Raw genomic sequence first — 56,824 nt, 5'->3', positions numbered from 1 at the left:
CCGTTCCGGGTCCATCGCGGTGGAGTCGTCCTCGTCCAGCGGACGTACACCTTCATTGTTCGGCAATTCGTCGATGCCTGGCTCGTCTTCGGGATTGACCGTGGTGCGGCCGGGGCTTAACGGTTCAGGATGAGTCGGAATCGGGTCGAACCCGCCCTGCTCTTCACTTGGAAATTTCGGGTCGGTCATAAGGCACCTCGCAGGGAGTCGAAAGGGTCGGACTCTGATCTTTCGAGGTGCCGGTTTTGATCACCGTTCCAATTTTTCAGCCACCGGTCGTCGGTGGGTTGGCGAGGCGTGTCAGGATGGCGTTTGGAGCCGATCAACGATCTTTTGCTTAACCTGCACGCGCTTCTCCTTAAGTTTCTTCAGTGCGTCATCGCTGGGCGCATCCGATTGTGCGGTTTCAGCCCTTACTACCTCGGCGTCCGCTTGCGAATACTTGTTGATCAGCGAATCCAGTAACGGATCCTTGGTGCGTTTTTGCTGGATATCTTCCTTTGAGAGTTTCAAGTCCTGATAAAGGTCGTGTGGCACCGGCATGGAACACCTCCGTTTGTTGATCGGTAGCAAACGCGATCAATTGCGTTCACCAACTATCAGAATGGCCTCGGTTGACGGGTTCTGTCGACCGCCTATCAGACCAGCGGTGTCCGTTCGTCGTCCTGGCGCAATCCCGATAAAACCTTTGCCCAAACGCCTGCCTCCATTGAATAACGATCACCTCGATCGCTTATCAAAACCCTGTGTGGAGAATGACCAATGGACGGATTCACCCTGCGCCACCTCGCCCTGGCCGTAGCCTTGAGCGCCAGCATGGGCACCGCATTTGCCGCCACTTCCAATGACTTTGTCGACAACGCAGCCGCAGGCGGCATCGCAGAAATCGAAACCAGCAAACTGGCCCTGGAAAAAAGCTCATCGGCGGACATCAAGGCGTTCGCCAATATGATAATCACCGACCACACCAAGGCTAATAAGGAACTGACTGCGCTGGCGAAAAAGAACGACATTGAGGTGCCGGACGACACGACATTGGTGAAGCAGGCCAAGGAAAAAATCCTCGACATGCGCGACGAATCCTTCGATGCGGCCTATGCCAATAACCAAGTGAAGGCCCACGAAGAAACCATCGAGCTATTCAAGAAACAAGCCAACACGGTGACGGACGACAAGGTCAAAGGCGCCACCGACCTGAAAGGCTTCGCGCAAAAAATGTTGCCAGCCCTGGAAAAACATCTGGATATGGCGAAAAAACTCCAGGCCGCCCACCCCAGCAAATAACCCCCTAAAAGAAGGCCGCATCGATTGATGCGGCCTCTTTTTTAGCCTGACGAAACTAGCCGCCATCCGTATCGATGTCGGCATCAGTATCTTCGCCGGGTTTTGGCCGGTCTGGCGTCGGTTTGAAACCAGGGCTGAACTCATTGTCGTTGTCGGTGTGGTGGTTCTTCTGATCCACCGCTGCATCGGCATCAGCGCTCTGCGAGCCGGTGGATTGGCTCTGACGCTGACCACCCGGCGCGCCCTCACCCGGGGTCTGCGGGTCAATCGCCGGGTCATTACGGTCAACCGGCGCCCCCGAAGAATCCTGTCGTTGTGTCGATTCGTCTTTCATACGTACCTCGCTCGTGACGGCAAGCCCACGATTCAAACGGCCGGGGCCTTGAAGGTTCGAAGCCATCCTCGGACAGGGGTTCAATTCAATGGACAGGCACCCGGCAAGACAAAGGTCAAAAAATCGCCGTCGACGGCTGTGCCGACTAGAGTTATCGGGCAAGTACTGGCCAGGACGAAAAATATCCCGCCCGACTTACTAACTATTTCACCCGGAAAATGTCACTGACTCGGGCCCATTGTTTTTTGGGGAATCGGCCCGTCAAATTTCAGGAGCACAAGGACATGGCAGCAATGCAAATCAGCACACTCGACGCGATGAAGAACAACCAGGCGCAACTGCTTGGCGATTGGAACAGTGGCCTGGAAGCCAGTGGTGCCAACCGTAATCTCAAGGACCATGAGCTGAAACAGCAGACCTCGGAATTTCTTCAGCTGGTGGTCACGGGCCTGGAAAACGGCAACGGCTCGAACATCGCCGCGCCGGGCTGGGACGAAGTTCGCCAATTCCTCGAAAAACTCTCCCACAGCCGCGCCCTGCTCGGCCAAGACTCCCACCAGACCGCCACTTTCATCTTTTCGCTGAAAGGTCCGCTATTTTCCCTGCTCCAATCCCACTACAAAGACACTCCCGCTGTATTGACCGAGCAGCTTTTGGAAGTGTCCGAGCTGCTCGATGCGCTGGGCATGCACACCATCCGCACCTTCCAGAAATCCCGCGAAGCGGTGATCAAGCGTCAGCAGGAAGAACTGCTGGAGCTCTCCACCCCGGTGGTCAAGCTCTGGGACGGTGTACTCGCCCTGCCGATGATCGGCACCCTGGACTCGCAACGCACCCAGGTGGTGATGGAATCGCTGCTGCAACGGATCGTCGATACCGGTTCGGAAATTGCCATCATCGACATCACCGGCGTGCCGACCGTCGACACCCTGGTGGCGCAGCACCTGCTCAAAACCGTGACCGCGATTCGCCTGATGGGTGCCGATTGCATCATCAGCGGCGTGCGTCCGCAGATCGCCCAGACCATCGTCCACCTGGGGCTGGACCTGCAAGGCGTGGTCACCAAGGCCAACCTGGCCGATGCCCTCAAACTGGCTTTGACCCGTCTGGGAATCACCGTCAGCAAGACGGTATAAGCCGATGGAACGCATTCCTATTCTAAAAATGGGCGATTTTCTGCTGGTGACCATTCAGGTCGACATGCACGATCAGCTTGCCCTGACCTTGCAGGATGACCTGTCGGAGCGCATCAGCAGCACCTCGGCGCGGGGCGTGTTGATCGATATCTCCGCGCTGGACATGGTTGATTCGTTTATTGGGCGGATGATCGGGACGATTTCCGGGCTGTCGAAAATCATGGACGCCGAAACCGTGCTGGTGGGCATGCAGCCGGCCGTGGCGATTACGCTGGTTGAGCTCGGCCTGACCTTGCCCGGGGTCAGCACCGCGCTGAACGTCGAGCGCGGGATGAAACTGCTTCATGAACGAGTGCTCAAGCAATGACCCTGCGCAGCAGCGGCACTCAGCCCATTCAGATCGAGCAGGATGTGGTCCTGGCTCGGCAGACTGCGCGCAAGCTGGCCACCGAGTGCGGCATGCGCCTGATCGACCTGACGAAACTGGTGACCGCCGTCAGCGAGCTGGCGCGCAACACCATGGTCTATGGCGGCGGTGGCGACATGGACTGGCAGATCCTCGACGAAAACTCGAGGGTCGGCTTGCGCCTGACGTTTCGCGATGAAGGCCCTGGCATCCCGGACATCAAACTGGCCATGACCGACGGCTGGACCTCCGGCAGCGGTCTGGGCCTTGGCTTGACCGGGGCAAAACGGCTGGTGGAGGAGTTCGAACTGGACACCGAGCCCGGGAAAGGCACTCGCATAACGATCACCCGATGGACATGAACATTGGGGGGTCGATGACCCAAGTGCTGTTGATCGAGGACAGCAGCCAGATCGGCTTTGCCCGGCGCACCGCGCAGAAGCTCGCCGAAGACCATAGTTTCGACGCAACGGACGCCGGCCGCGTGGCGCTGGTGGCTACTGAATTGGCCAGCAACGTACTCAAGCACGCAACCCGGGGCGAATTGCACTTGCGAATCCTGCCCGGTAAAAGCGCCAGCGGCATCGAGATGCTTGCGGTGGACCGTGCCCAAGGCTTTGACTTGCAGGCGTGCATGGCTGACGGGTTTTCCACGGGAGGCACTCAGGGCATCGGCCTGGGTGCGGTGTCGCGCCAGACGGACGTTTTCGATGTTTACACCGACTCACGCGGCACCGTGTTGCTGGCCCGTTTGTATCCACGCGCCAGCAAGGCAGCGGACTTGCGCATCGGCATCAGCCAGCACTCGCTGCACGACGATCCGGCGTGCGGCGATGTCTGGCACCTGGCGTTCGACGGGGCCAATATCAGTGCCTTGATGATCGACGGCCTGGGCCATGGCGAAGAAGCCGAACGCGCCGCCCGCGCCGGAGAAAAAGCCTTCGCCGTGGCACCGTTTGCCGTGCCGGTGTTCTTGCTCGAAGACATTCACCGGGCCATGATCGGTACCCGGGGCGGCGCCTTGGCGATTGCGCAGTTCGACGGCCACCATGGCACACTCAGATTCACCGGCATCGGTAACATCGGCGGCAGCCTGATCAGCCTGGACAAGTCCCGTGGCCTGGCGTCCCATCCGGGTATCGTCGGCGGGCAATACCGGAAAGCGCAGCCTTTTGACTATGCTCACGTGAACGGACATCTATTGATCATGTACAGCGACGGCCTGCAGTCCCGTTGGAATTTGAACGACTACCCCGGCCTGGTGCACCGTCATCCCGCTGTGATAGCCGCAGTCCTGCATCGCGATTTCTGTCGCGGGCGGGACGATGTGACGGTACTGGTCGTTGCGTTGGAGACCGCCCATGGCTGAGTCGCCCATGCCGCCAATCGAAGAACCCTCGGCACTGATCGAGCGCCTGCAGAACGAAACCGCAGCGTTGCGCGAGGAGCTCGACGAAACCAATCAGGGCGTGCTCGCGTTGTACGCCGAGCTCGACACCCAGGCTGAAGAACTGCGTCAGGCGTCGGACCTCAAAAGCCGCTTCCTGTCGTACATGAGTCACGAGTTTCGCACGCCGCTGGGCTCGATCCTGAGCATCGCCAGCCTGCTGACCGATGAACTCGACGGCCCGCTGAGCCCCGAGCAACACAGGCAGGTCGCGTTCGTCAGCACCGCCGCGCGGGAGCTGAGCGACATGGTCGACGACTTGCTGGACCTTGCGAAAATCGAGGCCGGGCGCATCACTATCTCGCCTGCCTGGTTCGACATGTTCGACTTGTTCGCCGCCCTGCGCGGCATGTTTCGCCCGATCGTCGACGCGTCGGCGGTCGACCTGATCTTCGCAGAACCGGTCGGTCTGCCGCGCCTGTACACCGATGACAAGAAGCTGGCGCAGATCCTGCGCAACTTCATTTCCAACTCGCTGAAGTTCACCACCCGCGGTGAAGTGCGGGTTTCGGCCTCTCTTGAGGGCGCCAGCCATGTGCGCTTTGCCGTCAGCGACACAGGAATAGGTATCGCTGCCGAGCTACATGGGGCATTGTTCGAGGACTTTTCCCAAGTCGATTCGCCCCTGCAAAAACGCCTGCGCGGCACCGGTCTGGGCTTGTCCTTGTGCAAACGCTTCGCCGAACTGCTGGGTGGCGAGGTCGGGGTCGAAAGTACACCCGGGGTCGGTTCGACCTTTTTCGTGATCATCCCGCTGGCCATCGCCATGGAGCCTGCCGATGAAACGTGACATTCGCCTGTTGATCGTCGATGACAACGTCGCCACTCGCTACGCCCTGCGCCGACGCCTGGAGCCACACGGCTACATCGTGCTGGAGGCCGGAACCGGCGGCGACGGCCTGGCGCTGATCGACAGCGAATTGATCGATGCGCTGATTCTGGACGTCAACCTGCCCGACATGAGCGGTTTCGACATTGTCCGTAAACTGCGTTCGGAACCTGCCACGGCGTTGCTGCCGGTGATTCACGTGTCGGCGGCGTCGATCCAGACCGGCGACATCATCACCGGCCTCGACGCCGGGGCCGATGCCTACCTGATCCATCCCGTTGACCCGGACGTGTTGCTGGCGACCCTGCGCACCTTGCTGCGGGTGCGTGATACGGAAAACGCTTTGCGTGAAAGCGAGGCGCGTTTTCGCGAGATTTTCGTCAATGTCTCGGCGCCCATCGCGGTGCTGGACGCTCAATTCAAAGTCCACGAATGCAATCATGCCTTCTCCCGACTGATTCAGGACAACCGCGACCCGGACACCTTGCGCGAATGCTTCGCCGACCAACAGCAAGCGATCCTTGATGAACTGCGCGTACGCCTGACCGCGGGTGAACGCTGGAAAGGCACGCTGAATATGCGGATCGAGGGGGAGCTGCGGGAAACCGAGTGGCAGATTTCGCCGTATCGCACCCCTGAACTGAGCCTGGTGTTCGTGGAGGACGTCACCGAACACCGCCACCGCGAACGCTCGCACCTGGCGCGGCTCGACGACACCACGTTGCAACTGGAACACGAGATCGCCGCGCGCGTGCGCACCGAGAGCCAGTTGCTGCAAGTGCAGAAAATGGACGCATTGGGCAAGCTGACCGGCGGCATCGCCCATGACTTCAACAATCTGCTGACCGGCATCATTACCAGTCTGGAATTGATCCAGAAAAGGGTCGTCGACTCGCGTACCGACAAGGTCCAGTTCTATGCCGAAGCGGCACTGAACTCGGCCATGAGCGCCGCCTCCCTGACCCATCGCTTACTGGCCTTCGCCCGCCAGCAGCCGCTCAATACCCGGCCGGTGGACATCAACGAACACATCCGGTCCCTCGAAGAATTGCTGGCGCGTACCATCGGCGAACACATCGCGCTGAAACTCGAACTGACCTCCAAAGCCGCGATTGCCCTCGTCGACCCGATCCAGCTGGAAAGTGCCGTACTCAACCTGGTGATCAACGCGCGCGATGCGTTGCCGCAGGGCGGGAATATCTGGGTCAGCACCTACGCGGCGTATTCGCGTGGTGATTTGAAACTGGCGGACGGGGCGTACGTCGCCTTGTCCGTGCGCGATGACGGGACGGGCATCGAACACAACGTGATCGACAAGGTGTTTGACCCGTTTTTTACCACCAAGCCACTGGGCCAGGGCACCGGGTTGGGGTTGTCGAGTATTTACGGGTTCGCCCGACAATCGGGTGGCGATGCGCACATCCGCAGCGTGGCCCGCCGTGGCACCGAAGTGACCATCATGCTGCCCGCCAGTGCCGATCCGACGGCCACTGAAGCGGAACAGACGACAGTCGATCAACAGGGCTCGGGTGAGCATGTGTTGATTGTCGAAGACATGCCGTCGGTGCGCATGTTTGTCGCCGAAGTGCTGTTGGATGCCGGTTACCGCTGCACCCAGGTGGGCGATATCGAAGGCGCCCTTGAACGCCTGCAAAACGACCCCACGATTGATCTGATGCTGACGGACGTGGGTCTGCCGCGCATGAACGGCCGGGAACTGGCCGATGTCGCCCGTAGTTGGCGTGAAGGCCTGCCGATCCTGTTCATGACCGGTTACGCGGAGAATGCGATCAACCGCCAGGTGTTCCTGGGCGAAGGCATGGACATGCTGATCAAGCCGTTTCAGATCAATGAGCTGCTGGACAAGGTCCGGCGCACGATCGACCGCGCCTGACGCAGGTCCTGTAGGAGCGAGCGGTGCGGCGATCCGACTTGCCCGCGAAGAACGATAACCGGGTTTGTCTGAATGTCCGCGGCGCTTCATTCGCGGGCAAGCCTCGCTCCTACAGGGAAAGTGTCCGGGCTAAAAACGGAGCCGTCCGGCTCTTCTTGCTCCTGGCCACTTTCTGCGGCGTGCCGGCAACGACAATCTTGCCGCCCTGATCCCCCGCCCCCGGCCCGATATCGATCACCCAGTCGCTCTGCGCAACCACGCGCATTTCATGCTCCACCACAATCACCGTGTGCCCCGCCGCCACCAGCGTATTCAACTGTTCAAGCAGTCGGTCAACGTCCCGTGGATGCAAACCGGTAGTCGGTTCGTCGAGCACATACAACGTCGCCCCACGCTGGTTGCGTTGCAGCTCGGTCGCCAGTTTGATGCGCTGGGCTTCGCCTCCCGAGAGCTCGGTGGCCGGCTGGCCGAGACGCAGATAGCCCAGGCCGATATCCCGCAGCACTTCCAGGGATCGGCGAATGCCCGGTTGCTCGGCGAACACCTCGACCGCTTCGTCCACCGTCAACTGCAACACCTGGGCAATGTTCAACCCTTGCCAGATGATCGCCAGCGTCTCGGGGTTGTAGCGAGCGCCATGACAGGTCGGGCACGGGGCATAGACGCTGGGCATGAACAGCAACTCAACGCTGACAAAACCCTCGCCTTCGCAGGTCGGGCAACGGCCCTTGGCGACGTTGAAGGAGAACTGCCCGGCGTCATAACCTTCGGCCTGCGCCTGGGGCGTGGCGGCGTACAGTTTGCGCACGTTATCGAATAGCCCGGTGTACGTCGCCAAGTTCGAGCGCGGCGTGCGGCCAATGGGTTTCTGATCGACCTGCACCAGGCGCTTGATCGATTCCAGCCCGGCCGTGACCTGACCGCCGCTGACTTGCGGCGCATCGTCCTCAAGGCTCAACTCTTCCGGTTCGCTGGCACTGGCACCACGTCCCAGATGCGCCCCCACCAATTCCAGCAAGGCCTGACTGACCAGGCTTGATTTGCCGGAACCGGAAACGCCGGTCACCGAGGTAAAACATCCCAGAGGAAACTCGACGCTGAGGTCGTTCAGGTTATTGCGCGTGATGCCTTCCAGGCGCAGCCAATCGGTCGGTTTGCGGCCGGTTCTGGCGTCAGTGACCTGCTCGGCGAACAGGTAGGCGCGGGTCTGGGAGTCCTTGACCTCGACCAGCCCTTGCGGCGGTCCGCTGTACAGAATCCGCCCGCCATGCTCACCCGCCGCCGGGCCGACATCGATCAGCCAGTCCGCACGTCGCATGGTTTCCAGATCGTGTTCAACCACAAACAGCGTGTTGCCGGCAGCTTTCAAGCGTTGCAGCGCTTCGAATAGCGCTTCGCCATCCGCCGGGTGCAGACCGGCGGACGGTTCATCCAGCACGTAGATCACGCCGAACAATTGCGAGCCCAATTGAGTCGCCAGACGCAGCCGCTGCAACTCGCCGGACGACAGCGTCGGCGTGCTGCGCTCCAGGGCCAGATAACCCAGACCCAGGTCGGTCAGGGTGCTGACCCGCTCCAGCAAGTCCTGGGCGATCCGTTGCGCGGCCAGGCGTTTCTCCACCGACAGGTTAGGCGTGTGCCGCACGTCCGGCGCGTTGGCATGAGCGCTGGCGCCGTGGGCTACGCGCTGTTCGCGGGCCTCGCGGGTCTGGCGGTGAGTCAACACCTCGCCCGCCTCCTCGGCCTGTTCCAGGTAACTGTGGACCGCCACCGGTTTCAGCACCTCGGCCACTTGCAGCAACGGCATCTGCGACAGCTCGCCGATGTCGTAGCCGGCAAAGGTCACCGACAACGCCTCGCGCTTGAGCCGTTTGCCGTCGCACAACGGGCACGGGCTGCCGAGCATGAATTGCGCGACGCGCTTCTTCATCAACGCACTTTGCGAATGACTAAACGTATGCAGGATGTAGCGTCGGGCACCGGTAAACGTGCCCTGGTAGCTGGGCTCCATTTTGCGTTTGAGCGCGACTTTGGTTTCTTCAGGGCTGAGCCCGGCATACACCGGAACGGTCGGTGTTTCCTCGGTGAAGAGGATCCAGTCCCGCTGTTTTTTCGGCAGATCGCGCCAGGGTTTGTCGACGTCGTAGCCCATCGTCACCAGGATGTCGCGCAGGTTCTGCCCTTGCCACGCCGTTGGCCAGGAAGCCACCGCGCGTTGGCGGATGGTCAGGCTCGGGTCCGGGACCATCAGGGCTTCGGTGACTTCATAGACTCGGCCCAAACCATGACATTCGGGGCAGGCGCCTTGAGGTGTGTTGGGCGAAAAGTCCTCGGCATACAACATCGGCTGCCCCGGCGGATAGCTGCCGGCCCGGGAATACAGCATGCGGATCAGGCTCGACAGCGTTGTCACGCTGCCCACCGAAGACCGCGTACTCGGCGTGCCGCGCTGCTGTTGCAGGGCCACGGCCGGTGGCAGGCCTTCGATGGAATCCACGTCAGGCACACCGACCTGATCAATCAGACGCCGCGCATACGGCGCCACGGATTCGAAATAGCGGCGTTGTGCTTCGGCATACAGCGTGGAAAACGCCAGCGACGACTTGCCCGAACCCGAGACCCCGGTGAACACCACCAATGCGTCCCGGGGAATGTCGACGTCAATGTTCTTGAGGTTGTGTTCCCGGGCACCGCGTACCCTGACCATGCCGGAAGGAGGATTGGAGGTGCGACTGGACGTCATCGGGTAGCCTTAGTCAGATTACAGAAAAAACACAAAACCCCTGTGGGAGCGAGCCTTTGTGGCGAGGGGGCTTGCCCCCGTTGGGTCGCGAAGCGGCCCTAAAAATGGGACTGCTGCGCAGTCCAACGGGGGCAAGCCCCCTCGCCACAAAGGTTCACTACCACAGGGAATAGTCCCGCACTGGATGTGGTCAGCCGCTGAGGACGGTGTGGATCATGTGTGTCAGTGCCTCGGGCCCATACGGTTTGCTCAGCAGATGGGTATCGGGGCTGAGTTGGTGATTGCGCGAAATGATGTCTCGGGTATGGCCGGAGGTAAACAGCACCGCCACCGGGGGATTTTGCACCTTGGCCCAGGCCGCCAGGTCCGAGCTTTTGATCAGGCCGGGCATGACCACATCGGTGAAAATCAGGTTCACCCCCACGCCCTCCAGCAACATCTGCATCGCCTGGTCGCCGTTGGCCGCGGTCAGGACCTGATAGCCCTCTTCGCGCAGTAACTCCACCGCCGAGCTGCGCACCGCTTCGTTGTCCTCCACCACCAGAATGCTTTCGTGCCCGCCCCGGCGAGGTAAATCCCGCTGCGTTGGTTCACTGGGCAACGCGCGCAAGCTGCGTGGGAAGTAAAGCTGCACCCGAGTGCCCTGCCCGACGACGCTGGAGATTTCGATGTGCCCGCCGCTCTGTTTGACGAAGCCGAACACCATGCTCAGCCCCAACCCCGTGCCCTGACCGTCGGCCTTGGTGGTGAAAAACGGCTCGAACGCCTGTCCGAGCACTTCGGGTGACATGCCAGCGCCCGTATCGGCAACCGCGACTCGCACATAATCGCCCGCCACGATGCCCTTGCCGGAACAGAATTTACGGTCGAGCGCCACATTCTCGGTGCTCAGTTCGATGGTCCCTTCGCCCTGCATGGCGTCACGGGCATTGATCGCCAGGTTGAGAATCGCGTTTTCCAGTTGGTTGCGGTCGACGTTGATGTGCCAGGGTGCCTGCGGCACCTGCACATCGATCTGGATGGTTTCCCCCAGCGCCCGCTGCAACAGCTCGCCCAGGCCTTCGAAGATCTGTTGTGGATCGCACACTGCCGGCGACAACGGTTGGCGTCGGGCAAACGCGAGCAGTTGAGAAGACAGTTTGGCGCCGCGCTCGACGGCCGCAATTGATGCACTGACCCGGCGCTGCACGTTGGCGTTGTCCGGCTCATGCCGCGCCAGCAAGTGCAAGTTGCCGGCGATCACCTGCAGCAGGTTATTGAAGTCGTGGGCCACACCTCCGGTGAGGCCGCCGATGGCTTCGAGCTTCTGCGATTGGCGCAGTTGTTCTTCAGCCGCCAGCCGCGCATCGACTTCGTCGGCCACGCGCTGCTCGAGGTTGCGGGTGAATTTGAGCAAGGACTCTTCGGCAATCTTGCGTTCGTGAATGTCGATCAACACCCCGGGAAAACGGAATGGCTCGCCCTGATCGTCGAACTCGCAACACCCACTGGCCTGCACCCACAGATAACTGCCGTCGGGGCGCAGGACCCGGTACTCGGCATTGAAGGGCTCGCCGGTTGCCACTGATTGACTGACCTGTTCCTGGACCCAATTGCGGTCGTCGGGATGAATCTTTGCTTCGGCGATGTCGGTGCACAGGTCGGCCAGGTTCTGTTCGGCGGGATAGGAAAAAGTCCGGGCAAAGCGCTCGTCGCCGGACAGCACATTGCCCTTGATGTCCCAGACGAACGAGCCGAGCAAAGCCCCGGCATTGAGCGCCAGGCGCACACGTTCGTTGTCGGCGCGATAAGCATCTTCGGCTTGCTGGCGACGACGTTCGGAAATTACATGTTCAGTGGTGTCGACCACTATCGCCAGGACCCCGGCCGGCGTCCCTTCATCATTTGCCACCGGGCTGTAATAGAGGTCCATCCAGACGTCTTCAGGGATCCCGTTCCTTAGCAGCACCAGTTCTTTATTGCGATAAGACAAGGTGCCGCCTGCCAGGCAGGTGTCGACGACATGGCGATTGAACTCGGCCACTTCCGGCCAGCCCAGCTCCACCGGAGCACCCAGCAGATACGGATGACGGCCACCGGCAAACACCGAGTAGGCATCGTTATAGATCATGTAGCCCGCCCGTCCCCAGAGCATCACCATCGGCAGCGGGGACGCGAGCATCATCTGCACCGCGCTGCACAGACTGGCGGGCCAGGCGTCGATGGTTCCAAGCTCGGTCCGGCTCCAGTCGAACGCACGGATGCGCCCGGCCATTTCACCGTTCCAGCCGGCACACCCGTGGCTATCAGAAAGAAACTGCATCGACTGGCTTTATGTCCCTGTGATTGACTGGCTTGCGAGATCGCAATGAAGCGAGGACGGCGCAGGCCCGTTTGTTTCGAGCACCATCGACGTCAATGGTTTCATAGAGGTTAGCCGATTCTTGATCTGTAGATTCTTGTTGAGTGGCCATGCAAAGAACCCTGTAGCAGCTGCCGAGCAGCGCGAGGCTGCGTTCGGCTGCGAAGCAGTCGTGAATTCAGACAACCCGGTGCATGAGATAGACCGTGCGTTCAGGTTTTACGACTGCTTCGCAGCCGAACGCAGCCTCGCGCTGCTCGGCAGCTGCTACAGATATCGCGGGGCAACCATTAAACCTCGATCAGGTGCTTAAGCGGGTGATAGCCGGTTTTCAGTGTGGCAGCGACGTCGAGGATGGCCTTCTCGATGCCATTCAAATGCATGCAGGTCAGTTCGATGGCCGCGCTCTGATTACCGGCCTCGATGTACTCGATCAGCCGCAAGTGTTCGTCGTCGCGGCACGCCTCGTGGCTGTCGTCATCCAACGCGGCGGCGTATAGCGAGGCGCGGGAAATCAGCTTCTGGAACCAGTCCAGCAGCACCGGGTTGTTCAGGCTTCGTGCGAGCTTGATGTGGAACTCCCCGAGCAAATGAATCAGCCGTTCATGGTCGCCGCTGCGGTGCGCTTCATCCTCTAGTAACAGATGATCGCGCAGGTCCTGGGACACCGCGGTGTCACGACGACGGCAGAGTTCGCTGACGATGCCGATCTCGACCAACCGCCGGGTTTCGAATAGCGAGCGGATCTCTTCGTCGCTGGGCAACGACACCGACGCCCCTTTATTGGGCTCGGTGGTCACCAACCCATCCGCTTCCAATTGCTTGAGTGCGGCACGAACCGACGTGCGGCTGACATTAAAAAGTTCGGCCAGCGACGCCTCACCAAGCTTCATCCCGGGACGCAACGAACGTTTGCTGATCGCCTCGTAAACCCCTTGGTAGACACGGTCGACCGTGGTTTCGAGTTTCTTCTCGGTCATTTCAACCCTCCTTTTGCGCTAAACAACCGGCCCCAGGCGATGAGCAGCCTTTGAAAAAGGGGGTTGCACGGGCAGGTTAATCCGGTTATTTGTAGATTGCATCCAGATATTGCATACAATAATTAGAGGATTGCACCATTATGGGTCAACCAATAGCTATCGAAGTGCGTAACGTCTTTAAGCGGTATTCCGACGATCCGGGGCTGGTTCCAGCCCTCGACAACGTTTCAGTCGACATTGCCGACAACGAATTCTTCACCCTGCTCGGCCCTTCCGGCTGCGGCAAAACCACCCTCCTGCGCACCATCGCCGGCTTCGAGCATGTCAGCGAAGGCGAGATCCGTCTTGCGGGTGAACCAGTCAATGATTTGCCGCCGTTCAAGCGCCGGGTCAACACCGTCTTCCAGAGCTACGCGCTGTTTCCGCACATGAGTGTCGCGCAGAATATCGCCTTCGGCCTCGAGATGCAGGGTCTTGATCACAAGCAAATTGCGCAGCGCGTCGATGAGATGCTCGCGCTGGTACAAATGCAACACTTGGCCAAGCGCAAACCGGCCGAATTGTCTGGCGGTCAGCAGCAACGCGTGGCCCTCGCCCGGGCCCTGGCGCCGAAACCCAAAGTGCTGTTGCTGGATGAGCCGCTGTCGGCGCTGGACCTCAAGCTGCGCAAGGAAATGCAGGTCGAACTCAAGCGCGTGCAGAAGGAAGCCGGGATCACGTTTATTTTCGTGACCCACGATCAGGAAGAAGCGCTGACCCTGTCCGACCGCATCGCCGTGATGTCCGCCGGCAAGATCCTGCAGATCGGCACGCCCAACGACATTTACGAACGCCCACAGCATCAGTTCGTCGCTCAGTTCATCGGCGACATCAACTTCCTTCCCGGTCATCTCAAGCGCGGCCAGCAGAACGAAAAACTCTTCGTGCCGAGCGGCATGCCGGTGGAAATCCCCTGCCCGGCCGAGGGCTTCGACGGCGCGGCCGTTCAATTGGCCTTCCGCCCGGAGCGTTCGCAACTAGTGGACCCAGCGCAACCGCATCACCTGCGTGGCGTGATCGAAGCGGTGTTGTATGTCGGCACCGCGACCCTTTACCAATGCCGCTTGAACAACGACATCAAAGTCATGCTGCGTGAGAACAACGAAGGCCTCAACCGCGGCCGGGTGGTCGGTGATCGTGTGGCGGTCAATCTGCCGCCTCACGCCTGTCTGTTGATGGAGGCCTGAGATGAGCGTCAGCAGCATTTCTCCCGCCCTCAACCGTGCGCTGTTGCTCAGCCCGGTGGTTCTGACTTTGCTGGCGCTGATCGCCATTCCGCTGGGCATCATGGGCTACATCAGCCTGCTGCCGCGCAACGTGTATGGCGGCGTCGACTGGCAAGCCGACTGGCAATTGCACAGCTACGTGCAGCTGTTTTTCCAGGAAGGATTCGACGGTGAACTGGAGCTGAACTGGGTCTACGCCCAGGCGTTGTTGCGCTCGGTGTTCCAGGCCGGTGGCACCACGTTGCTGTGTTTCCTGTTCGGTTTTCCGGTGGCGTTGTGGATGTCGAGCCTCACGCCACGTCGGCGCAACCTCATGGTTCTGCTGATCACCATTCCGTTCTGGACCAACCTGCTGATCCGCAACTATGCGTGGCTGATCATCCTGCGCGAGCACGGTTGGGTGGCCCAGAGCCTCAACGCGCTGTTCCCGCAGGCCGGTGGTATCACCCTGCTCTACAACGACTTCGCCGTCAGCGTCGGGCTGGTCTACAGCTTCCTGCCGTTCATGATTCTGCCGATCTACTCGACCCTGGAAAAACTCGACTGGCGCCTGGTAGAAGCCGCCTACGACCTCGGTGCCAATCGTTGGCATGCGCTGAAGCGGATCATTCTGCCGCTGTCGATGCCGGGGGTGATTGCCGGCGCGCTGCTGGTGTTTGTGCCGAGCCTCGGTGCCTTCATTACCCCGGCGATTCTCGGCGGCGGCAAGACGCTGATGATCGGCAACCTGATCCAGCAACAGTTCGGCACCGCGCGCAACTGGCCGCTGGGCAGTTCGCTGTCGTTCCTGTTGCTGGGGATTCTGTTGCTGTCGCTGGTGGGCTACGCGCTCTACAGCCGCAGCGCTGCCAAAACGCTACGTTGGGGAGCCACCGCATGATCGCCCTGCACCTGAAAAAACTGCCGCTCACCCGCGAAGTCAGTCTGCTGATCCTGGCCTATCTGTACGTGCCGATCTTTGTCCTGATCGCCTACAGCTTCAACGCCAACCGCTCGGCAACGGTGTGGACCGAGTTCTCGTTCGCCTGGTACGGACGGATTCTGGCCAACCCGTCGATTCAAACGGCGGCGTTGAACTCGATCATCGTCGCCAGCATCGCCACGGTCTGCGCCACGGCGATTGCGCTGCTCGCGGCGCTGGCGACGTACCGTCCGTTCTATGGACAGAAGATGGTCGAGGGCGGGATCAACCTGCCGCTGATCCTGCCGGAGATCGTCACCGCCGTGGCCACCCTGCTGCTGTTCATGGCACTGGGGATCAAACTCGGTTTGCTGACGGTGATCGTCGCGCACATCGGTTTTTGCATTCCCTTCGCCTACCTGCCGATCCGCGCACGCTTGAACGATCTGGACAAGAGCCTGCTGGAGGCGGCGAACGATTTGTACGCCAACCCGTGGCAGGTGTTTCGTCGGGTCACGTTGCCGCTGTTGTGGCCGGCGGTGTTGTCCGGTTCGGTGCTGGCGTTCGTGGTCAGCCTCGACGATTTCATCATGACCTTCTTTGTCGCCGGGCCGGGTTCAACCACCTTGCCGGTGTACATCTTCTCGGCAATCAAGGCTGGCGTGACGCCGGAGATCAACGCGATCTCGACCCTGATGCTGTTGATTTCCATCGTGCTGGTGGTGCTGGCCTTCTGGCTGGGACAGCGCGGCAAAAACCAATAATCCTGGAGCGCACAAAAACATGAAAATGAAAAACATGTGTTTCGCCGTCACCGGTCTGGCCCTGAGCTGCTTCACCGCCCTCAGCGTCCAGGCTGCCGAACCCAAGGAATTGTTCTTCTACAACTGGACCGACTACTACCCGGTCGACCTGCTGGCCAAGTTCGAAAAAGAGACCGGAATCAAGGTCACCATGGACGGCTACGACAGCAACGAAACCCTGCTGGCCAAGTTGCAGGCCGGTGGCGCGGCGTATGACGTGATCGTGCCGTCGCAGTCGATCATGCGCACCTTGATCAACCAGAACCTGCTGCTGCAAATCGACGCAGCCGCCCTGCCCAACTTCCAGCACGTCAAACCGGCGTTCCGCGACCCGAGCTTCGACCCGGGCCGCAAGTTCTCCGCGCCGTACTTGTGGGGCACCACCGGGTTTTCCTATGACAGCGCACGGGTGCCGGGCGGCAAACTCGATGACTCGTGGAAAGAGTTCTTCGAACCGCGCAAGGAACTGCAAGGACAACTCGCCGCCCTCGACACCTCCAGCAGCGTGATCAACGCCGCCAGCCATTACCTGAACGTCGACGAATGCAGCGAAAACCCGCAGGACGCCAAGCGCATCCTCGAACTGCTGCAAAAACAGAAACCGTTCCTGAAGATGTATAGCTCGGACAACACCGTCGACCGCATGGCCTCCGGTGAAGTGATCATGATGCAGAACTGGAACGGCTCGACCGCCCGCGCCACGTTGCAGAAGAGCACCATCAAATACGTGTACCCGCGCGAAGGCCTGGCCATGTTCCAGGACAACTTCGCCGTGCCGAAAAGCGCGCCGCACCCCGGCAACGCGAAGATCTTCATCGACTGGATGATGAAACCGGAAAACGCTGCCGCCGTGTCCAACTCCATCGCCTACGCCAACGGCATCCAGAGCGACAAGCTGCTCGACGCCAAGTGGAAAGTCATGGACGCCATCAACATGCCCGACGAATTCGCCTCGCGCCTGCGCCCGGAAAAAGAGTGCAGCAACAAGGCGCGGGAGCTGCAGGATCGGGTTTGGTCGAAGCTTAAGGGCTGATCCAAGACCGAGTCGTGGCCTTCGCGGGCAAGTCGGATCGCCGCACCGCTCGCCCCTACAGGTTTGGCGCTGTTCTTGTAGGAGCGAGGCTTGCCCGCGAAGAGGCCCGCCCTGACAACACAAAATCAGAGGTATGCAATGACCCACCCCCGCTGGCTACGTAATGTGCGGCCCTACGGTGCCTCCGCCGAAGACCTATTGCTGGAAAACGGCCTGTTCAACGATCGACGCCCGGCCTCCAGCACCCCGCTGACCGCCACCGACATCGACGGCCAACACCAGCTCCTCACCCCGGCCCTGGTCGAAAGCCATGTCCACCTCGACAAAACCCTCTGGGGCCAACCCTGGCGCCCGAACAGCGCCGGCCCGACGCTCAAGGACTACATCGCCAACGAGCGCCGCGTCTTGCGTGAAGTCGAGGCGCCCATCGCCCAACGCGCTAGTGCGCTGCTGGAAAACTGCATCGCCCGGGGTTCGCTGACCATGCGTTGCCACGTCGACATCGACCCGGAATTCGGCCTGCGCCATGTCGAGGCCATGCAACAACTGCGTGACACCTACCGCGACCTGATCGACCTGCAACTGGTGGTGTTTCCGCAAACCGGCCTGATCAGCCGCCCCGGCACCGCCAAATTGATGCGCGAAGCGATGGCGCTGGGCGTGGAAAACGTCGGCGGCCTCGACCCGTGCGGCATCGACAACGACCCGGTCGCGCAACTCGACTTCGTCTTCAAACTGGCCAGCGAATTCGACCGTGGTGTCGACATTCACCTGCATGACAAAGGTGAACTGGGCCTGTGGCAAATCGCATTGATCGCTGACTACACCGAGCGTTTCGCACGCCAGGGTCAGGTGATGATCAGTCACGCGTACTGCCTGGGGATGTTGCCGTGGAGTCAGGTCAAACCGCTGGCCGAACGCTTGGCGGCGCTGGGGATTTCGCTGATGAGTTCGGCACCGGCCGATTGCGCGGTGCCGCCGTTTCTTGCATTGCGCGAAACAGGCGTGAATGTCTGCCTCGGTTCGGACGGCATTCGCGATGCCTGGTCACCGATGGGCAACGGCGACATGCTGGAACGGGCGATGCTGTTGGCGTTCCGCTTTGATTTGAACAAGGACGAGGAACTGGCGGCAGCGTTCGAAGCGGCGACGGTGAATGGTGCTCGGGCGCTGGGCCTTGAAGGTTATGGCGTGGAGATCGGCCGGCCGGCGGACTTCCTGCTGATGCCGGTGCAGACGTTGGGCGAAGCCGTGGTTTCACGCCCCGTGCGCCAGGTTTATCGCGGCGGTGAGCTAATCGCTACGGGCGGCCGTTTGCTGGACAGTCGCTTGTGAAACGCATCGGTCTGAAAGCCAGTTGCGTGGTCGGTTTCGACGGCACGCAACACGTGCTGTGGCGCAACGGCGAAGTGGTGTTCGAAGGTTCGCGCATCGAGTTTGTCGGGCGTGATTATGCGGGACCGGTGGATCAGTGGATCGACTACGGCAACGCGCTGATCGGCCCGGGCTTCATCGATCTGGATGCGTTGGGCGATCTGGACTCCACGGTACTGACGCTGGACAACGGCAATGAACGGGACATGGGCCGCATGTGGTCCGAGGAGTATCTGTCGGCCGGTCCGCGCGAGAGTTTCAACCCCGACGAAGAAGTCTTCAAATACCGCTACGCCTTCACTCAACTGATCCGCAACGGCATCACCACGGCCATGCCGATCACCTCGATGTATTACCGCGAGTGGGCCGAGACCTACGACGAATTTGCGGCCGTGGCGGGAGTGGCTGCCGAGTTGGGGCTGCGGACTTATCTCGGCCCCTGCTACATGAGCGGCATGAGTTACTGGCGCGCCGATTGCACCCTCGGGCATCACTGGGATGAAGCGCGGGGAATGGCCGGGCTGGATGCGGCTGTGCGGTTTTTCCATGATTTCGAGGGTGCACACGACAGTTTGATTCGTGGCGCGTTGTTGCCGGATCGAATCCAGACGTGCACCCCGGCGCTGCTGCAACGCACCGCCGCGCTGAGTCGCGAACTGAACGCGCCGATGCGGCTGCATTGCTGCCAAGGGCTGGGTGAAGTGGCGATGGTCGAGCAACTGCGCGGTATGTCGCCGCTGCGCTGGTTGCAGCAATTGGACCTGCTGACCCCGCGCAGCCTGCTACCTCATGGCATCTACACCTCAGGCGATGACGATCTGCAACGTGTGGTGGATGGCGGCGCAAGCCTGGTGCATTGCCCGGTGGTGTTTGCCCGCGACGGTGAGGCGCTGAATTCCTTTGGTCGTTATCGGGCCAAGGGTATCAACTTCGCCCTGGGCACCGACACTTGGCCGGCGGATTTGCTGGAGAACATGCGCCAGGGCTTGAACATCGCCCGTTTGATGGAGGGCGGTGGGGCCTTGACCAGCACGCTGGACATGTACAACGCCGCCACGCTCGGCGGCGCCAAAGCCTTGGGCCGCGGCGATCTCGGCCGCCTGGCGCCGGGAGCGAAAGCCGACATCACGGTATTCAGCCTTCACGGCTTGCACCTGGGGCCGTTGTTCGACCCGCTGAAAAACCTGGTGCTGGCCGGTCGCGGCGATGACTGCATCGCCAGTTACATCGACGGCCGTTGCGTCATGCAGGACGGCCAGGTCCAGGGCATCGATTACCCCGCCCTGCAACGCCAGGCCCAACAACAATTCGAAAAACTGATGCGTAGCCACAGCGACCGGGCCTTTGGCCAACCGGACTGGAAAACCCTGTTCAAACCGGCCATTCCGTTCGCCGACGACTACAGCGCACACGCGCCGCTGAGCGCGATTGATCCCCTTCTTTAGAGATGTCCGCCTATGCAAAGCTTCGACTTCAGCACATTGAGTGCGCGGGACAAATACAAAATTCTAATCGGCAGCGTCGTGCCACGGCCGATTGCGCTGGTCACCACCATTGATGGCGAAGGCCGGATCAATGCCGCACCGTTCAGCTTCTTCAATGCGCTGTCCGCCGACCCGCCGATCCTCGCGCTGGGCGTGGAGAACTACGGCGATCGAAGCCCCAAGGACACGACCCGCAACATCCAGCTCAATCAGGAATTCACCGTCAACATCGTCAGCGATGCGCTGGTGGAGGCGATGAATGTGTGCGCCGTGCCCTTCGCGCCTGGCTTCGATGAACTGACGGCGGCGGGGCTTACTGCAATTGCCGGCACCACGGTCAAATGCCCGCGCATCGGCGAGGCGCCGGTGGCGTTGGAATGTCGGCGGATGATGGCGCTGTCCATCGGGCAGTCGCGGGAGATTATCTTTGGGGAAGTGTTGATGGCGCACGTGCGGGACGAATTGATCGACCCGAAAACCCTGTACATCGATCAGCTGGGGCTGGATGCGATCGGGCGCATGGGTGGGCATGGTTATGCGCGAACCCGGGATTATTTTGATTTGCCGACGCGGTCGTTGCAGGCGTGGACGGATGCACCGGGGGGTGGGGAGCGGTTTTGGCCAGAAATCAAATAGAGCGCTGCCCACGAACCCAAACCCTGTAGCAGCTGTCGAGTGAAACGAGGCTGCGATCTTTTGATCTTGTTTTAAAAGCAAAGTCAAAAGATCGCAGCCTCGTTTCACTCGACAGCTGCTACAGGATTGCGGACATCAGTCAGTACCGTATTTCGGCGAACGCGGTCCGTACAGCAAGCCCGCGGGTTGCCCGGCCGACAGCAGTCGTGCACTGGCCACGCCGGCAATCGGGTGGCCGGCATCGGTGGAGCTGTTGATCACTTGCTTGACCGCCGCAGTAATCAGCATGCCCACCAAACTACCGCCACCGTTGTTGCCGCCCTCTTCGCTCGAAGCCCGGGCCGATCCGGTCCACAGGGTGATGCCGCTCTTGAGGTCCACCAGTTTCGCGGTGGCGGTCACCACGGTTTCGCTGCTGATGATCATGTAGCGAGTGCCGTAATCCGTCACCGTGATGTACAGCGCTGCGTCGGCACCGAAGATTTCCTGCAGCTTGTTGGCCGGAGCCTGGTGAATATCCGCCGGTGTGGTCAGGCCGTTCTGGCGGAATGTCTCATCGACCAGGGTGATCGGCAGCACGTAGTAACCGGCTTCCGCCAACGGGTACGTGACCTGCGACAACATGCTGTAGGACGCCTTGACGTCCGGTGAGTTGTTCAGTGGCGGCAGCACCAGAATGGTTTTCGGACGGGCTTGCTTGTACGCCGAATAGTCCACGGTCTTGGGGCTGACGCAGCCACCGAGCACGGCCAGCGCCAGCAGCCCGGCCAGCAGTTTCAATGAGCGCGCGATCATTGGGTGTCTCCGGTCTTGGCGTTTTTAAGCAAAAAATCCATGTACGGCGTCGACTCGGGAAACAGGGTTTTCTCGGTCCGGAACTGCTGCACCATCTGATCGTCCTTGCCCATGCTCAGGTACAACAGACCCAGGTGAGCGTGGTAGCCAGGCGGCGGAGTCTTGCCGGTGGACTTGATCTTCTGCAGGTCGCGTTCCAGCGCCTCGGCCTGAGCTTCCTTGGGTTCTTCACCCTTGAAGTACTCGTAGACTTCCGGCTGGTAGCTTTCCCACTGGTAAAGGGTTTTCGGGCCGGCGCAACCGGCCAGCAGGCCACTGACCAGCAATGTCGACGCCATCAGCGCCCACGAAACATACGTCTTGAACATGCTTGTACCGCTCCTTGTCATCGACCTTGATCAGTTACTTGGTTTCCATGCCCCGGCGTTCATGCCGTCCACCAGGCGATTGATCGCCTCGCGCATGGCCAGGTCGAGCACTTTGCCGTTGAGGGTCGAATCGTAGGCAGCGGTGCCGCCGAAGCCGATGACTTCACGGTTGGACAAGGCGTACTCGCCCGCGCCCTGAGTCGAATAAACCACTTCGGACGTGCTGATGTTGACGATGTTCAGGTTGACCTTGGCGTAGGCCACCTGGGTCTTGCCGCGACCGAGAATGCCGAACAGCTGGTGATCGCCGGTCTCTTTGCGGCCGAACTCGGTGACGTCACCGGTTACCACAAAGTCAGCACCCTTGAGGCGCTGGGACTGGCCCTTGATCGCGGCTTCCTGCTGGATCTCGCCCATGTTGTCGCGGTCCAGCACGCTGAAGCGGTTGGTTTGCTGCAAGTGAGTGATCAGGATGGTCTTGGCCTGACCACCGAGGCGATCCACACCGTCGGAGAAGATCCCGCGCATGTAGCTCGAACGGTTGTCGAACTTGCCGACCGCCATGGGTACACGAACACCGTTATAAACCACACTGGCGCTTTCGACTTTTGCGATCGGCAAGGCGCGGGAGCTTTCGGTCGCACACCCGGCTATTGCGCCCAAGAAGGCAATCGCTGCCGCCGATACCAACATCCGAGAGATCATTCTCACTGTGCATTCCTTCTGAAAAAACGGTTTATCCCGGCACGGCAATAGCCAACCGCTGCGGGGGGCAGCGGCGAAAAAAGCGAGGGGGAATCAAATCGATAATCGACGTGCGGGACGTCGGCGGCCGGCATTATGCCAAAGTGCCATCACCGAGAACAGTGTTTAATTTTTATTGGCGCCAGTGATTTGGCAGCACACTTCCCTGTAGCAGCTGACGAGTGAAACGAGGCTGCGATCTTTTGATCTGGTTTTTACAAAGCAAAGTCAAAAGATCGCAGCCTCGTTTCACTCGTCAGCTGCTACAGGGTTCCGGGGGTATGAAGGATCAGCGGAAATCGCGGCTACGTACGCTGATGCCGTCCAGCAAGGGACTCAAGTCGCTCAAGCGTCCGGCAATCAAGTGCCGCACCTCGCCTTCCTTTTCCCAGCGGCCATCGACCTTGAGCAATTGCGAGCCGACCAATACCTGACGCTGTCGGTCGGCGAGGTCGCGCCAGACGATGACGTTGATGTTGCCGAACTCGTCTTCCAGGGTGACGAAGGTCACGCCGCTGGCAGTACCCGGACGTTGCCGACCGGTGACCAGCCCGGCGACGCTGACCGGTCGCCCGTGTTCGACCTCCATCAGTTCTTTCGAGCTACGGCAGCGCCGGGCTTTCAATTCACCGCGCAGCAACGCCAGCGGATGCGGACCGAGGGTGGTGCCGACACTGTTGTAGTCCGCCAGCAAATCCTCGCCCACGGTGGGTTTGGGCAGATAGATCGCAGGCTCTTCCTGACTCGGCAGACCGGCAAACAAACCGAGTTGCTTGTGCACCCCCGCCACTTCCCATCGCGCCCGATGACGGTCACCGGCCAGGCCACGCAACGCACCGGCATCCGCCAGTTGCTCCTGGGCACGGGCATCGAGTCGCGCGCGCTCGCCCAGGTCGGCGATGTCGACAAATATCCCCTTCGCCCTCGCCGCTTCGATGCGCCGGGCATCATCCTCGCGAAAGCCCTTGATCATCCGCAACCCCATGCGAATCGCCGGTTGCGCGCCGGTGATCGGCTCCAGGCTGCAATCCCAGTCACTGGCGCGCACGTCCACCGGGCGAATCTGCAAATGATGCCGGCGCGCGTCCTGCAGAATCTGGTCCGGGCTGTAGAAACCCATGGGCCAGCTGTTGATCAGCGCACAGGCGAAGGCCGCCGGTTCATGGCATTTCAGCCAGCAACTGGCGTAGGTCAGCAAGGCGAAACTGGCGGCGTGCGACTCGGGAAAACCGTAGCTGCCAAAGCCCTTGATCTGTTCGAAAATCTGCGCGGCGAACTCGGCCGTGTAGCCGTTTTTCTTCATCCCGGCGGCCAGCCGATCCTTGTGCGGTTCCAGTCCGCCGTGGCGTTTCCAGGCAGCCATGGAGCGACGCAATTGGTCGGCCTCGCCGGGGCTGTAATCGGCGGCGACAATCGCAATCTGCATCACCTGTTCCTGGAACAGCGGTACGCCGAGGGTGCGTTTGAGTACGACTTCCAGTTCCGGCGAGGGATAGGTTTCGGGCTCTTCCTTGTTCCGGCGGCGCAGATACGGATGCACCATCCCGCCCTGAATCGGCCCCGGACGGACGATGGCCACCTCAATCACCAGGTCATAGAACTTGCGGGGCTTGAGTCTGGGCAGCATCGACATCTGCGCCCGGGATTCGATCTGGAACACGCCGATGGTGTCGGCACGGCCGATCATGTCGTAAGTCAGCGAATCTTCGGCCGGGATCGTCGCCAGGCTCAAGTCCTGATTGCGATGACGGCGCAGCAGATCAAAACAACGGCGAATCGCGCTGAGCATGCCCAACGCCAGAATATCCACCTTGAGCAGCCCCACCGCGTCGAGATCGTCCTTGTCCCATTGAATGATGGTGCGCTCGGCCATGGCGGCGTTTTCCACCGGCACCAGACTGTCCAGCGGCTGCTCGGAAATCACGAAACCGCCGGGGTGCTGGGACAGGTGGCGAGGGAAACCGATCAGTTGCCCGGTCAAACTCAACACCCGGCGCAGCACCGGGCTCTCGGGATCGAAACCGCCTTCAAGCAGGCGCTCCACGGGGGGGGTTACATCGCTCCAGTGGCCACAGCAATCGGCCAGGGCGTTGATCTGATCCGGCGGCAACCCCAAGGCCTTGGCCACATCACGCACCGCGCCGGCCGCGTGATACGTGCTGACCACCGCCGTGAGCGCGGCGCGGGTCCGGCCATACCGCTGGAACACGTACTGCAAGACTTCTTCGCGACGTTCGTGTTCGAAATCGACGTCGATGTCCGGCGGTTCATTGCGCTCTTTGGAGAGAAAGCGTTCGAACAACAGCGTGGTGCGATCCGGGTCGATTTCCGTGATGCCCAAGGCAAAACACACCGCCGAGTTCGCGGCGGAACCCCGGCCCTGACAGAGGATTTCTTGCACGCGGGCGAACCGCACAACGTCGTGAACCGTGAGGAAGTAGCTTTCATAACCCAGCTCGGTGATCAGCTCCAGTTCCTTGTCAATCTGCACCAGCACCTTGGCTTGCGGACCGTTTGGCCAGCGCCATGCGATCCCCTCGTCGGTCAGCTGCCGCAACCATGAGGTGGCCGTCTGGCCTTCCGGCACCAGTTCGCGAGGATACTGATAACGCAACTGGTCAAGGTCGAAAGTGCAGCGCCGGGCAATGGTCAGCGTTTCGTCGAGCAGTGCTTGCGGGTAGATCGATTGCAGGGCATCGAGGCTGCGCACATGCCGCTCGCCGTTCGGGTGCAGGCGCAACCCGGCCTCGGCCACCGGCAGGTGATGACGGATCGCGGTCATGGTGTCCTGCAAGGCGCGCCGCCCACGGGTGTGCATGTGCACATCGCCACTGGCCACCGCTGGAATCCGCAGTTCCCGCGCCAGGGTCAGCAGTGCGTCCAGTCGCCGGGTGTCGTCCTGACCGCGATGCAACTGCACCGCCAGCCACAGGCAATCGGTGAACGTCTGTTTCAGCCAGTGACCGCTGGCAACATCATCGACCGTGTCCGGCACCCACAACGCCAACAGCCCCGGCATCGGTTCGCTGAAGTCCTCACGTAGCACCTGATACTGGCCTTTCTGCGTGCGACGCCGCGCTCGGGTAATCAGCCCGCACAGGGTCTGGTAACCCTCGAGGTTTTCCACCAGCAGCACCAGTTTCGGGCCGTCCTCGATGCGTATTTCACTGCCGATGATCAGCGGCAGCTCCACCGACTTGGCCGCTTGCCAAGCACGGACGATGCCGGCCAATGTGCACTCATCGGTGATCGCCAGCGCTTGATAGCCGTGCTTTTTCGCCCGTTGAAACAGCTCGAGGGCACTGGAAGCACCGCGCTGGAAACTGAAGTTCGACAGGCAGTGCAGCTCCGCATACTCGACGCTCATGCGAACCAGCCTTGCAGCCACAGCGGGCCGCCCTCACCCACCGCTCGGTAGGCCCAGCCCTGCTGACCGGAACGGGTTTCGATCAGGTAGTAATCGCGGCGCACGTCGTCGCCGTCCCACCAGCCGGACTCGATGCGCTCCGGCCCCATGAGGATCCGCGTCGAGCCTTCGTGTACGGCCTGCGGCTCCGTCAGCAACCAACCCGGACGCTGCACCCCCGCCAACCCCGCGCAAAGTTGACTGTCGGCCCGCGCCTGCCACGCGCACTCTGGCCGATGATCGGCCTGAAAGCGCAAGCCATGCACCGCCTCATCCCCAAGGCGCGCACGCAGGCGTTCGCGCAATTGCTCCCAGGGCAAGGACTGCTGCGGACGGTCGTCGAACAGTTCCTGACGCTGCGGGACGAAGCTCGGCAGGTCTTCGGCGCGCAGCCGGAAACCGCGCACCGGGGCCGCGACCTGGACCTGTTCCAGCCGCCCCCGGGCCAGTTCGAAGAGCATCGCCGGATCGCGCTCGGCGCTGAGCAGGCCGACCTTGATCACCGTGTCCGGCAAACCGGCGTGCTCCAGGTGCAGGTCGAAACGCTGCACGCCACTGTCCCGGCCGCAGAGGAATGCCGACAGATCGCCGGTCAAGCGACGTAATGGAAATAGCAGCGCCTGATGGGACTGCACATCGAAATTGAGTTCGATGCGCACATCAAACCGGTCCGGCGGCAGGTAGAACGCCAGCGCCAGCCGCCGCTCACCGAACAGGGCATCCAGGTGCTTGAGCACCTGCGCCTCGAAACGTCGCGCCAGGCTCTTGCGCGGCAACGCCTGCACCTGACTCAAGGTACGCAACCCCATGCGCGACAACGCCGTGGCTACCGCCGGTTCCAGGGCAACCCGGTCGACGGGCAACTGCCCCAGGTGATACCGCAAGGCTTGATCGTCCGGCACCACCAAACCGTCATACACGTTGGCCAACACCCGCGCGGCCACCGGGTTGGGCGCGGCGACGATCCGGTGACGAAAGCCCAGCTCACCGAGCTCAGCGCGCAACCGCGCCTCGAACTGCGGCCAGGGCCCGAACAGCCCCAGGCTCGATTCGATTTCAAACACCACGGCACGCGGGTAATGCACGCTGACCTGAGAGCTGAAGCGATAGGCCCATGCCGCCAGGAACTGCTGCCAGTGTTCGATCTCGGCGACGTCGTATTCGGCCGTGACAAAGCCTTTGCTCAAGGCCTGGGCGGCGGTCATCGACTGGCCCGGACGCAAGCCCAGCGCCCGCGCCGGAGCGTTGACCGCTTGCAGCACCCGACGCTGCGCCGGGCCGGTCAGCAGCGCCAACGGCTCATCAGGATCGGGGCGCTGACGCAGTACCGCGTCCAGCGCCAATTGCGGGAAGAGAATGCACACCCAGCGCATGGCAACCTCAATGCCCCACGGGAAAGGCAATCGGCGCCGAGCGGGCCAACCCGCCCCGACACTTGAGCACGCGCAATTGCGCAGGCCTGGCATCGATGGCGATGCGCAGGGCGGCGGGCGAAGGGTTGATGGCTTCGTTGATCGAGCGGTAGGCGAACGCCAGGGTCGAGCCGGTTTCCGCCGCCACCTGCAAGCGCCGCAGCGCACGGTCATCGGCCTTGTGCGGCCAGCACAGCACCGCACCGCAACTGCCCGAACGCAGGCATTGTTCCGCTGCCCACAGCGCATCGCGCTCGCTGGCCTGAATGATCGACAACTGGCGCAGATCGACCCCGGCGTTCTGCCAGGCCAGGGGATACGGCACGTAAGGCGGCGCCACCAGCACGATACGTTCGCCCGCCGCCGACAGCCGCGCCAGCGCCGGCCACACCAGTTGCAACTCACCCACGCCCTGCCCGGCCAGGAGGATTTCAGTCAGCGCCGCTTCCGGCCAACCACCGGTGGGCAACGCTGCGTCCAGCGCGGCATGCCCGGTGGGTTGCGGGCTGACAGCCGGTGGCGCAGGCCGGCCCCTCCAGACCTGGCCGCCATTGAACAGCGTGTCCAACGCAACGACGGCGCCCATCACCCTTGCCTCACCAGACCGCAGAACACCCCTTCGATGGCCAGGTCCTGATTGGCCTCGACGATGATCGGCTGGTAGGCCGGGTTGCGTGGCAGCAACCGGACAACGTCGCCGACCCGCTCGAAACGCTTGATGGTGACTTCGCCGTCGAGCCGCGCCACGACGATCTGGCCGTTGAGCGCCTCGGGATTGCGGTGCACGCCCACCAAGTCGCCGTCGAGAATGCCGTCCTCGATCATCGAATCCCCCTGGACCCGCAGCATGTAGTCCGGCACTCGCGAGAAGATCGACGGATCGAGCAGCAAGCGGCTGTGCACCTCGGCATCGGCACCGATCGGCGCACCCGCCGCGACCCGACCGAGTACCGGGATGTCCAGCAACTCAGGTCGCGCCGGTTGCCCGAGCAAACGAATGCCCCGGGCCTGATGCGCATTGACCTCGATAAAACCGGCCTCGGTCAGCGCCAGCACATGCTTGCGCGCCACGCTGCGGGAGGCGAAACCAAACGCCTCGCTGATTTCAGCGAGGCTCGGAGACTGACCGTGTTCCGCGATTCGATCGCGGATAAAGGTCAGGATGGCAGTACGGCGGGGCGTTAGAGTCGTCATGGAGTACATTTGTACTCTTTCGGCATTTTCCTGGCAAGGACTTGTAGCAGCTGTCGAGTGAAACGAGGCTGCGAGCTCTTGATCTTGCTCTTTAAAAAATCGCAGCCTCGTTTCACTCGACAGCTGCTACAGGAAGATCCAGGCCAATGCATGCGCGTAAACATCGAAATGCCAGCATCATCCGCCGCAGTCACCACTCAAACCACGAGACGCCAGAAACCCTGCGATGTAATCGATGAAAGCCAGCACTTTGGCGGTGGCTCGTCGATGACTGGGGTAAACCGCCAGGATGTACGAGCCGAAGCTGTCCGGATCGATGTCGTAATCGGCCATCACCCGCACCAACCGGCCATCCGCCAGATACGGCGCAGCACTCCACAACGGCGTGTGCAGCAAACCGCGCCCGGCCAGCGCATTGGCCAGCAGCAGGTCGTAATTGTCGCTGCGCAACCGTGGTGATTGCGGTTGCGGCAGGCTCAAACGCTGTCCGTCGCGCTCCGCCCACCAGAATTCGCGGCTGAGTAACGGATGCCAATAGAGCAGCCATTCGTGGTCATCGAGGGTGTGCGGCGTGACCGGCAACCCCTTGCGCGCCAGATACTCAGGGCTGGCGCACAACGCCAGACGATTGCTGCCGACGACGCGAGCGATCAACCCCGGCAAGTCGTCATGCCCCTCGCGCAATGCCAGGTCGTAGCCGCTTTCCAGCAGATTGACGAACTCATCGCACAGGTCCACTTGCAGGTTGATCTGCGGGTATTGCCCCAGAAAACCGCCGCACACCTGATCGAGAAAAGCCTGCCCATACGCCAGCGGCGCGGTGATTTTCAGGTTGCCGCGCAGGCCATGCTGCAACTGCTCGATTTCCTCACCGGCCTCCTCCAGCCGCTGCAAGACCTGGCGCGCGGTTTCCAGATAAAGACGACCCGACTCCGTCAACAATATCCGCCGGGTGCTGCGCTCGAACAACCGGGCGCCGAGTTCCGCTTCGAGGTGATTGACCGCTTTGGTCAAGGCCGACGGGGTCTTGCCCAGTTGCTCGGCGGCGCGGCTGAAACTGCCCAGTTGCGCCGTGACCACGAACATTTTCAATGCACCCAACTTGTCCATTCTTTTTCCATTCAGGCAAAAACGTTTTTCGTGAGCAAGGCGTTCTGCTTGCCGTGACAAGCCACTAATCTGGCCATCAGACGCAATAACAAGGAAACATTCAATGAAAAGATTCATTCCGAATCTATTGGTGGCCGCCGTCAGTTTTGCCTCGATGGAAGCCATGGCAGCCGCCGATCTGGTGCTGATCAATGGCAAGATTTTCACCGCCGACCGCGCCCAACCGAAGGTGCAGGCGCTGGCGGTACAGGACGGCAAAGTGCTGCAAGTCGGCAGCGATGCGCAGATCAAGGCCTTGATCGAGTCGGGCACCAAAGTCGTCGACCTCGGCGGAAAAGCCCTGATGCCCGGCCTGATCGACAGCCATTCCCACGCGGTTTTCGGCGGTCTGGAAATGGTCTCGGCCAACATGGAAGACGAGGTGGTCGACCTCGACGAACTGGAAAAACGCCTGAAAACCTGGCGCGATGACGGCAAGGCCAGGCATGGCGATGTGCTGAGCGTGGCCGGCATGAGTTCGACTTATTGGGCCCAAGCTGAAGCGCTCGGCAAGAAATTCAACAATGGCGAATGGGCCAATGTGCCCGTGGTGTTCACCGGCAGCGATCACCACACCGCGTGGGCCAACAACGTGATGCTCGAACGCGCCGGGATTGATGTGGCGCTGCTCAAGTCATTGCCGGACGCCGAGAAAGACACCATCGGCAAACTCGCCGATGGCCGCCCAAACGGTTTCCTGGTGGACGCCGGTTGGGATCGCGTCGCCTCGAAGATGCCGGTGCCGAGCCCCGCCGATATGTTGAAAGCCGCGCAATCCGCCGTGCGCTACAACAACAGCCTGGGCATCACCGCGTGGATGGACCCCGCCGCCAACGCCGCGCCCGGCGAGCCGGTGTTCGCGCTCAAACCCACGGAAAAAACCGTCGGCGTATTGCCGGTGTACAAAGCGCTGTCCGAAACCGGCGGCATGAGCGCCCACGTCGCCGCATTGTTGGTGGCCAACCCGAAAAGCGTGCCGGCCGATCTCGACACCCTGGACAAGGTCCGCCAGCAATTCCAGGGCATCCCCAACCTGACCTTGCCCGGTATCAAGATCTTCGCCGACGGCGTGATCGAATACCCGGCGCAGAGCGCAGCGATGATCGATCCGTACAGCAACTCGCACAAACAGGGTGAGTTGCTGATCGATCCGAAGCATTTCGGTGAATTGGTCAGCGCCATCGATCAGCGTGGCTGGCTGGTGCATATCCATGCCATCGGCGACCGCGCGGTGCGTGAATCGTTGAACGGCATCGCCCAGGCGCGCAAGGATCGCCAGAGCGGCGTGACCCACTCGATCACCCACCTGCAAATGGTCAACCCGAAAGAGTTTGCGCGGTTCAAACCGCTCAACGTCATCGCCTCGATGCAATTGCTGTGGGCCAGCGCCGACGAGTACACCCTGGACATGATCAAGCCGTATGTCAGCGCGCTCGCCTTCCGCTATCAGTACCCCGCGCATTCGTTGCTCAAACAGGGCGCGGCCCTCGCCGGTGCGAGTGACTGGCCGGTGTCCTCGCCCAATCCGTGGAACGCGATGGCCCAGGCGATCACTCGGAACGGCCCGCTGGGCGTGCTCAATGCCGATGAACGCATCGACCGCGAAACGATGTTTTACGCCTACACCTTGAACGCTGCGCGCACCATCGGTCTGGAGAAGCAGATCGGCTCACTGAGCCCCGGCAAGCAGGCTGACTTCATCGTGCTGGACCGTGACGTGTTCACCGTCGATAACAAAGCCCTGCACGACACCCAGGTGCTGCAAACCTGGTTCGCCGGCCGCGAAGTCTACGCACCGACTCTCTAAAAAAATCAGCATTAACCCCTGCCCGCCCCTCGCGTTTTACGTCGGGGTTCGGCGCAGCCTTGCCTTAAAAAAACCGCCCATAAAAAACACAATAACGGGACGCCCCCCATGAAAGCTTTCACCTTGTTCGCCCTCGGTTCTTTGAGCTTGCTGCCTTTGAGCAGCCAGGCGCTGCCCTTGAATGACGACTTCGCCCTGCTGATCGACCTGACCCTGGCCAGCGACTACCGCACCCGTGGCATTTCCCAAACCCAGAACGACCCTGCCGTGCAGGCCGGTTTGACCCTGGCGCACAGCAGCGGCCTGTACCTCGGCGCATGGAGTTCAAACGTCGATTTCGGCGGCGGTTTGAAGACCCGGCAAGAGGTCGATTACTACGCCGGTTGGCTCTGGCAAGCGACCGATGCGGTCAGCCTGGACCTCGGCTATCTCAAATACGCTTACCCCAAGGAAAGTCAGTTCAACCAGGGCGAGACCTACGCAATCCTCAGCGCTTACGGCGTGAAACTCGCGGCGTATTACTCCGCCGATGCGCCGGGGATCGACAGCAAGCAGAGCTCGCTGTACAGCTACGTTGGCTATGAAACCGAGTTGCCTTACGACACAGGCCTGAAACTGCGATACGGCAATATGGATTTCAAGGATCCGCACCTGTACGCGATGTCGGGCCATGCCGAAGACTCGTACCGCGAATGGGAGGTGAAACTGACTCATGAACTGGCCGGTGTGATGCTGGGCTTGAGTTACATCGACACCGATCTGTCGAAAAGCCAGTGCACTAGCAATTGGGGCTTCGACGATGTGTGCAGTGCCACGGTGGTGGCAAGCATCAGCAAATCCTTCTGACCCCCGCTGATCCTGTAGGAGCGAGCGATGCGGCGATCCGACTTGCCCGCGAAGGCGTCGTGCCAGTCAACGTTGATGTCGTCTGGCACACCGCCTTCGCGGGCAAGTCGGATCGCCGCATCGCTCGCTCCTACAGGGCTGAGAGGTAGGGCCACGGGTAGATGCCGCGTTCGTGGCCGTCGCTGAAAATCAGTTGCAGGCCGTACCCCTGTTGGTTGAGTTCAATCACGCGGATGCGCTCATCGACTTTCACCGTCAGCCCCTGCAACCGAAACGCCCGACATTGCGAACACGGACACTGGCGGCGCAACTCGGCATGGCCCAGCAGCTGCTCACGACCGTCCGGCCAGTTCAATCGCAGCTGTTGTTGCCCCTGGGAATTACCAATCGCCACCGGGTTCATTGCAGCTGGCTCAAGGCGATGCGCACGGCTTTGCGCACTTCCGGGTCGCCGTCGTCTTGCGCGGCCTGCAAGGGTGCGATGGCGCCTTTTTCGTTTAACTCGCCGAGGGCCAGCGCGGCTTCCTTGCGCAGGTTGCTGATGCGGTGGCCGAGGGTTTCGATCAGCGCGTCGAGGGCCGGGACGAAACGCAAGCGGCCGAGGCTGCGGGTGGCGCGCAAGCGGACTTGCCAGTAATCGTCGCTCAAGGCGTCGACCAGGGCGGAACCGGCATCGACATGGCCGACTTTGCCCAGGGTGGTGGCGGCTTCCTCGCGCACTTGCCAGGCGTGGTCCTGCAACGCCTGGCGCAGCGCGGGCAGCACTTGAGCATCGGAGGCCAGGCCGAGGGCGCCGGTGGCGGCACGGCGGACTTCGGTGTCCGGGTCGTGACTCGCCAACTTCGCCAACGCCGGCAATGCATCAAGCTGCTTGAGCCAGCCGAGCACGCCAACCGCCTCGCGGCGAACCCCGGCGTCTTCATCGTTCAAGGCGCCTGAAGCAGCCGCGGCGGCATCGGGAAAACGCAACTCGCGCAAGGCCCTGAACGCGGCGATGCGCACGCTGATCTCGGCATGCCCGGTCCACGGCAGAATCACTCGGCCCGCGGCTTCGCTCTTGAGCAGGCTGAGGCTTTGCGCGGCGGCAGACTGCACCGCCAATGATGGATCGGTCAGGGCCTGGCACAGCGCTTCGACCACAGGTTCGTCTTCCCAGGCTTCGAGCAAGCGTGCGGCTTCGGCGCGGACTTCTTCGGTCGGGTCTTCAGCCAGGCGATTGACCAGCCACAGCAGGCCATCCGGTTCTTCGAGGTCGGCCAGTTCAATCAGCGCGATCCGGCGCACGCCAGGATCGTCGTCGGTCAGGCGCGGTTGCAGGGCAAGAATGTCGTCGTTGTCGGTTACATCGAATAGAGAGGTCATAGGGCAAATCGCGGCAGTTTGTTTTCAGGAGGAAGTCCGAGAGGGTTCAGGCGGGGTAACTGCCGACCGTCTTCGTGACGCAGTAATTCGAGGCAATGGCGTTTCAGGCGGGAGAATTCGTGGCTGGTCACCAGTTCGGTGGTGCGCGGCCGGGGGAAGTTGATGCGCAGGTCTTCGATGATTCGACCGGGGCGCGAGCTCATGACCAACAGGCGATCGGCGAGGAACAGCGCTTCGTCGATGTCGTGGGTGACGAACACCACGGTGGTGCGAATCCGCGTCCAGATATCCAGCAGCAGTTCCTGCATGTTCAGCCGGGTCAGCGCATCGAGGGCACCGAAGGGTTCGTCCATCAGCAACAGGCGCGGGCGATTGATCAGCACCCGGGCGATCTCCACCCGTTGCTGCATGCCGCCGGAGAGCTGGTCGGGCCAACGGTCGGCGAAGCCTTCGAGGCCTACCAGTGCAAGGATTTCATCGGACGCTTTGTGGCGTCCGGTTTTGCCGATGCCGCGCATTTTCAAGCCGAAGGCGACGTTGTCGCGCACAGTGCGCCAAGGGAACAGCGTGTGGTGCTGGAACACCATGCCGCGCTGGGGCGAGGGACCTGAAACCTGCGCGCCGTCGACTTTCAGGGTGCCGGTATACGATTGCAGATGCCCGGCCAGTGCGCCGAGCAAGGTCGATTTGCCGCACCCGGACGGCCCGAGAATGCACACGAACTGCCCCGGCTCGATCTGGCAATCGAGGCCTTGCACGGCTTCGAAGGCTTGCTGGTTTTCGCCGAGGACGATGGACAGTTGGCGGATGTCGATCCGCCCTTCAGGGGTTTGCATCACGCTCATCAGGCTTTTCCTCGTGGTCGGTGCCACGGCGTGAACAGCCCGCCGAGACGTTTGATCAGCAGGCTGCTGCCCATGCCGAGTACGCCGATCAGCAACATGCCGACGACGATGTCGGCGTAGTTCTGGATGGTGTAGGACTCCCAGGTGTAATAGCCGATGCCGTATTGGCCGGAGATCATTTCGGCGGTCACCAGGCAGAACCACGAAGTACCCATGCCGATGGCGAGGCCGGTGATGATGCTCGGTGCCGCGCCCGGCAGGATCACCTCCAGCAGAATCGCCCGACGCCCTGCCCCGAGGCTTTTGGCCGAGGCGATCAGGCGTGGGTCGACGCCTTCGACGCCGTGCACGGTGTTGAGCAGGATCGGGAACAGCGCGCCGGTGAAGGTGATGAAGACCATCGACAGTTCTGAGGACGGGAACATCAGGATGGCCAGAGGAATCCAGGCGACTGCGGGGATCGGGCGCAGGACTTCCAGGGGTGGCAGCAACAAGTCCTCGGCCCATTTCGAGCGGCCGATGGCCAGGCCCAGGACAATGCCGATGACCAGCGCCGCAAGGTAACCGGCGAAGACCCGGCTGAGGCTGCTGCCGAGGTGCTGGGCGAGCTTGCCGGAATCGCCGAGGCCGAGTGCGGCTTCAATCACGGCCACCGGGGTCGGGACGTTGGCGAAGGTCACCAGGCCGAGGTTCCAGTGGTGGCTGGCGGCGAGTTGCCAGAACAGGAGGCAGAGCAGCAGTGAGGCGGCTCTTGGAATCCAGCGTAAATATGATCCGAACACAATTCATCCTCTCAACCGAGAACCCTGTAGGAGCGAAGCTTGCTCGCGAAGGTGTGTCAGCTAAGTCAATTTTGGCTGACACACCTTCGCGAGCAAGCTTCGCTCCTACAGGGATCAGTGCGTCTGGGGGTTAGCGAACGGCAACGGCCTGGGTGGTGGCGTCGGTGAAGTCGAGGACTTTGCCGCCCTGGGCCGTGGCGAATTGTTGGGCCTGGCCTTTGAGCAGGAATGCACTGAGGCGGCCCTTGGCATCACTGGCAAACCACGCCTGATCCGCCAGCAACTTGATCCCGCTGTCACTCGCCTGGGCATACACGGCGCGGATGTTTTTGCCTTCCTGTTTCAGACTGGCCAATGCAGTGAATGCCGACTCCGCCGAAGCGTATTGCCGAACCTTTGGCTCGCCACGCACCCAGATCTCGGCCACATGACTGAAGTCGGTGATGGCTTTACCGCTCGCCGCATCCACGCCTTTGAGTGGTGTCTGTGCGTAGTTGGCCAGTTGCGCGGTGTAGTCCAGGTTCGAGGCCTTGAACGCGGCGCGGATGTACTGATCATCGATAAAGGTATTGAGATCGAGCCCCCGATCAGCCTTTTTCAGCAGCTTGAGGGTGTCGATCGCCGTGCCTACGGCCTGGCGGTACTCCGGCTTCCAGCTCAGGTCGCGGGTTTGCACGCCCAGCGGGCCATGGAACAGGTAATTGACCTCGGCATCGACGCCGGTGACCTTGGCGATCAGTTCGCTGTATTTCTCCGGCTCGGCCGTCAGCAGTTGATTGGCTTCGATACTTGCGCGCAAGTAAGCGACGACAATTTCCGGGTACTTTTTCGCGTAGCTCTGATCGACCAGCGCGCCGTGGAAAGTCGGTGCACCCGCTTGGGAACCGTCATAAATTTTGCGAGCAAAACCACGGCTCGGGAACAGTTCGGCGAACGGCACGAAGTCGGCGTGGGCGTCGATCTTCCCGGCTTGCAACGCGGAGCCTGCGACTTCCGGCGGCTGGGCGATGATGTTGACGTCTTTGAGCGGATCCCAGCCTTGCGCCGCGACGGCGCGCAACAACATGCCATGGGCGGTGGAGGCGAACGGCACGGAAATGGTCTTGCCCTTCAGCTCTGCCAATGACTGCACGCCCGACGCACTCGGCACCACGATGCCATTGCCGCTACCCTTGATGCTGCCCGAGAGGACGCTGATGAACAGGCTGTGTTTGCCCGCGGTTTCGAACGCCACCCCGTTGAACGAACCGGGGAAATCGGCCATGGCGCCGAAGTCGAGTTTGCCGGCGACCATTTCGTTGGTCAGGGGTGCGCCGCTGGTGAAGTTCTTCCACTCGACTTCGTATTTGGCGTCTTTGTACTGGCCGTCATGGGGCAGGTATTTGTCCAGCAGGCCGAGCTCGCGGATCAACAGGCCGCCAGCGGCGCAATTGATCGTGGTGTCCTGGGTGCCGATGGCAATGCGGATGGTTTCGGCCGAGGCCGACAGAGTGAATGAGGCCAGTACCAGACCGGCGAATGCTGCACGCAGCAATGTTGGCAAAGACATGGTGAATCCCCTCGAATCATTTATAGGATGTTCGTCTCCGCCACGATCAGGGCGTGGTGGGAAACGAGGGGTGTTGGGTGAATCCAGCGTCCGGTGTTTCCGGATGGCTTTGGGTTGTCTGGGTGGGCCTCATCGCTGGCAGGCCAGCTCCCACAAGGTTCTCTATTGCCAGCGAAAATCTGTGTCCCACTGCAAATCCCTGTGGGAGCTGGCCTGCCAGCGATGGCGTCCTTTCAGTCACCGCAGTAAATAAGGGATTTCGACTTTCACGGCTCCGGTCGGGCAGTCCTTTTCGCACGGCATGCAGTACCAGCATTCGTCGAAGGCCATGTAGGCCTTTTGCGTGGCCGGGTTGATCGCCAGCAGGTCCATCGGGCAGACGTCGACGCACACGGTGCAGCCTTTGTGGGCGATGCAAAGGTCCTCGTCGACCGTGACCGGCGCGTTGGAGCGGAAGAAAATTTCCTGGGGTTGATAGGCCATTTCACGGTTCTCTCTTTTCTAATACTCAGGCCGCAAACGCGCCGACCCGCAGCCGGTCGTAAGCCTGCATTTCTTCGGCATCCAGCGGGATGATGTAAGGCTCGACGGCTTTCTTGAAACTGGTCATCTGGCCGTCGTCACCCTTCTTCAGGTGGCAATGGCAGAACCAGTCGCTGTCATTGCGTTGCGGGTGATCGACCCGATAGTGATAGAGCCCCCAGCGACTTTCGGCGCGGAACAAGGATGCGCGGGCAGCCATTTCGGCGCAGTCGCGGATCATGCTGACTTCCATGGCGCGCATCAGTTCGTGGGCGTTGTGGGCCTTGATCTGATCGAGGTCGCGCTGGATATCGCTGAAACGTTGCAGGCCGATTTGCATCTTCTTGGTCACTTTCGGCGGTTGCAGGTAGTCGTTCACGAAGCGGCGCAACTTGAATTCCACTTGTGCTGGCGGCAGGCCGTGTTCGCGATCCAGTGGCGCGTAGACCCTTAGTTTTTCCGTTTCGATCTGCCTGGCATCGACCGCTGAAAACTCGCGTCCGGCGACAAAATCCGCCGCGTTGGTCCCGGCAAACCAGCCATAAGTGAACGCGCCGAGCATGTAGTTGTGCGGCACCGCCGCCATGTCACCCGCCGAGTACAAACCCTTGACCGAGGTTTCGGCCTTCTCGTTGACCCACACGCCTGACGCCGAGTGGCCGCTGCAAAAGCCGATTTCGGAAATGTGCATCTCGACCATCTGCGTGCGGTAGTCGGTGCCGCGATTGGCGTGGAACTGCCCGCGACTCGGGCGTTCGTTGCTGTGCAGGATCTCTTCGATGTTCTGGATGGTTTCCTCGGCCAGGTGATCGAGTTTGAGGAACACCGGGCCGTTGCCGCTTTCGAGTTCCTGGTGGAATTCCCACATCATCTGCCCGCTCCAGTAGTCGCACTCGATAAAGCGTTCGCCCTTGTTGTTGGCGGTGTAGCCGCCCAGCGGGCCGGTGACGTAGGCGCAGGCTGGGCCGTTGTAATCCTTGATCAACGGGTTGATCTGGAAGCATTCGAGGTTCGCCAGTTCGGCGCCGGCGTGATAAGCCATCGCGTAGCCGTCGCCGGCGTTGGTCGGGTTTTCATAGGTGCCCATCAGGTAACCGGAGGATGGCAAGCCCAGTCGCCCGGCTGCACCGCAGGCGAGGATCACGGCTTTGGCTTTGATCACGTGGAAGTCGGCGGTGCGGCAGTCGAAACCCATCAGGCCGTTGACTGCGCCCTCTTCGTCCGTCAGCAACCGTGTGCAAACCACCCGATTGGTGATGCTGACTCGCGCCCGTTTCAACTGGCGGTACAGGACTTTCTTGATGTCGTGTCCCTCCGGCATCGGCAGCACGTAGGCGCCCATGTGGTGAACCTTTTTCACCGCGTAGTCACCGGTCTCGTCCTTCTCGAACTTCACGCCCCACCGGTCCAGTTGCTCGATAGTCTCGAAGCTATGGGTCGCGTAGGCATACACCGCCGCCTGGTTGACGATGCCGTCGTTGGCGATGGTGATTTCCTTGGTGTACTGCTCCGGTGTCGAGTGGCCAGGAATGATCGCGTTGTTCAGGCCGTCCATGCCCATGCTGATCGCGCCGCTGCGTTTGACGTTGGCTTTGTCGATCAGCAGCACCCGCAGATCGCGGTTGCGCTCCTTGGCCTTGATCGCCGCCATCGGCCCGGCGGTGCCACCGCCGATCACGACGATGTCGTATTCCTGCTCCAGAGTTCTTCTGGTTATAGAGCTGTGGGTCATGCCTGATCCCCTTTTTGCCGGTCGATCCGCAAGCGGTACTGGAAGGCATCGCCGCGGTAGTAAAGGTGTTCGAAGTCCACGGGCTGGCCGCTGGCATCGTGGGTCAGGCGTTCGATGCGCATGATCGGCGAGCCCGGTTCGACGTTCAGCGCCTGGGTCAGGTCGCTGTCGGCCAGCACTGCGTCGATGGCCAGGTCGGCATGACCCAGGGCCAGGCCGCAGTCGTTTTCGAGGATCAGAAAGATATCGCGGGTGACCAGATCGGCCTTCTCCAGCCGTTCGCCGATGGCTTTGGGCAGGTAGGTGATTTCCAGTGAGATCGGCTCGCGGTTGATCAGCCGAACGCGTTTGATCTGCGCCACGGTCTCGCCTTCGGCCACCTGCAAACGCTCGGCGACGAGCTTGTCGGCGGGGATGAATTTGAAGCTGCGCAGGCGGTTGATCACCTCGTAGCCGCGACCGGTCATGGACTCGGCCAGGCCTTGCAGGGTGCTGACGTTCTGGAAGGTTTTCGGCTTGGCGACGAACGTGCCCTTGCCGTGAATCTTGAAGATCAGCCCTTCCTTCTGCAGATCCCCCAAGGCCTGGCGCACGGTGATGCGGCTGACCTTGAACACCGCGCCGAGTTCGCTTTCGGAAGGCATCTGGCTGTCTTGCGGGTACTCACCGTCGAGGATGCGGGCGCGCAGCACATCGCGCAGTTGCGTGTGCAGCGGGACGCTACTGAGGGATAGAACGTTATCGGTCATGGCAGATCACTTGTTATAACGAGTTATGACGTGATCTTAGAGAGCGGGTGTGGGGATTGAGAAATACTGATTAAGCATAAGGTTAGATTCGCCAGACAACCGCAGGCTTTGTAGCAGCTGCCGAGCAGCGCGAGGCTGCGTTCGGCTGCGTAGCAGTCGTGAAATCAGGCCACGCGGTGCATCAGGATGACCGCATGCGCAGGTTTTACGACGACTTCGTCGCCGAACGCAGCCTCGCGCTACTCGGCAGCTGCTACAACGGCTTCGGTTTCGGCAGTGAGATTGCCTGGCTTCAGGTGCGCTTTAGGATCTGGTCCATCACCCAGTCGGTTTTTACCGCGTGTTCGGCCACCGCAGGATGCTGCGCCTCGCCACGGATGTGAGCGTTCATGCCCAGCACGTGATGCCACTGAATGTGCTCGTGATGGTTGATGTGCAGACTGAGGTGTTCATCGGCTTCAAGCTGCACCGGATGCTCGTCGAACACTGAAAAACTGATCCGGCCCTGGCTGCCGATCAGCTCGACCCGATCTTCGCGGCGGTCGGCGACGAAATTCCAGCAGCCCATGCCCAAGGCACCCGAAGCGAACCGCCAACTGGCGCTGACGGCGTCTTCGGCGGCATACAAACCCGCCTGCCGTGCGGTGAAACCAGCGACTTCGACGATATCCCCGAGCAAATACTGGAACAGATCGAAACCATGACTGGCCAGGTCGGCAAAGTAGCCGCCGCCGGCAATCACCGGGTCCGTGCGCCAATTGTCGGCGCCACCCAGATCGTTCGGCGAAGGGGCTTTGGTCAGGGTCCAGGACAGATGCCGCACCTCGCCGATCCGTCCCTCCTCCAACCACTGCCGTACTTGTTGAAAGCGCGGCAGCGAACGTCGGTAATAGGAAACGAACAGGTGTAATCCGGCGTCGGCAAATACCTTCTGCATATCAAGGCTTTGCCCGGCATTCAGCGACATCGGTTTTTCGACGCAGCAATGTTTGCCGGCGGCGGCGACCAGCAAGCTATACGCGTGGTGGCTGTCGGGTGGCGTGGCGATGTACACCGCGTCCACCTCGGGATCATTGATCAGGGATTGCGCATCGGTGTAAACCCGGGCGATGCCGTGGCGTGCGGCGTAGTCGGTGACCGCATCCAGTCGCCGTCCCATCACCGCCACCAGCGCCGAACCGGGCGCCTTGTAAAAGGCCGGCCCGCTCTTGCGTTCAGCAACACTGCCACAACCAATCATGCCCCAGCGCACTACGTCCATGTTCTCTCCTTGATCCTTAGCCGATGCGCAAGGCGCGCAGGTCCAGATGACCGTCCTTGAGCGGCGGGCACCAGTAGTAGCCGCCGGTGATCGGACGGCTGATGCGGTACAAACCATCGGTGATGCCGTCTTCCAGTCCGCTCATGCGCCGCAGTTGGGCTTCGAAGGCGTCGAGGGAAAAACCGAACGCCAGGAACATCAGGCCCGCACGATCGCCTTCGATCCACGGCATCGAGCGACGGACCACGAACGCTTCGGGGGCGAAGCTTTCCTGGGCGGTGCGTTTGACGTGGGCAGAAATCGGCGCGTCATCGAGTTCTTCGTTATCGCTCAAGCGACGGCCCATGATGTTGTCCTTTTCATGGGACGGCATCGCGTGGAAGCCTTTCAGGTCGTGCTGCCACTGTTGGATCGCGGCGAAGCTGCCACCGACCAGGCCTTCAGCGCCTTCGCCCAACAGCGCGGCGGCCACGGCGGCTTCGTCGTGCGGGTTTTCGGTGCCGTCTTCGTAGCCGGTCAGGTCGTGGCCGGTCATGTGGCGGAAGGTTTCGTTCATCTGCACCAGGCGCAGGGCCGGGGCCAGCGCGGCTTCGATGGCGTTGCTGCGATTGAGCAATTCGCCACGGTCGACGCCGTGCAACCAGCACCAAAGCGCGTGTTGGGTCGACGGGTTGTCGACGCCGACACCGGTCAGCGCGGGAAAGGGCCGCAGGCCATCGATCTGAGCGAGCAGCGCCTTGACCAGGGATTCACCAAAGCCGACCACCGCCGATTTCCCGTCCACCAGTTGCATCAAGTTGTCGAGCGCGGCCGGTAGTGCTTCGGCAGATTCGAGGGCGAAGAACATATGACGGGCTTGAGGCGGAACGGGGGTGGCGAGAATGCCCGGCTGGTAGTAACTCATATGAACTCCTTAAAAAGAGCGCGGAGTTTAACCGGGGAGCGATGGTTTGTGTGCGCCGACCTGTAGCAGCTGCCGAGCAGCGCGAGGCTGCGTTCGGCTGCGCAGCAGTCGTGAAATCAGGCACTGCGGTGTATCAGGGATACTTTGCTCATAGGGTTTACGACTGCTTCGCAGCCGAACGCAGCCTCGCGCTGCTCGGCAGCTGCTATGTATGGACTTGCCCCCACTGTCTACCCGCTTTTGAAAAACCGCCGCCCCGTTGCATCTATGTATTAGGCCTATTCGAGGAAGCCGTCTTCGGCTTCTGGCCAAAATTGGAAGAGCTCGTGGTATGCCGATTACAGTCAGGCCTCGAAGGCCAGTAGCAGCTAAGGCATCAATCCACGCCGGTCTTACCTGGGGTCAATTTTTTTTCAGCAAAGGGCCGGACAGTTAGTACCTCGGTGGCAGAACTCTGTCGCTCAGTGGCTCATCGTCGCTTGCTGGCCATCACCCGCCTGGCGACGATAAGTCTGGTCATTCTGTAGAAGCACCCAGACGATTCGCAGGTTGCGGTTGGCTAGCCTGATCGCAGCCTCCTTACGGCCCAGTCGGCTCATCCAGCGCAACAAGCGGCGGTCATCGGGTTGCTGGGAATCAGGTCGTAGTTGTTGCAGTACCGCATGGGCTCCCTGGATCATCAGGCTGCGTAAATAAACATCGCCTCGCTTGGTCATGTCCCCCAGCCGGACCGTCTGCCCGCTGCTGTGCTGGTCAGGCACCATGCCAAAGTACGCGGCAAACTTGCGGGCATTGGGAAATCGCTCAGGCTTGGTTTCCTTGGCCACCAGTGCCGTGGCAGTGACTGGGCCGATGCCGCGCACAGTCATCAGTCGCTTCGCCGTCATGTCGGCGTTGGCGGCCACTTCCAGGCGCCCCGTCAGCACGCTGATGCGCTCGCCCAAATGGCGCCACTCGGCCAACAGTTCGTCGATCAGTTCACGCAGCACGCCCGGCACCGGCTGGGTGGCATCTTCCAGTACCCGCGGAATTTTCTGGCTGATCGCAACATCGCCCTGCGCCAAGGCCACGCCATGCTCGAGCAGCAGGCCGCGCATCTGATTGCTCACCGCCGTGCGTCGACGCACATAGCCCTGGCGGGCGCGATGCAATGCCTGCATTGCCAGCGCCGCAACGCTTTTGACCGGCACTGCGTAGATCTTTTCATCGCGACCAGCCCGCAGAATCGCCAGCGCATCGTTGCGATCATTTTTAGGCCCGCTGCGATGTGTGGCCACCAAACGGGCTGGAAGAATCCGCGCCAGATTGCCTTGGTCTTGCAGCTGCCGGGCCCAGGCTTGAGCACCCGGACCGGTCTCCATCAGAACCACGACATGAGGTGGCAACTGGCGGAGAAACTCATAAAACGCCTCGCGCGACTTGATCCGCTGCTCGTAGTGCACCTGGCCGAGGACATCTTCCCCGGCGACCTGAAAGACCTGCTTGGCCAGATCGACCGCCACGGTGGTGCAGACCGACAAATCGGAAGAAGACAGGGATTGATCAATCGAAGTATGCTTTTTCATGGACTCGCCCTCGCTGTCGTTGGCTGTTTAGACTGCCACCGTGGCGCATTGACGCCTCGGCTTGGGCGAGTCCATCCAATTACAGGAGGCTCGTTGAGAGTGGGGTTTCGTTGCGGAAGGCACTCGGGCTCATGCCGGTCCAGCGCTTGAAGGCCCGGCGAAAGCTGCGCACGTCGCTGTAACCGACTTCCTCGGTGATGCGCTCGATGGACATGTCCGGGTTGGCCAGCAGGCTCATGGTGCGGGCCTGGCGCACTTGTTCCAGCAGCGTCTCGAAGGTCAGCGCATGTTCGGTCAAGCGGCGGCGCAAGGTGCGGCTGCTCATGTTCAGGTCGCCGGCGATCTTCTCGATGTGACTGCCCTCGGTCAGGTCCCGGGAAATCGCACGCTCAACGGCCTGGATCAAGTCCATTTTCTGATGAACCTGCGCGGCTTCCAACTCAAGCAATTTGACCGCCTGACGCAGCGCCAGTGAATGGTGATTGGGCAAATGCACGTCAAGCCAATGGGCGGCGATCACCATGCGGTTTTGCCGGCAACCGAAACGCACGTCCGGGCTCAGCAACCGCTGGTATTCGCTGAGATAGTCTGGCGCCGCATGCATGAATTCCACCGTCATCGGCTTGAAGTCGGCGCCCGCCAGCGCCCGGCCGTACACCAGCAGGCTGGCGAAAAACTCCTCGACCGCAAACAACTGCACGTCGGCGAACGGCAAGCGACATTCGACGTCGACGAACACCCGATCGCCCGCCTCCTCCACGCTCGACACCACGATGCCGCCCGAGGTGTGCTGATGCCGAATGCCCAGTGCAAAGGCATCGCGCAGAGTCTTGCATAACGACAGCACATGCCCGAGCAGCCCAAGCGTGCCCAGCACATTCTGTGCACCCACCCACAACCCCAGGCCCTGATTGGGCAAGACCTTGAGTGCGCGCTGAATCATGGCCACGGCTTGCCGATAGGAAATGCGCTGCGCAGGGTCCTGGAGATCGTCAAGGGTAAAACCCAGGCCTCGGCAAAGGCTGTCGGGATTGATGCCTTTTTGCTCGGCGACTTCGGCCAGGGTTTGCAACAGAAAAGGCGAAACCAGCGCCAATTCAAAGGTGGGATCGATCACTTTCATCTGCATGGGGCTAGACATTCCGGATCAGGCTGCATTCTTATTTTTGTTACCGGTTATGTCGACGGAAGTTAGCACAGGGTTTAAAGACTGTCCGCAGAAGTCCCCCTAATGGCCGCCAATACCCTGCCCCGCATGGCGCAGACAGCTTATTTCTATGGGGCGGCCTCCGTGTGGCCGCAGGTGCTCCCGCTAACAATAATAATGAGTACACACATGAACCCGACCCGCACGACACTTCCCCTGTTGATCATCAGCCTGGCCGGCGTCTGCGCCCTGCAACCGGCACTGGCCACCGAGGCCGGCGTGGACAACATCGGCACCGGCACCGACGGTTTTTCCATGTTGCCGCTGGAGGTCGACAGCCTTCCGGACAACATGGTTGTGTTCAACCTCTACTACAACCACTACAAGTCCAGAAAGCTGAACATCAGTTCGCTGGGCGGCAAGGTGCCGAATGTCGAGATCGAATCCACAGCGGTTATCCCGCGCCTGGATTACCTCAGCCCGGTGCGCATTTTTGGCGGGCGGCTGGCGGGCTATATCGGCCAACCGTGGCTGAAACAGGAAGTCTCGGTGTTCGGCTTGCAGGACACCCGCGAAGGCATGGGTGACACCACCATCGCGCCGATCATTCTCTGGGACATGGGCAAGAACCTGACCCTCGGCGCCGCCGTGGAAATCACCGTGCCCACCGGCGAATACAGCGTCGATCGCCTGGCCAACACCAGCAACAATTTCTACACCTACAAACCGCTGTTTTCCTTCACCTGGCTGCCGACGGAAAGCACCGAGGTGTCGATGAAGACGACGTACAGCTTCAACGAAAAAAACAAGGACACCGATTACAAGTCGGGGCAGATTTTCCACTTCGATTATTCGGCCAGTTACAAGATCACCGACAACCTGATGCTGGGGCTGAACGGCTACTACTTGAAGCAGACCACCGACGACAAGCAGTTCGGCAGGACCGTGCAGTTCAATGGCGAGGACGTGAATGACGGCGTGCGTGGGCAAGTGTTTGCAATCGGGCCGGCGTTGCACCTGACCTTCTTGAAGTACGCCAGCGCGGAGATTCGCTGGGCCAAGGAGTTCGATGTAGAAAACCGGCCTGAGGGCGAGATGCTTTGGGCGAAGGTCAGTATTCCGTATGCGTTCTAAGTGACTTCCCTTCCCCTGTAGCAGCTGTCGAGTGAAACGAGGCTGCGATCTTTTGATCTGGATTTAAAAGACAAGATCAAAAGATCGCAGCCTCGTTTCACTCGACAGCTGCTACAGGGTGATTGGGTTTGTTCAGGAGTATACGGGCCAGGTGTCGACGATTCGGCCCCCTCGAACCGCCAACAAATCCCCAAACTGCAACAACACCGATTCAGTCTGGGTCGGTCTTAAAAACACCTGATCCTCAACCCCAAGCCCCACCGCCGCCGAACCATTCACCATCTCCTGATTCGAACTGCGGCCATACACCCCATTACTCCGCAAGCCCTGCGGCGATTCAAACTCCGCCATCCAGTTGCCGCCATAGATAAAGAAAGTCTCGCGCTGATTGGTGTCCCACCACGAAAACAACCTCGACTTGCCGTCCAGCGCCGGAATGTTCACCGCGCCGGTGCTTTTTAACACCGGTGTCGCGATAAACGCCGCAGGCACATGCTCTACCAGCGACGGCAAATCATAGTGCGTCGGCTTGAGCATCGCCGTGCCCACCGACACTTCACTGCTCAGGCTTTCCTGCTCGTGCATGCGATAACTCGGGCTTCCGGCGGTATTGAGCGTCAACCCTTCGCGCCATAACCCAGGGAATTGCTGACGAGTGAAGTCGACGCAGCGGTTGTAAATCAGCATGACCTTGGCGAACAGTTCCTCGGGCGACCCCAGAATCCCCGGCACGCCCATGCCCACGAACGGGTCGTAGCCCATGAACCCGGCGAACTCCAGGTGCTGCGGGTTCGCGCTGATCAGCGTCAGCATCTGCCCGAGCACCGCCAGATCACCGACACCGCCGCGATGCAAACCCACGTCCAGCTCAATGTTCACCCGCAATCGCGTGCCCAATCCCTTGGCCAATGCCAGGTATTGCTGCAAGCGCTCCGGCGTATCGAGCAGCCATTGCAACTGCTTCGACGGGTCGAACGGTCCTTTATGCGATGTGTAAAACAACTCGGCCGAACGCACCGGCAGCGGCTTGCCCAACAAAATGTCGGCCTGGGGAAACTGCACCGCGTCATGGTTGAGAAACGGCTGATGAAATGACATCAAGCGCTGGCTGCCGGTGCGCTGGGTGATGTAGCTCAGCAGCCCCGGCGCCGGCAGTGATTTCTCCACCAGACGCAGATGCTTGCCGCCGCGCTTCACCGACAGCGTGACGACATCGATGTTGTGGTCGAGCCGGTCCAGGTCGATCAGCATCACCGGCCGCATCGGGCCGTAGGCTTTGAGCTCATCGTTCAGCGCCCGGAAATAGTCGCTGTACGGACCGCCCCGGTCACCCGGTCGCAGCCACGCGCCAACGCCCGCGAGCAAGGCGCCGACACCGACGGTCCCGAGCAGAAAGTTACGACGATTGACCGCCATCAGCTCACCCCCAGAATCGACGATAAATGCGCGTTGAGAAATTTGCCGCTGGGGTCGAGTGCCTGTCGAACCTGGATGAATTCCTGCCAACGCGGATATAACGGCTGCAGGTTCTTCGCATTGAGCGTGTGCAACTTGCCCCAATGTGGCCGGCCGTTGTACTTCCAGAAAATCGGCTCGACGGCGGCGAAGAAATTGTGGTGATCCATCTGGTAATGCTGATGGACCGAAATCGAGCAACTGTCGCGGCCTTCAAACATGCTCAGGGGAATGTCATCGGCTTTGACGTAGCGGTACTCGATGGGAAACCAGGTGCGCAGGTCCTTGTCCTGAATCAGCTTCAGAATCTCCCGCAAGCACGCCGGGCCGTGTTCCGCCGGCACTGAATATTCCATTTCGTTGAAACGCACCGTGCGCACATTGGCGTAGATGTCGAACGAGTCGCCCACCCGATCATCGAAACTGGCCAGATGGCGCAAGTTGTTCAGCATAGTGCGGCGCAGGTCGGGGAAGTCGCTGGCGTATTTGTCGATCTTCTCGATCAGCGTCACGAACTCATTGCCGCCCTCCTCATCTGGCGGGATCGGCGGTGTGGGCGGGTCGGTGGTTTCGTTCAGGGCGATCGACAAGGCGTAGTCGGAATGGGTCACCACGAGCATTTCCCAGTGCTGGTTTTCCCGGGTGTTCGTGTCGAGGTCTTCCAGCAGCTCTTCGGTCTTGGCGATCCACTGGCGCTCTCGCAAGCGATAAGCGGGACGGTTTTGCAGGCGCACTTTGGTGGCTACGCCAAGCGCGCCGAGTGATACCCGCGCCGCGTTGAACACCTCTGGATGGCGCGTGCTGTCGCAGTCCATTACTTCGCCATTGGCGTTCACCAGTTGCAGGCCGCAGACGTGGGCCGAATAGGATTGAAAGTTTTTGCCGGTGCCGTGGGTCGAGGTGGAGATCGCCCCGGCCAGAGTCTGGTAATCGATGTCGGCCATGTTCTGCAGGGCTTGGCCGATATCCTTCAGCGGCGTGCCCATGCGTGACATCGGCGTGCCGGCGGCGAACTCGGCCTGCAGCGTTTGGGCGTCGTGATCGAGCAGTCCGGTGAAGTAGCTCAGCGACAGCAACGTGCCGTCAGTGGGCACCAGCGCACTGAAGGAATGCGCCGAGCCGACCGGACGAACCTTGCCCGGTGCCTGGCGGATCACCTGGGTCAGTTCGTCCAGGGTCTTGGGCGCCAGCCGCGCCGCCGGCAGGCAACTCTGCCCGCCCGACCAATTGCGCCAGGGAATCAGCCGTGGCGCGCGCAAGAATTCGGCCAACGCGGGGGTTGAACCCAGCGCGGTGAAGGCGCCAATGACACTCGCCCGTTGCAGCAACTGACGCCGTGTTAAATCCATCGTCATGAATTGCACCCTGCCGTTCTTATTGTTGGATTCGCTGGCCGGACATAAAGGCAATCAGCGCCAGGAACTCTTCCTGCGAACACTGCATGCACATCCCCATCGGCGGCATGCCGTTGTAGCCGTTGATCGCGTGGTCGAGCAGCGTGTCGGTGCCCTGCTGCACGCGCGGCACCCAGGCTTTTTGGTCGCCAGTCAACGGTGCGCCGGCCGCCGGGTTGGCGTGGCAGAGTTTGCAGCTGTTGTCGTAGACCTGTGCCAGTGCGGCGTCGGTGGGCATGGCGGCGGCCGCTTCGCTGTGCATCGCCGGGCTTTTCGGCTCATCGCCACAACCGTTGAGCAGCGTCGCGAAGACGCCGCCCACCAACGCCAAACAAAGGCTAGGCTTTGCAGTGACTCGACTGGCCCGCATGGCTGTCCTCTCGTAGGGCGCCCCTCAGTGGAGAGCACCTTTTTTATTGTGATCAAGCACAGGTCAACACTAAGGCACCGACGCGGGCGGGTTGAGGGCATTGGGGGCCAACAAAGGGGGCTTCTGAGGCCATGACCGAAGGTGTCGGCAGGTCCACGATCAAAAACCCTGAGCCGCCAAACGATGAGATGAGTCATGACAAGCGAGGCCGAGGTCTGCTAAAACGATTCATCAGTTCATCACCCAATCCAGACGGGGTAGCGACATGACCACAGCACATATCCTTGGCAACCTGTTTCCCGATGCAAGCGACATCCCGGAAAAATACCGCCTCGACGGTCAGACCGAGCAGCGTGAATACCTGGTCGATGGCGAACTGAAAACCTGGTCCGGCCCCCTCGCCCAGGTCCGCAGCCCGGTGTACCTGACCGGCGAAAATGGCGACGAACAAGTCATCCTCGGCAGCACGCCGCTGCTCGACGCAGACACCGCATTGACTGCGCTGGACGCCGCCGTCCGCGCTTACGACCGGGGTCAGGGTTTGTGGCCGACCATGCGCGTGGCCGAACGCATCCAGCACGTCGAAACGTTTCTGGGCCACATGCGCGAACAGCGTGAGGCGGTGGTCAAGCTGTTGATGTGGGAGATCGGCAAGAACCTCAAGGACTCGGAAAAAGAGTTCGACCGCACCTGCGATTACATCGTCGACACCATCAACGCCCTCAAGGAACTCGACCGCCGCTCCAGCCGCTTCGAGCTGGAACAGGACACCCTCGGGCAAATCCGCCGCGTTCCATTGGGCGTCGCCTTGTGCATGGGGCCTTACAACTACCCGCTGAACGAAACCTTCACCACGCTGATTCCGGCGCTGATCATGGGTAACACCGTGGTGTTCAAACCGGCCAAGCTGGGTGTGCTGTTGATTCGTCCGCTGCTGGAAGCCTTCCGCGACAGCTTTCCGGCCGGGGTGATCAACGTGATCTACGGCAGCGGCCGCGAGACCGTTAGCGCGCTGATGGCCAGCGGCAAGATCGATATCTTTGCGTTTATCGGCACCAACAAAGCCGCCAGTGACCTGAAGAAACTCCACCCGAAACCACACCGTTTGCGCGCGGCACTGGGCCTGGACGCGAAGAACCCCGGCATCGTGTTGCCGGAAGTCGATCTGGACAACGCGGTCAACGAAGCGGTGACCGGGTCCCTGTCGTTCAACGGCCAGCGTTGCACCGCGCTGAAAATCCTCTTCGTCCATGAAGACGTGGTCGAGTCATTCATCGAGAAATTCAACGCCAAACTGGCCACCCTGAAACCGGGTATGCCGTGGGAAAGCGGTGTTGCGCTGACGCCGTTGCCGGAAGCGAGCAAGGTCGAGTACCTGCATTCGTTGGTCGCGGATGCCGTCAGCAAAGGCGCCAAGGTGGTGAATCCAAATGGCGGTGAAGCGCGAGCGTCGTTCTTCTATCCGGCGGTGTTGTTCCCGGTAACGCCGCAGATGCGCGTCTACCAGGAAGAACAGTTTGGCCCGGTGGTGCCGATCGTGCCTTACCGGCATCTCGACACGGTGATCGACTACGTCCTGGAATCGGACTTCGGCCAGCAGCTGAGTATCTTCGGCACCAACCCGGTGGCGGTCGGTCGACTGGTCGACACCTTTGCCAATCAGGTCGGCCGGATCAACCTCAACGCCCAGTGCCAGCGCGGCCCGGACACCTACCCGTTCAACGGCCGCAAGAATTCCGCCGAAGGTACGCTGTCGGTGCATGACGCGCTGCGAGTGTTTTCGATCCGCACCCTGGTGGCGACCAAGTTCCAGGAAACCAACAAAGAACTCATCAGCGAGATCATCAGCGGACGCAGTTCGAGTTTCCTGACCACCGATTACATCTTCTGAGGACACCGAGCCTGAACACGTTCAGAGCCCATCGACTGCCACCGCTGCTGCGCCGGCTGCTGCGTCCGTTGCTGGACCCGTATCGGCGCTACCGCCACGCGAAACTGATCCACGCGATCCGTGTGTCGCTCGGGTTGCTGGCGTCGATCATGCTGACCACCGGCATCAACCTGCCCCACGGTGAGTGGGCGTCGGTGACGATGCTGGTGGTGATCGGCGGCTTGCAGCACCACGGCAACATTGGCAAAAAGGCCGCCGAGCGCGCCGTCGGCACGTTGATCGGCGCCAGTATCGGCCTGCTGTTGGTGGCGCAACAGGCATGGCTCGGGATGCCGTGGCTGACCTATTTTGTGATGTCGGTGGTGTGCGGGTTTTTCTCCTATCACGCCATCGGCAAGGGCGGTTACACGGCGCTACTGGCGGGGATCACGGTGTTTATTGTCGCCGGGCATGGCGACAACCCGATCTCTGACGGACTGTGGCGCGGGGTGGATATTCTGATTGGCGTGGCCCTGGCGCTGGCATTTTCCTTCGCCCTGCCTTCGTATGCGGTTTATTCCTGGCGCTACAACCTGGCCAACTCGCTGCGCGATTGCGCGACGATTTACGGACGCATCATCGATGGACAGCCCGTCTCCGATGACGAACACCTGAAGCTCATGAATCGCCTGAACGCGGTGATGGTGCAACTGCGGTCGCTGATGCCGTCGGTGTCCAAGGAAGTGAAGATTTCCATGACCGAGCTCGATGCGATTCAGCGTAATTTGCGGATGTGCGTCAGCACCCTGGAAATCCTCGGCAACACCCGGCCGGATGCCAACGACCGCGACGCCATGGCGCATCTGCAATCGAGTTTCAAAGCCGAACACCGGCAGATTCGCGTGCAACTGATCGGCATGGCCCGGGCGTTGAAAACCGGCGCGTCGCAGCGGCTCAGTCGCCCCGCCGATGTGCCGGTTGATTCAAGTCTCGATGCGCCGGTCTATAACTCCCTGGACGGCTATCGGTTACTGATCCATCAGTTTGCTTTGAACATCGGCGAGATGCGCCAGCGATTGGCCAAGACCGCACCGCGCTGGAACATCTGATGCTCGTTTATTGTGTGACCGCCCGACGAAACTTCAGGCCCCAGCCCTGCTGCATGCCAGCGGCGGCCAGCAGAATCGCGGCAACACCGACCCACTGCAGCGGCTCCAAGCGATGACCGAACGCAAACCAGTCAACGAAAATCGCCGCAATCGGGTAGATGAACGACAACGCGCCGGTCAGTGCCGTCGGCAGTTTTTGAATCGCGCCGTACAGCAGCACATACATCACGCCGGTGTGGACGATGCCCAGCGTCACCAGGCTGGCCCAGGCACTTGGCGCTTGCGGCAGTGCCGAAAAGTGCGCGAAAGGTGCGAGCAGCAGCACGCCGGTGCTGACCTGGATCAGGGCAATCAAGTGCGGTGGCGTTCCGGTCAGGTGTTTGATGATCAACGCCGCAATCGCGTACAGAAACGCAGCACCCAAGGCCAGACCGATGCCCATCAGGTAATCGTTGCCACCCGCGCCCTGCTCGCCATGCGCGCTGACAATGGCCAGCATCCCGAGAAACGAAATACCCAGCCAGAACAGCTTTTGCAGGGTGATTTTCTCGCCAAGAAACAGCGCCGCCAACCCGACCAGCATGAACGGTTGAACGTTATAGACCGCGGTGCCGATGGCAATCGAGGCACGGGAATATGAGGCGAACAACAGCACCCAGTTGCCGACAATCGCTACGCCGCTGAGCACCGCCAGCAGGAACGTGGTGCGGGTCAGAATGCCCGGGCGCAGGAAACCGAATGCCGCGCAGATCAACAACAGCGTGCCGGCGCCGAACACGCACCGCCAGAACACCACGTCCAGCACGGGTTGCCCGGACACCAGCACGAACCAACCGATGGTCCCGGAGATCAGCATGGCGGCGCTCATTTCGAATGAACCGCGACGTAGTGTGTTGTCCATCATCAGACTCCCGTGAGTGAGCCCAAATTATGCCAATCCGCCCAAGGGCTTCTCCAGCGCAAAAAGCAGGCTAAACTCGGTTTTTGCCTTTTTTATCAAGGCGTATTCAGTCAACCGCCTAACAGGGGATTTGCCATGACCGACGACATAGACCAAGTGCTGATCAGCGCATTGATGGAGGATTCGCGCCGCTCGCTCAAGGCCCTGGCGCAAATCAGCGGCCTGTCCTCACCCAGTGTTGCCGAACGCCTGCGTCGACTCGAAGAGCGTGGCGTGCTCAAGGGCTACACCGTCGAAATCGACCCCAAGTGCTTCGGCTATCAACTCCAGGCCATCGTGCGGATCCGCCCGCTGCCGGGCCAGTTACAGGAAGTCGAGCGGCAGATTCAGGCGATCCCCGAATTTACCGAGTGCGACAAAGTCACCGGCGACGACTGCTTCATCGCGCGCCTGCATGTGCGCTCGATGGAGCAACTGGACACGCTGCTCGATCGCCTCAACAGCCACGCCGAAACCAACACCGCCATCGTCAAGAAGACTCCGGTCAAACGCCGACTGCCACCGATGGCATGAGTGCGATTTTGATTGGAAACGCGTAAATTGACAGTTTTCCGGCGAAGGATTGGCGGTATGAAAACTCAGGCAATACTACTCGCGACGCTGATGCTCGCAGGTTGCGGCACGGTACAAACAGTGATTCGCGGTGACGAAGTGGCGGCCAAGAGTCTCCAGGATCAAAAAAGTTACTGCGGCGCAGTTCCCAGGATCTACAGCGGCGTGACCTACGATTTCTGCACGCTCAATGCTCCGCTGGAAAAAGGTCGGGATGCGCAGGTGCATGACAATGCTCCGGCTATTGTCCTGATCGACGTGGTCCTGTCCGGGGCCCTCGATACCTTGTTCCTGCCCTATACCATCTACCGTCAGCAGGCGGATGGCAGCATTATCATCTCTGAATGACCCTGAATTTCAGGCAATAAAAAACCCGCCTAAGCGGGTTTTTTACTCAAGGCTGCCGATTAATCATCGCGGCTCATAATGCCGAGGATCTGCAACAAGCTGATAAACAGGTTGTAGATCGATACATACAGGCTGATGGTCGCCATGATGTAGTTACGCTCGCCGCCGTGAATGATGGCGCTGGTCTGGAACAGAATGCAGACCGAGGAGAACAGCACGAAACCTGCGCTGATCGCCAATTGCAGCCCGCTGACCTGGAAGAAGAAGCTCGCCAGCGTCGCGCCCAGCAGCACGAAGAAGCCTGCGGTGATGAAACCACCGAGGAAGCTCATGTCCTTGCGGGTGATCAGCACATATGCCGACAGACCACCAAACACCAGCGCGGTCATCGCGAAAGCCGAACTGACGACTTCAGCGCCGCCCTGCATGCCCAGGTAGCGGTTGAGGATCGGGCCGAGCAGGAAACCCATGAAACCGGTCAGGGCAAATGCCGACACCAGGCCCCAGGCCGAGTCACGGAGTTTGTTGGTGAGGAAGAAAAGCCCGTAGAAACCGATCAGCACCACAAAAATGTTCGGGTAGCCGACACGCATCTGCTGAGCCACGAACGCCATCACGCCGCTGAATGCGAGGGTGAGAGCGAGCAAGCCGTATGTGTTGCGCAGGACGCGGCTAACCTCTAGCTGCTCAACCTGCACGCTGTTATTAACTGCGTAATCCTGTTCGCGCATGGCGACACTCCTGTTGGTTTGAAACGTTCAGTCGCAAAGATCATAACAGACGCTCTGTAACAAGCCATGCAGAGAGTTTGACAGTGTGTTTCATTCAGGTATTATGGCGCCCGCAACGCAAACGGAGGTGTGGCCGAGTGGTTTAAGGCAACGGTCTTGAAAACCGTCGACTGTAACAGGTCCATGAGTTCGAATCCCATCGCCTCCGCCATCTTATGTACGAAAAAGCCCTGATTATTCAGGGCTTTTTCGTTTCTGGAACTCGTGATTGTGGGTTCTCGCTTTCTGGATCGTTTCCGCATCTTTTCGGTCATTTCCGCAACCCTACCCTTTCGACATCACTGGTTCGACCTCGACACTCAGAGGTATGGGGCAACCTTCAACAGGCAGCTTCCAGCCAATAGCAGACTCTTCAACTTGGATCTCGACCCTTGCTGGCCCCTGCATGTGCAATGTGGAAAATCATCTGAATCGCAACTCCTCTAAATCCTGCTTAGCTTGATCGTGATATCTCCAGGGAGGGTTTCCATGTCCAGAATTTTTGCAGCCTTACTCTTGATCACCTTGAGTACGAATGATTGCCTCCCCAGCGAAGCTGATGAGCAAGCCAACTCACTCGCTAAAATTTACGCATCACTTTGCATCAAGAACCTGCCAAATCTGGAAGCGCTCCGCGAAAAACTCAGGCCGATTCCTGGTCTGTTCCAGACACGTACGGAGCGTTTGTATTAGCTCTCCCTAATGGCAAGAATTTTTGCGCCGTGCATGTCCGTAACCTGAACACCGCGATGGCCTCCTACCGCGTGGAGAACTGCTGAAAAATATGCACGCCAACGCGTCCATCTACCCTAGCAAGTTCGTGACAAACCCTGCAGCCGATGGCTTTGACATCAGCGGCATTGCATACCGCACGAAGTTCGACATAGGCCGGCGCTGGTATCTGCCGTTCACTTCGCGGTCCTTTGCTCGCAGTGCTGGCGTGGATTTCGAAATCCCACTGCCTAAGCTTGGACAGGCGAGGATCGGTCGGAGTCGCGCACGACTTGACTGGTTGTCAATGAGCATTCCGACCCTGTTATCAACGCAGCACGATCGTCGCGCAGGCACTTTTCGCACAAAGCCTGCGCGACCAAGCGCTGGGCATAACTAGGCGCGGCCGGAACACCCAGCCGCCCGCCTACACGGTGGACGGCAACAGCAGATCATCAGGCCCTTGCGCATACGTTCTATTCCTCTTTCTTCCCTTCCTTTTCCAGTTTTTTCTTCCAGGCCTCCTTGGCCACTGGGCCAAGGGCGTCGGTCATGGCCTTGATCTCGGCTTTGCTCTGACTATCCAGCCCTGCGAGCGTGCCGGTTTCCACGACCGAGAAGTTGATGTACACATCACTGCTAACCGGGTACTTCAATGGTTTCGTGAAGTTGAAATAACCTTCAGCCACAGGCTTGTAGTTGAGCGGGCCATTAGACGCTGGAGCAGACACCGCAATCCCTCCGATGCTCACCGCGTCGGCGACATTCTCCTGCGCAGTGCCGGACTTGAAGCCTGTCGCGGCAGCGGCGACACTCAGGCCGATGCGGCCCTTGCCCTGCCCTTCATCCGTGGTTAACGCCCGACTGGTCCGCGATGCCACCAGCGCTGGCGCGAATTGGAAAGCGGCTGTTTCCTGATCATGTGTCTGGAACGGCTGCTTCACCAGCAAAATGGACATTTGCGCCGCCGGGTCGGCGTGGCCCGTGATTCTGGCCAATACCACGCAGTTCAAGTTGTCCCAAGCTGCCGTAGGGCCAGACCAAGAGGCGTTCCAGGACTTGATAGAGCGTTCCTGGAATTCATCAACCTTGCGGTTGACGGCCGCGACACCCAGGTCCCA

Annotated in this window: 54 protein-coding genes and 1 tRNA gene (2 of these 55 only partly in view); 23 read left to right on the top strand and 32 right to left on the bottom strand. The window is 60.7% G+C overall.

All coding sequences use genetic code 11. The annotated features are described in order from the left end of the window. Together ACYZT6_RS11200 and ACYZT6_RS11195 are read right to left on the bottom strand one after the other, a co-directional pair. A protein-coding gene (locus ACYZT6_RS11200) for a hypothetical protein (RefSeq protein WP_462026936.1) crosses the window boundary here: on the bottom strand, positions 1-189 show its 5' portion. Its footprint begins 54 nt before the window's first position; only the first 189 of its 243 coding nucleotides appear in the window; its start codon is at positions 187-189; its stop codon lies beyond the left edge, outside the window. A gap of 111 nt (positions 190-300) precedes the next feature. Next, the gene (locus tag ACYZT6_RS11195) at positions 301-543 is read right to left on the bottom strand and encodes a hypothetical protein (protein ID WP_462026935.1); all 243 of its coding nucleotides are present in this window, start codon (positions 541-543) and stop codon (positions 301-303) included. Between the two features lie 219 nt (positions 544-762). On the opposite strand from ACYZT6_RS11195, the gene ACYZT6_RS11190 reads away from it, so the two are divergent. Beyond that, positions 763-1,284 (top strand): DUF4142 domain-containing protein, encoded by a 522-nt coding sequence (locus tag ACYZT6_RS11190; RefSeq protein ID WP_462026934.1) that lies wholly within the window; start codon positions 763-765, stop codon positions 1,282-1,284. Between the two features lie 55 nt (positions 1,285-1,339). On the opposite strand, the gene ACYZT6_RS11185 is transcribed toward ACYZT6_RS11190, so the two are convergent. Beyond that, entirely contained in the window at positions 1,340-1,618 is a 279-nt protein-coding gene (locus ACYZT6_RS11185) for a hypothetical protein (RefSeq protein WP_462026933.1), read from the bottom strand. 284 nt (positions 1,619-1,902) lie between these two features. Between ACYZT6_RS11185 and ACYZT6_RS11180 the strand changes: the two genes are divergently transcribed. The 6 genes from ACYZT6_RS11180 to ACYZT6_RS11155 are packed head-to-tail and all read left to right on the top strand — an operon-like array spanning position 1,903 to position 7,330. Then, on the top strand, positions 1,903-2,754 hold the full coding sequence (locus tag ACYZT6_RS11180; protein WP_462026932.1) for an STAS domain-containing protein: 852 nt from the start codon (positions 1,903-1,905) through the stop codon (positions 2,752-2,754). 4 nt (positions 2,755-2,758) lie between these two features. Continuing rightward, positions 2,759-3,121, top strand: coding sequence for an STAS domain-containing protein (locus tag ACYZT6_RS11175; protein ID WP_462026931.1), 363 nt, complete (start codon positions 2,759-2,761; stop codon positions 3,119-3,121). Next, complete coding sequence (locus ACYZT6_RS11170) at positions 3,118-3,522, top strand: anti-sigma regulatory factor (protein WP_461958583.1); 405 nt, start codon at positions 3,118-3,120, stop codon at positions 3,520-3,522. The genes ACYZT6_RS11175 and ACYZT6_RS11170 overlap by 4 nt, the downstream gene beginning before the upstream one ends. Continuing rightward, a complete protein-coding gene (locus ACYZT6_RS11165; RefSeq protein ID WP_462029935.1) occupies positions 3,519-4,529 on the top strand; it encodes an ATP-binding protein in 1,011 nt (336 codons plus the stop codon). The genes ACYZT6_RS11170 and ACYZT6_RS11165 overlap by 4 nt, the downstream gene beginning before the upstream one ends. Beyond that, positions 4,522-5,397 carry a sensor histidine kinase gene (locus tag ACYZT6_RS11160; protein ID WP_462026930.1) on the top strand — a complete coding sequence of 292 codons (876 nt, stop codon included), beginning with the start codon at positions 4,522-4,524 and terminating at the stop codon, positions 5,395-5,397. The genes ACYZT6_RS11165 and ACYZT6_RS11160 overlap by 8 nt, the downstream gene beginning before the upstream one ends. Next, positions 5,387-7,330 carry a response regulator gene (locus ACYZT6_RS11155; RefSeq protein ID WP_462026929.1) on the top strand — a complete coding sequence of 648 codons (1,944 nt, stop codon included), beginning with the start codon at positions 5,387-5,389 and terminating at the stop codon, positions 7,328-7,330. Before ACYZT6_RS11160 ends, ACYZT6_RS11155 begins: the two co-directional genes overlap by 11 nt. Positions 7,331-7,439: 109 nt before the next feature. Here ACYZT6_RS11155 and uvrA read toward each other — a convergent pair whose 3' ends face one another. From uvrA to ACYZT6_RS11140, 3 genes are all read right to left on the bottom strand, one after another. Then, a complete protein-coding gene (gene uvrA / locus ACYZT6_RS11150) occupies positions 7,440-10,073 on the bottom strand; it encodes an excinuclease ABC subunit UvrA (protein WP_462026928.1) in 2,634 nt (877 codons plus the stop codon). A 190-nt stretch (positions 10,074-10,263) separates the two neighbouring features. Further along, positions 10,264-12,375 carry a hybrid sensor histidine kinase/response regulator gene (locus ACYZT6_RS11145; RefSeq protein ID WP_462026927.1) on the bottom strand — a complete coding sequence of 704 codons (2,112 nt, stop codon included), beginning with the start codon at positions 12,373-12,375 and terminating at the stop codon, positions 10,264-10,266. Positions 12,376-12,704: 329 nt separating this feature from the next. Beyond that, a complete protein-coding gene (locus tag ACYZT6_RS11140; RefSeq protein WP_462026926.1) occupies positions 12,705-13,394 on the bottom strand; it encodes a GntR family transcriptional regulator in 690 nt (229 codons plus the stop codon). 140 nt (positions 13,395-13,534) lie between these two features. Between ACYZT6_RS11140 and ACYZT6_RS11135 the strand changes: the two genes are divergently transcribed. The 7 genes from ACYZT6_RS11135 (at position 13,535) to ACYZT6_RS11105 (ending at position 20,890) form a co-directional block, all read left to right on the top strand. Then, entirely contained in the window at positions 13,535-14,620 is a 1,086-nt protein-coding gene (locus ACYZT6_RS11135) for an ABC transporter ATP-binding protein (RefSeq protein ID WP_462026925.1), read from the top strand. Position 14,621: 1 nt separating this feature from the next. After that, positions 14,622-15,539, top strand: a complete 918-nt coding sequence (locus ACYZT6_RS11130; protein ID WP_462026924.1) for an ABC transporter permease — start codon at positions 14,622-14,624, stop codon at positions 15,537-15,539. Next, positions 15,536-16,324, top strand: a complete 789-nt coding sequence (locus tag ACYZT6_RS11125) for an ABC transporter permease (protein WP_461958577.1) — start codon at positions 15,536-15,538, stop codon at positions 16,322-16,324. The genes ACYZT6_RS11130 and ACYZT6_RS11125 overlap by 4 nt, the downstream gene beginning before the upstream one ends. Before the next feature lie 19 nt (positions 16,325-16,343). Continuing rightward, positions 16,344-17,396 carry an extracellular solute-binding protein gene (locus ACYZT6_RS11120; protein WP_462026923.1) on the top strand — a complete coding sequence of 351 codons (1,053 nt, stop codon included), beginning with the start codon at positions 16,344-16,346 and terminating at the stop codon, positions 17,394-17,396. A gap of 138 nt (positions 17,397-17,534) precedes the next feature. After that, positions 17,535-18,731 carry an amidohydrolase family protein gene (locus ACYZT6_RS11115; protein WP_462026922.1) on the top strand — a complete coding sequence of 399 codons (1,197 nt, stop codon included), beginning with the start codon at positions 17,535-17,537 and terminating at the stop codon, positions 18,729-18,731. Continuing rightward, on the top strand, positions 18,728-20,215 hold the full coding sequence (locus tag ACYZT6_RS11110) for an amidohydrolase family protein (RefSeq protein WP_462026921.1): 1,488 nt from the start codon (positions 18,728-18,730) through the stop codon (positions 20,213-20,215). Before ACYZT6_RS11115 ends, ACYZT6_RS11110 begins: the two co-directional genes overlap by 4 nt. A gap of 12 nt (positions 20,216-20,227) precedes the next feature. Then, a complete protein-coding gene (locus ACYZT6_RS11105) occupies positions 20,228-20,890 on the top strand; it encodes a flavin reductase family protein (protein WP_462026920.1) in 663 nt (220 codons plus the stop codon). Positions 20,891-21,025: 135 nt separating this feature from the next. On the opposite strand, the gene ACYZT6_RS11100 is transcribed toward ACYZT6_RS11105, so the two are convergent. From ACYZT6_RS11100 to ACYZT6_RS11065, 8 genes are all read right to left on the bottom strand, one after another. Beyond that, a complete protein-coding gene (locus tag ACYZT6_RS11100) occupies positions 21,026-21,685 on the bottom strand; it encodes a DUF799 domain-containing protein (protein WP_462026919.1) in 660 nt (219 codons plus the stop codon). Further along, entirely contained in the window at positions 21,682-22,023 is a 342-nt protein-coding gene (locus tag ACYZT6_RS11095) for a DUF4810 domain-containing protein (RefSeq protein WP_370654478.1), read from the bottom strand. Before ACYZT6_RS11095 ends, ACYZT6_RS11100 begins: the two co-directional genes overlap by 4 nt. A gap of 60 nt (positions 22,024-22,083) precedes the next feature. Further along, the gene (locus tag ACYZT6_RS11090) at positions 22,084-22,758 is read right to left on the bottom strand and encodes a CsgG/HfaB family protein (protein ID WP_462029934.1); all 675 of its coding nucleotides are present in this window, start codon (positions 22,756-22,758) and stop codon (positions 22,084-22,086) included. 328 nt (positions 22,759-23,086) lie between these two features. After that, positions 23,087-26,164, bottom strand: coding sequence for an error-prone DNA polymerase (locus ACYZT6_RS11085; protein ID WP_462026918.1), 3,078 nt, complete (start codon positions 26,162-26,164; stop codon positions 23,087-23,089). Continuing rightward, the gene (locus ACYZT6_RS11080) at positions 26,161-27,576 is read right to left on the bottom strand and encodes a Y-family DNA polymerase (protein ID WP_462026917.1); all 1,416 of its coding nucleotides are present in this window, start codon (positions 27,574-27,576) and stop codon (positions 26,161-26,163) included. The genes ACYZT6_RS11085 and ACYZT6_RS11080 overlap by 4 nt, the downstream gene beginning before the upstream one ends. A gap of 7 nt (positions 27,577-27,583) precedes the next feature. Further along, positions 27,584-28,201 carry a translesion DNA synthesis-associated protein ImuA gene (imuA, locus tag ACYZT6_RS11075; RefSeq protein WP_462026916.1) on the bottom strand — a complete coding sequence of 206 codons (618 nt, stop codon included), beginning with the start codon at positions 28,199-28,201 and terminating at the stop codon, positions 27,584-27,586. Then, positions 28,201-28,818, bottom strand: a complete 618-nt coding sequence (lexA, locus tag ACYZT6_RS11070) for a transcriptional repressor LexA (RefSeq protein WP_462026915.1) — start codon at positions 28,816-28,818, stop codon at positions 28,201-28,203. The genes imuA and lexA overlap by 1 nt, the downstream gene beginning before the upstream one ends. Before the next feature lie 168 nt (positions 28,819-28,986). After that, complete coding sequence (locus ACYZT6_RS11065; RefSeq protein ID WP_462026914.1) at positions 28,987-29,919, bottom strand: LysR family transcriptional regulator; 933 nt, start codon at positions 29,917-29,919, stop codon at positions 28,987-28,989. A 103-nt stretch (positions 29,920-30,022) separates the two neighbouring features. Between ACYZT6_RS11065 and ACYZT6_RS11060 the strand changes: the two genes are divergently transcribed. Then, a complete protein-coding gene (locus tag ACYZT6_RS11060; RefSeq protein WP_462026913.1) occupies positions 30,023-31,765 on the top strand; it encodes an amidohydrolase in 1,743 nt (580 codons plus the stop codon). A 108-nt stretch (positions 31,766-31,873) separates the two neighbouring features. After that, on the top strand, positions 31,874-32,611 hold the full coding sequence (locus ACYZT6_RS11055) for a TorF family putative porin (RefSeq protein ID WP_462026912.1): 738 nt from the start codon (positions 31,874-31,876) through the stop codon (positions 32,609-32,611). Positions 32,612-32,741: 130 nt separating this feature from the next. On the opposite strand, the gene ACYZT6_RS11050 is transcribed toward ACYZT6_RS11055, so the two are convergent. The 12 genes from ACYZT6_RS11050 to ACYZT6_RS10995 form a co-directional block, all read right to left on the bottom strand. Continuing rightward, on the bottom strand, positions 32,742-33,014 hold the full coding sequence (locus tag ACYZT6_RS11050; RefSeq protein WP_462026911.1) for a DUF971 domain-containing protein: 273 nt from the start codon (positions 33,012-33,014) through the stop codon (positions 32,742-32,744). Beyond that, positions 33,011-33,973 carry a HEAT repeat domain-containing protein gene (locus ACYZT6_RS11045; protein WP_462026910.1) on the bottom strand — a complete coding sequence of 321 codons (963 nt, stop codon included), beginning with the start codon at positions 33,971-33,973 and terminating at the stop codon, positions 33,011-33,013. Before ACYZT6_RS11045 ends, ACYZT6_RS11050 begins: the two co-directional genes overlap by 4 nt. Further along, on the bottom strand, positions 33,970-34,818 hold the full coding sequence (locus ACYZT6_RS11040) for an ABC transporter ATP-binding protein (RefSeq protein WP_462026909.1): 849 nt from the start codon (positions 34,816-34,818) through the stop codon (positions 33,970-33,972). The genes ACYZT6_RS11045 and ACYZT6_RS11040 overlap by 4 nt, the downstream gene beginning before the upstream one ends. After that, positions 34,818-35,600, bottom strand: coding sequence for an ABC transporter permease (locus tag ACYZT6_RS11035; RefSeq protein ID WP_462026908.1), 783 nt, complete (start codon positions 35,598-35,600; stop codon positions 34,818-34,820). Before ACYZT6_RS11035 ends, ACYZT6_RS11040 begins: the two co-directional genes overlap by 1 nt. A 130-nt stretch (positions 35,601-35,730) precedes the next feature. After that, positions 35,731-37,149, bottom strand: a complete 1,419-nt coding sequence (locus ACYZT6_RS11030; protein ID WP_462026907.1) for an ABC transporter substrate-binding protein — start codon at positions 37,147-37,149, stop codon at positions 35,731-35,733. 237 nt (positions 37,150-37,386) lie between these two features. Continuing rightward, positions 37,387-37,632 (bottom strand): 4Fe-4S dicluster domain-containing protein, encoded by a 246-nt coding sequence (locus tag ACYZT6_RS11025; RefSeq protein WP_007946457.1) that lies wholly within the window; start codon positions 37,630-37,632, stop codon positions 37,387-37,389. A 25-nt stretch (positions 37,633-37,657) separates the two neighbouring features. Continuing rightward, positions 37,658-39,403 carry a fumarate reductase/succinate dehydrogenase flavoprotein subunit gene (locus tag ACYZT6_RS11020; RefSeq protein ID WP_462026906.1) on the bottom strand — a complete coding sequence of 582 codons (1,746 nt, stop codon included), beginning with the start codon at positions 39,401-39,403 and terminating at the stop codon, positions 37,658-37,660. Beyond that, positions 39,400-40,152 carry a GntR family transcriptional regulator gene (locus ACYZT6_RS11015; RefSeq protein WP_462026905.1) on the bottom strand — a complete coding sequence of 251 codons (753 nt, stop codon included), beginning with the start codon at positions 40,150-40,152 and terminating at the stop codon, positions 39,400-39,402. Before ACYZT6_RS11015 ends, ACYZT6_RS11020 begins: the two co-directional genes overlap by 4 nt. A gap of 292 nt (positions 40,153-40,444) precedes the next feature. Beyond that, complete coding sequence (locus ACYZT6_RS11010) at positions 40,445-41,413, bottom strand: Gfo/Idh/MocA family protein (protein ID WP_462026904.1); 969 nt, start codon at positions 41,411-41,413, stop codon at positions 40,445-40,447. A 16-nt stretch (positions 41,414-41,429) separates the two neighbouring features. Continuing rightward, positions 41,430-42,317, bottom strand: a complete 888-nt coding sequence (locus ACYZT6_RS11005) for a Dyp-type peroxidase (RefSeq protein ID WP_462026903.1) — start codon at positions 42,315-42,317, stop codon at positions 41,430-41,432. Between the two features lie 461 nt (positions 42,318-42,778). Further along, the gene (locus tag ACYZT6_RS11000) at positions 42,779-43,837 is read right to left on the bottom strand and encodes an IS110 family RNA-guided transposase (protein ID WP_462029924.1); all 1,059 of its coding nucleotides are present in this window, start codon (positions 43,835-43,837) and stop codon (positions 42,779-42,781) included. Between the two features lie 124 nt (positions 43,838-43,961). After that, positions 43,962-45,011 carry an AraC family transcriptional regulator gene (locus ACYZT6_RS10995; RefSeq protein WP_462029933.1) on the bottom strand — a complete coding sequence of 350 codons (1,050 nt, stop codon included), beginning with the start codon at positions 45,009-45,011 and terminating at the stop codon, positions 43,962-43,964. A 207-nt stretch (positions 45,012-45,218) separates the two neighbouring features. Here ACYZT6_RS10995 and ACYZT6_RS10990 point away from each other — a divergent pair, with 207 nt between their 5' ends. Then, entirely contained in the window at positions 45,219-46,163 is a 945-nt protein-coding gene (locus ACYZT6_RS10990; protein WP_462026902.1) for a SphA family protein, read from the top strand. Between the two features lie 132 nt (positions 46,164-46,295). Here the strand turns inward: ACYZT6_RS10990 and ACYZT6_RS10985 are convergent, their stop codons facing one another. From ACYZT6_RS10985 to ACYZT6_RS10975, 3 genes are all read right to left on the bottom strand, one after another. After that, positions 46,296-47,504 (bottom strand): DSD1 family PLP-dependent enzyme, encoded by a 1,209-nt coding sequence (locus ACYZT6_RS10985; protein WP_462029932.1) that lies wholly within the window; start codon positions 47,502-47,504, stop codon positions 46,296-46,298. A gap of 74 nt (positions 47,505-47,578) precedes the next feature. Continuing rightward, the gene (locus tag ACYZT6_RS10980) at positions 47,579-48,907 is read right to left on the bottom strand and encodes a D-arabinono-1,4-lactone oxidase (protein WP_462029931.1); all 1,329 of its coding nucleotides are present in this window, start codon (positions 48,905-48,907) and stop codon (positions 47,579-47,581) included. Positions 48,908-48,992: 85 nt separating this feature from the next. Beyond that, entirely contained in the window at positions 48,993-49,382 is a 390-nt protein-coding gene (locus tag ACYZT6_RS10975) for a c-type cytochrome (RefSeq protein ID WP_462026901.1), read from the bottom strand. 265 nt (positions 49,383-49,647) lie between these two features. Between ACYZT6_RS10975 and ACYZT6_RS10970 the strand changes: the two genes are divergently transcribed. Then, the gene (locus ACYZT6_RS10970) at positions 49,648-51,273 is read left to right on the top strand and encodes an NADP-dependent glyceraldehyde-3-phosphate dehydrogenase (RefSeq protein ID WP_462026900.1); all 1,626 of its coding nucleotides are present in this window, start codon (positions 49,648-49,650) and stop codon (positions 51,271-51,273) included. Between the two features lie 68 nt (positions 51,274-51,341). Further along, positions 51,342-52,361, top strand: coding sequence for an FUSC family protein (locus ACYZT6_RS10965; RefSeq protein WP_462026899.1), 1,020 nt, complete (start codon positions 51,342-51,344; stop codon positions 52,359-52,361). Between the two features lie 7 nt (positions 52,362-52,368). Here ACYZT6_RS10965 and ACYZT6_RS10960 read toward each other — a convergent pair whose 3' ends face one another. Further along, positions 52,369-53,262 carry a DMT family transporter gene (locus ACYZT6_RS10960; RefSeq protein WP_462026898.1) on the bottom strand — a complete coding sequence of 298 codons (894 nt, stop codon included), beginning with the start codon at positions 53,260-53,262 and terminating at the stop codon, positions 52,369-52,371. A gap of 135 nt (positions 53,263-53,397) precedes the next feature. On the opposite strand from ACYZT6_RS10960, the gene ACYZT6_RS10955 reads away from it, so the two are divergent. Both ACYZT6_RS10955 and ACYZT6_RS10950 read left to right on the top strand, forming a co-directional pair. Next, on the top strand, positions 53,398-53,835 hold the full coding sequence (locus tag ACYZT6_RS10955; protein WP_008006559.1) for an Lrp/AsnC family transcriptional regulator: 438 nt from the start codon (positions 53,398-53,400) through the stop codon (positions 53,833-53,835). 57 nt (positions 53,836-53,892) lie between these two features. Next, positions 53,893-54,222, top strand: coding sequence for a YceK/YidQ family lipoprotein (locus tag ACYZT6_RS10950; protein ID WP_462026897.1), 330 nt, complete (start codon positions 53,893-53,895; stop codon positions 54,220-54,222). Between the two features lie 59 nt (positions 54,223-54,281). Here ACYZT6_RS10950 and ACYZT6_RS10945 read toward each other — a convergent pair whose 3' ends face one another. Further along, positions 54,282-54,953, bottom strand: coding sequence for a Bax inhibitor-1/YccA family protein (locus tag ACYZT6_RS10945; protein ID WP_461958550.1), 672 nt, complete (start codon positions 54,951-54,953; stop codon positions 54,282-54,284). A gap of 123 nt (positions 54,954-55,076) precedes the next feature. Between ACYZT6_RS10945 and ACYZT6_RS10940 the strand changes: the two genes are divergently transcribed. Then, a tRNA-Ser gene (locus tag ACYZT6_RS10940) sits at positions 55,077-55,164 on the top strand. 427 nt (positions 55,165-55,591) lie between these two features. Further along, positions 55,592-55,771 carry an NMCC_0638 family (lipo)protein gene (locus tag ACYZT6_RS10935; RefSeq protein ID WP_462026896.1) on the top strand — a complete coding sequence of 60 codons (180 nt, stop codon included), beginning with the start codon at positions 55,592-55,594 and terminating at the stop codon, positions 55,769-55,771. Positions 55,772-56,179: 408 nt separating this feature from the next. On the opposite strand, the gene ACYZT6_RS10930 is transcribed toward ACYZT6_RS10935, so the two are convergent. After that, a protein-coding gene (locus tag ACYZT6_RS10930) for a hypothetical protein (protein ID WP_462026895.1) crosses the window boundary here: on the bottom strand, positions 56,180-56,824 show its 3' portion. Its footprint extends 294 nt past the window's final position; the window shows 645 of its 939 coding nt (coding positions 295-939); the start codon falls outside the window, past its right edge — the gene reads right to left on this strand; the stop codon is at positions 56,180-56,182.

It is taken from the genome of Pseudomonas sp. RT6P73, from assembly GCF_054897715.1.
The sequence above is the reverse complement of the archived record's forward strand: the minus strand, read 5'-3'. Positions and strand labels throughout refer to the sequence as shown.

Coding starts and splice junctions, on each gene's coding strand:
- ACYZT6_RS11020 (WP_462026906.1), bottom strand. CDS start 39,403: ATGACCCACAGCTCTATAACCAGAAGAACTCTGGAGCAGGAATACGAC.
- uvrA (WP_462026928.1), bottom strand. CDS start 10,073: ATGACGTCCAGTCGCACCTCCAATCCTCCTTCCGGCATGGTCAGGGTA.
- ACYZT6_RS11115 (WP_462026922.1), top strand. CDS start 17,535: ATGACCCACCCCCGCTGGCTACGTAATGTGCGGCCCTACGGTGCCTCC.
- ACYZT6_RS11120 (WP_462026923.1), top strand. CDS start 16,344: ATGAAAATGAAAAACATGTGTTTCGCCGTCACCGGTCTGGCCCTGAGC.
- ACYZT6_RS11030 (WP_462026907.1), bottom strand. CDS start 37,149: ATGTCTTTGCCAACATTGCTGCGTGCAGCATTCGCCGGTCTGGTACTG.
- ACYZT6_RS11160 (WP_462026930.1), top strand. CDS start 4,522: ATGGCTGAGTCGCCCATGCCGCCAATCGAAGAACCCTCGGCACTGATC.
- ACYZT6_RS10950 (WP_462026897.1), top strand. CDS start 53,893: ATGAAAACTCAGGCAATACTACTCGCGACGCTGATGCTCGCAGGTTGC.
- ACYZT6_RS11155 (WP_462026929.1), top strand. CDS start 5,387: ATGAAACGTGACATTCGCCTGTTGATCGTCGATGACAACGTCGCCACT.
- ACYZT6_RS11100 (WP_462026919.1), bottom strand. CDS start 21,685: ATGATCGCGCGCTCATTGAAACTGCTGGCCGGGCTGCTGGCGCTGGCC.
- ACYZT6_RS11180 (WP_462026932.1), top strand. CDS start 1,903: ATGGCAGCAATGCAAATCAGCACACTCGACGCGATGAAGAACAACCAG.
- ACYZT6_RS11145 (WP_462026927.1), bottom strand. CDS start 12,375: ATGCAGTTTCTTTCTGATAGCCACGGGTGTGCCGGCTGGAACGGTGAA.
- ACYZT6_RS11060 (WP_462026913.1), top strand. CDS start 30,023: ATGAAAAGATTCATTCCGAATCTATTGGTGGCCGCCGTCAGTTTTGCC.
- ACYZT6_RS10990 (WP_462026902.1), top strand. CDS start 45,219: ATGAACCCGACCCGCACGACACTTCCCCTGTTGATCATCAGCCTGGCC.
- ACYZT6_RS11080 (WP_462026917.1), bottom strand. CDS start 27,576: ATGCGCTGGGTGTGCATTCTCTTCCCGCAATTGGCGCTGGACGCGGTA.
- ACYZT6_RS11135 (WP_462026925.1), top strand. CDS start 13,535: ATGGGTCAACCAATAGCTATCGAAGTGCGTAACGTCTTTAAGCGGTAT.
- ACYZT6_RS11185 (WP_462026933.1), bottom strand. CDS start 1,618: ATGAAAGACGAATCGACACAACGACAGGATTCTTCGGGGGCGCCGGTT.
- ACYZT6_RS11130 (WP_462026924.1), top strand. CDS start 14,622: ATGAGCGTCAGCAGCATTTCTCCCGCCCTCAACCGTGCGCTGTTGCTC.
- ACYZT6_RS10995 (WP_462029933.1), bottom strand. CDS start 45,011: ATGCAGATGAAAGTGATCGATCCCACCTTTGAATTGGCGCTGGTTTCG.
- lexA (WP_462026915.1), bottom strand. CDS start 28,818: ATGTACTCCATGACGACTCTAACGCCCCGCCGTACTGCCATCCTGACC.
- ACYZT6_RS10955 (WP_008006559.1), top strand. CDS start 53,398: ATGACCGACGACATAGACCAAGTGCTGATCAGCGCATTGATGGAGGAT.
- ACYZT6_RS10970 (WP_462026900.1), top strand. CDS start 49,648: ATGACCACAGCACATATCCTTGGCAACCTGTTTCCCGATGCAAGCGAC.
- ACYZT6_RS10945 (WP_461958550.1), bottom strand. CDS start 54,953: ATGCGCGAACAGGATTACGCAGTTAATAACAGCGTGCAGGTTGAGCAG.
- ACYZT6_RS11175 (WP_462026931.1), top strand. CDS start 2,759: ATGGAACGCATTCCTATTCTAAAAATGGGCGATTTTCTGCTGGTGACC.
- ACYZT6_RS11005 (WP_462026903.1), bottom strand. CDS start 42,317: ATGAGTTACTACCAGCCGGGCATTCTCGCCACCCCCGTTCCGCCTCAA.
- ACYZT6_RS11055 (WP_462026912.1), top strand. CDS start 31,874: ATGAAAGCTTTCACCTTGTTCGCCCTCGGTTCTTTGAGCTTGCTGCCT.
- ACYZT6_RS11015 (WP_462026905.1), bottom strand. CDS start 40,152: ATGACCGATAACGTTCTATCCCTCAGTAGCGTCCCGCTGCACACGCAA.
- ACYZT6_RS11090 (WP_462029934.1), bottom strand. CDS start 22,758: ATGATCTCTCGGATGTTGGTATCGGCGGCAGCGATTGCCTTCTTGGGC.
- ACYZT6_RS11085 (WP_462026918.1), bottom strand. CDS start 26,164: ATGAGCGTCGAGTATGCGGAGCTGCACTGCCTGTCGAACTTCAGTTTC.
- ACYZT6_RS11065 (WP_462026914.1), bottom strand. CDS start 29,919: ATGGACAAGTTGGGTGCATTGAAAATGTTCGTGGTCACGGCGCAACTG.
- ACYZT6_RS11190 (WP_462026934.1), top strand. CDS start 763: ATGGACGGATTCACCCTGCGCCACCTCGCCCTGGCCGTAGCCTTGAGC.
- ACYZT6_RS10975 (WP_462026901.1), bottom strand. CDS start 49,382: ATGCGGGCCAGTCGAGTCACTGCAAAGCCTAGCCTTTGTTTGGCGTTG.
- ACYZT6_RS11010 (WP_462026904.1), bottom strand. CDS start 41,413: ATGGACGTAGTGCGCTGGGGCATGATTGGTTGTGGCAGTGTTGCTGAA.
- ACYZT6_RS11170 (WP_461958583.1), top strand. CDS start 3,118: ATGACCCTGCGCAGCAGCGGCACTCAGCCCATTCAGATCGAGCAGGAT.
- ACYZT6_RS11125 (WP_461958577.1), top strand. CDS start 15,536: ATGATCGCCCTGCACCTGAAAAAACTGCCGCTCACCCGCGAAGTCAGT.
- ACYZT6_RS11050 (WP_462026911.1), bottom strand. CDS start 33,014: ATGAACCCGGTGGCGATTGGTAATTCCCAGGGGCAACAACAGCTGCGA.
- ACYZT6_RS11025 (WP_007946457.1), bottom strand. CDS start 37,632: ATGGCCTATCAACCCCAGGAAATTTTCTTCCGCTCCAACGCGCCGGTC.
- ACYZT6_RS11095 (WP_370654478.1), bottom strand. CDS start 22,023: ATGGCGTCGACATTGCTGGTCAGTGGCCTGCTGGCCGGTTGCGCCGGC.
- ACYZT6_RS10960 (WP_462026898.1), bottom strand. CDS start 53,262: ATGGACAACACACTACGTCGCGGTTCATTCGAAATGAGCGCCGCCATG.
- ACYZT6_RS11195 (WP_462026935.1), bottom strand. CDS start 543: ATGCCGGTGCCACACGACCTTTATCAGGACTTGAAACTCTCAAAGGAA.
- ACYZT6_RS11140 (WP_462026926.1), bottom strand. CDS start 13,394: ATGACCGAGAAGAAACTCGAAACCACGGTCGACCGTGTCTACCAAGGG.
- ACYZT6_RS11045 (WP_462026910.1), bottom strand. CDS start 33,973: ATGACCTCTCTATTCGATGTAACCGACAACGACGACATTCTTGCCCTG.
- ACYZT6_RS11040 (WP_462026909.1), bottom strand. CDS start 34,818: ATGAGCGTGATGCAAACCCCTGAAGGGCGGATCGACATCCGCCAACTG.
- imuA (WP_462026916.1), bottom strand. CDS start 28,201: ATGGGCGCCGTCGTTGCGTTGGACACGCTGTTCAATGGCGGCCAGGTC.
- ACYZT6_RS11165 (WP_462029935.1), top strand. CDS start 3,519: ATGAACATTGGGGGGTCGATGACCCAAGTGCTGTTGATCGAGGACAGC.
- ACYZT6_RS11105 (WP_462026920.1), top strand. CDS start 20,228: ATGCAAAGCTTCGACTTCAGCACATTGAGTGCGCGGGACAAATACAAA.